52 protein-coding genes and 1 other annotated feature (1 of these 53 only partly in view) are annotated in these 47,798 nt (G+C 55.9%); of the genes, 32 read left to right on the top strand and 20 right to left on the bottom strand.

Features of this window, described 5'->3' with window-relative positions; translation table 11 throughout:
* Both F3J26_RS11845 and F3J26_RS11850 read left to right on the top strand, forming a co-directional pair.
* Positions 1-220 carry the end of a carboxymuconolactone decarboxylase family protein gene (locus tag F3J26_RS11845; protein WP_166993988.1) on the top strand. The gene continues 347 nt to the left of window position 1, outside the view, so 220 of the gene's 567 nt are visible here — the last part of the coding sequence; the start codon falls outside the window, past its left edge; it ends in the stop codon at positions 218-220.
* Positions 221-847, top strand: a complete 627-nt coding sequence (locus F3J26_RS11850) for a CDP-alcohol phosphatidyltransferase family protein (protein ID WP_166993990.1) — start codon at positions 221-223, stop codon at positions 845-847.
* Positions 848-911: 64 nt separating this feature from the next.
* Here F3J26_RS11850 and F3J26_RS11855 read toward each other — a convergent pair whose 3' ends face one another.
* The 5 genes from F3J26_RS11855 to F3J26_RS11875 form a co-directional block, all read right to left on the bottom strand.
* Positions 912-2,201, bottom strand: coding sequence for a rhodanese-like domain-containing protein (locus F3J26_RS11855; RefSeq protein ID WP_166993992.1), 1,290 nt, complete (start codon positions 2,199-2,201; stop codon positions 912-914).
* Positions 2,202-2,285: 84 nt separating this feature from the next.
* A complete protein-coding gene (locus F3J26_RS11860; RefSeq protein ID WP_166993994.1) occupies positions 2,286-2,909 on the bottom strand; it encodes an ATP-binding cassette domain-containing protein in 624 nt (207 codons plus the stop codon).
* A complete protein-coding gene (locus tag F3J26_RS11865) occupies positions 2,909-4,483 on the bottom strand; it encodes an ABC transporter permease (protein ID WP_166993996.1) in 1,575 nt (524 codons plus the stop codon). The genes F3J26_RS11860 and F3J26_RS11865 overlap by 1 nt, the downstream gene beginning before the upstream one ends.
* Positions 4,480-5,637, bottom strand: coding sequence for an ABC transporter substrate-binding protein (locus tag F3J26_RS11870; protein WP_166994068.1), 1,158 nt, complete (start codon positions 5,635-5,637; stop codon positions 4,480-4,482). Before F3J26_RS11870 ends, F3J26_RS11865 begins: the two co-directional genes overlap by 4 nt.
* Positions 5,638-5,688: 51 nt before the next feature.
* A complete protein-coding gene (locus F3J26_RS11875; RefSeq protein WP_166993998.1) occupies positions 5,689-6,351 on the bottom strand; it encodes a TVP38/TMEM64 family protein in 663 nt (220 codons plus the stop codon).
* Positions 6,352-6,558: 207 nt separating this feature from the next.
* On the opposite strand from F3J26_RS11875, the gene F3J26_RS11880 reads away from it, so the two are divergent.
* On the top strand, positions 6,559-6,987 hold the full coding sequence (locus F3J26_RS11880) for an organic hydroperoxide resistance protein (protein WP_008456632.1): 429 nt from the start codon (positions 6,559-6,561) through the stop codon (positions 6,985-6,987).
* A gap of 30 nt (positions 6,988-7,017) precedes the next feature.
* Here the strand turns inward: F3J26_RS11880 and F3J26_RS11885 are convergent, their stop codons facing one another.
* The gene (locus tag F3J26_RS11885) at positions 7,018-7,686 is read right to left on the bottom strand and encodes a VTT domain-containing protein (protein WP_166994000.1); all 669 of its coding nucleotides are present in this window, start codon (positions 7,684-7,686) and stop codon (positions 7,018-7,020) included.
* Between the two features lie 78 nt (positions 7,687-7,764).
* Entirely contained in the window at positions 7,765-8,571 is an 807-nt protein-coding gene (gene xthA, locus F3J26_RS11890) for an exodeoxyribonuclease III (RefSeq protein ID WP_008456628.1), read from the bottom strand.
* A gap of 444 nt (positions 8,572-9,015) precedes the next feature.
* On the opposite strand from xthA, the gene F3J26_RS11895 reads away from it, so the two are divergent.
* The 8 genes from F3J26_RS11895 (at position 9,016) to hutH (ending at position 18,693) form a co-directional block, all read left to right on the top strand.
* The gene (locus tag F3J26_RS11895) at positions 9,016-10,236 is read left to right on the top strand and encodes an aspartate aminotransferase family protein (RefSeq protein ID WP_166874910.1); all 1,221 of its coding nucleotides are present in this window, start codon (positions 9,016-9,018) and stop codon (positions 10,234-10,236) included.
* Complete coding sequence (astA, locus tag F3J26_RS11900; RefSeq protein WP_166994002.1) at positions 10,233-11,267, top strand: arginine N-succinyltransferase; 1,035 nt, start codon at positions 10,233-10,235, stop codon at positions 11,265-11,267. The genes F3J26_RS11895 and astA overlap by 4 nt, the downstream gene beginning before the upstream one ends.
* Positions 11,264-12,742 carry a succinylglutamate-semialdehyde dehydrogenase gene (gene astD, locus F3J26_RS11905; RefSeq protein WP_166994004.1) on the top strand — a complete coding sequence of 493 codons (1,479 nt, stop codon included), beginning with the start codon at positions 11,264-11,266 and terminating at the stop codon, positions 12,740-12,742. The genes astA and astD overlap by 4 nt, the downstream gene beginning before the upstream one ends.
* Positions 12,739-14,070: an N-succinylarginine dihydrolase gene (gene astB / locus F3J26_RS11910; RefSeq protein WP_166994006.1), complete on the top strand. Its 1,332-nt coding sequence runs from the start codon at positions 12,739-12,741 to the stop codon at positions 14,068-14,070. Before astD ends, astB begins: the two co-directional genes overlap by 4 nt.
* A gap of 10 nt (positions 14,071-14,080) precedes the next feature.
* The gene (gene astE, locus F3J26_RS11915; protein ID WP_166994007.1) at positions 14,081-15,046 is read left to right on the top strand and encodes a succinylglutamate desuccinylase; all 966 of its coding nucleotides are present in this window, start codon (positions 14,081-14,083) and stop codon (positions 15,044-15,046) included.
* Positions 15,047-15,380: 334 nt separating this feature from the next.
* The gene (gene spy, locus F3J26_RS11920; protein ID WP_166994009.1) at positions 15,381-15,866 is read left to right on the top strand and encodes an ATP-independent periplasmic protein-refolding chaperone Spy; all 486 of its coding nucleotides are present in this window, start codon (positions 15,381-15,383) and stop codon (positions 15,864-15,866) included.
* Positions 15,867-16,339: 473 nt separating this feature from the next.
* Entirely contained in the window at positions 16,340-16,885 is a 546-nt protein-coding gene (ves, locus tag F3J26_RS11925; protein WP_008456615.1) for an environmental stress-induced protein Ves, read from the top strand.
* 263 nt (positions 16,886-17,148) lie between these two features.
* Positions 17,149-18,693 (top strand): histidine ammonia-lyase, encoded by a 1,545-nt coding sequence (hutH, locus tag F3J26_RS11930; protein WP_166994010.1) that lies wholly within the window; start codon positions 17,149-17,151, stop codon positions 18,691-18,693.
* Positions 18,694-18,722: 29 nt separating this feature from the next.
* Here the strand turns inward: hutH and cho are convergent, their stop codons facing one another.
* The 3 genes from cho to nadE all read right to left on the bottom strand — a co-directional run bounded on the left by cho (position 18,723) and on the right by nadE (position 21,436).
* Positions 18,723-19,586, bottom strand: a complete 864-nt coding sequence (gene cho / locus F3J26_RS11935) for an excinuclease Cho (RefSeq protein WP_166994012.1) — start codon at positions 19,584-19,586, stop codon at positions 18,723-18,725.
* A gap of 66 nt (positions 19,587-19,652) precedes the next feature.
* Entirely contained in the window at positions 19,653-20,543 is an 891-nt protein-coding gene (yddG, locus tag F3J26_RS11940; RefSeq protein WP_166994014.1) for an aromatic amino acid DMT transporter YddG, read from the bottom strand.
* 65 nt (positions 20,544-20,608) lie between these two features.
* Positions 20,609-21,436: an NAD(+) synthase gene (nadE, locus tag F3J26_RS11945; RefSeq protein ID WP_008456608.1), complete on the bottom strand. Its 828-nt coding sequence runs from the start codon at positions 21,434-21,436 to the stop codon at positions 20,609-20,611.
* A gap of 267 nt (positions 21,437-21,703) precedes the next feature.
* Here nadE and osmE point away from each other — a divergent pair, with 267 nt between their 5' ends.
* A complete protein-coding gene (osmE, locus tag F3J26_RS11950; RefSeq protein ID WP_008456607.1) occupies positions 21,704-22,045 on the top strand; it encodes an osmotically-inducible lipoprotein OsmE in 342 nt (113 codons plus the stop codon).
* A 151-nt stretch (positions 22,046-22,196) separates the two neighbouring features.
* The gene (gene cedA / locus F3J26_RS11955; RefSeq protein WP_008456606.1) at positions 22,197-22,433 is read left to right on the top strand and encodes a cell division activator CedA; all 237 of its coding nucleotides are present in this window, start codon (positions 22,197-22,199) and stop codon (positions 22,431-22,433) included.
* 44 nt (positions 22,434-22,477) lie between these two features.
* Here cedA and F3J26_RS11960 read toward each other — a convergent pair whose 3' ends face one another.
* The 3 genes from F3J26_RS11960 to hxpB form a co-directional block, all read right to left on the bottom strand.
* On the bottom strand, positions 22,478-23,869 hold the full coding sequence (locus F3J26_RS11960) for an L-cystine transporter (RefSeq protein ID WP_166994016.1): 1,392 nt from the start codon (positions 23,867-23,869) through the stop codon (positions 22,478-22,480).
* Between the two features lie 132 nt (positions 23,870-24,001).
* A complete protein-coding gene (locus F3J26_RS11965) occupies positions 24,002-24,592 on the bottom strand; it encodes a metal-dependent hydrolase (RefSeq protein WP_166994018.1) in 591 nt (196 codons plus the stop codon).
* Between the two features lie 121 nt (positions 24,593-24,713).
* Complete coding sequence (hxpB, locus tag F3J26_RS11970; protein WP_008456600.1) at positions 24,714-25,382, bottom strand: hexitol phosphatase HxpB; 669 nt, start codon at positions 25,380-25,382, stop codon at positions 24,714-24,716.
* A 168-nt stretch (positions 25,383-25,550) separates the two neighbouring features.
* Between hxpB and F3J26_RS11975 the strand changes: the two genes are divergently transcribed.
* Positions 25,551-26,087, top strand: coding sequence for a YniB family protein (locus F3J26_RS11975; RefSeq protein ID WP_166874878.1), 537 nt, complete (start codon positions 25,551-25,553; stop codon positions 26,085-26,087).
* Between the two features lie 36 nt (positions 26,088-26,123).
* On the opposite strand, the gene F3J26_RS11980 is transcribed toward F3J26_RS11975, so the two are convergent.
* From F3J26_RS11980 to pfkB, 3 genes are all read right to left on the bottom strand, one after another.
* On the bottom strand, positions 26,124-26,984 hold the full coding sequence (locus tag F3J26_RS11980; protein ID WP_166994020.1) for a fructosamine kinase family protein: 861 nt from the start codon (positions 26,982-26,984) through the stop codon (positions 26,124-26,126).
* A 98-nt stretch (positions 26,985-27,082) separates the two neighbouring features.
* Positions 27,083-27,364 (bottom strand): type V toxin-antitoxin system endoribonuclease antitoxin GhoS, encoded by a 282-nt coding sequence (ghoS, locus tag F3J26_RS11985; protein WP_008456593.1) that lies wholly within the window; start codon positions 27,362-27,364, stop codon positions 27,083-27,085.
* Positions 27,365-27,463: 99 nt separating this feature from the next.
* The gene (gene pfkB / locus F3J26_RS11990; RefSeq protein WP_008456592.1) at positions 27,464-28,393 is read right to left on the bottom strand and encodes a 6-phosphofructokinase II; all 930 of its coding nucleotides are present in this window, start codon (positions 28,391-28,393) and stop codon (positions 27,464-27,466) included.
* Positions 28,394-28,684: 291 nt separating this feature from the next.
* On the opposite strand from pfkB, the gene F3J26_RS11995 reads away from it, so the two are divergent.
* The 18 genes from F3J26_RS11995 to selO all read left to right on the top strand — a co-directional run bounded on the left by F3J26_RS11995 (position 28,685) and on the right by selO (position 44,909).
* Complete coding sequence (locus tag F3J26_RS11995) at positions 28,685-29,443, top strand: DUF481 domain-containing protein (protein WP_008456590.1); 759 nt, start codon at positions 28,685-28,687, stop codon at positions 29,441-29,443.
* A gap of 124 nt (positions 29,444-29,567) precedes the next feature.
* A complete protein-coding gene (locus F3J26_RS12000; RefSeq protein ID WP_008456587.1) occupies positions 29,568-29,822 on the top strand; it encodes a hypothetical protein in 255 nt (84 codons plus the stop codon).
* Positions 29,823-30,079: 257 nt separating this feature from the next.
* Positions 30,080-32,008, top strand: coding sequence for a threonine--tRNA ligase (gene thrS / locus F3J26_RS12005; RefSeq protein WP_008456585.1), 1,929 nt, complete (start codon positions 30,080-30,082; stop codon positions 32,006-32,008).
* A 3-nt stretch (positions 32,009-32,011) separates the two neighbouring features.
* Positions 32,012-32,554 carry a translation initiation factor IF-3 gene (infC, locus tag F3J26_RS12010; RefSeq protein WP_071530481.1) on the top strand — a complete coding sequence of 181 codons (543 nt, stop codon included), beginning with the start codon at positions 32,012-32,014 and terminating at the stop codon, positions 32,552-32,554.
* 91 nt (positions 32,555-32,645) lie between these two features.
* A complete protein-coding gene (gene rpmI, locus F3J26_RS12015) occupies positions 32,646-32,843 on the top strand; it encodes a 50S ribosomal protein L35 (RefSeq protein WP_006118955.1) in 198 nt (65 codons plus the stop codon).
* A 44-nt stretch (positions 32,844-32,887) separates the two neighbouring features.
* Positions 32,888-33,244 carry a 50S ribosomal protein L20 gene (gene rplT, locus F3J26_RS12020; protein WP_000124850.1) on the top strand — a complete coding sequence of 119 codons (357 nt, stop codon included), beginning with the start codon at positions 32,888-32,890 and terminating at the stop codon, positions 33,242-33,244.
* A 240-nt stretch (positions 33,245-33,484) separates the two neighbouring features.
* Positions 33,485-33,608, top strand: a sequence feature (Phe leader region).
* Complete coding sequence (gene pheM / locus F3J26_RS12025) at positions 33,490-33,534, top strand: pheST operon leader peptide PheM (RefSeq protein WP_106120997.1); 45 nt, start codon at positions 33,490-33,492, stop codon at positions 33,532-33,534. It overlaps the preceding feature by 45 nt.
* Positions 33,609-33,668: 60 nt before the next feature.
* Positions 33,669-34,652 (top strand): phenylalanine--tRNA ligase subunit alpha, encoded by a 984-nt coding sequence (gene pheS, locus F3J26_RS12030; RefSeq protein WP_008456562.1) that lies wholly within the window; start codon positions 33,669-33,671, stop codon positions 34,650-34,652.
* A gap of 14 nt (positions 34,653-34,666) precedes the next feature.
* A complete protein-coding gene (gene pheT, locus F3J26_RS12035) occupies positions 34,667-37,054 on the top strand; it encodes a phenylalanine--tRNA ligase subunit beta (RefSeq protein WP_166994022.1) in 2,388 nt (795 codons plus the stop codon).
* Between the two features lie 4 nt (positions 37,055-37,058).
* Positions 37,059-37,358, top strand: coding sequence for an integration host factor subunit alpha (ihfA, locus tag F3J26_RS12040; protein ID WP_001229265.1), 300 nt, complete (start codon positions 37,059-37,061; stop codon positions 37,356-37,358).
* Positions 37,359-37,492: 134 nt separating this feature from the next.
* Positions 37,493-38,452 (top strand): bifunctional helix-turn-helix transcriptional regulator/GNAT family N-acetyltransferase, encoded by a 960-nt coding sequence (locus tag F3J26_RS12045; protein ID WP_166994024.1) that lies wholly within the window; start codon positions 37,493-37,495, stop codon positions 38,450-38,452.
* Positions 38,453-38,554: 102 nt separating this feature from the next.
* Positions 38,555-39,535, top strand: a complete 981-nt coding sequence (gene btuC / locus F3J26_RS12050; protein WP_008456557.1) for a vitamin B12 ABC transporter permease BtuC — start codon at positions 38,555-38,557, stop codon at positions 39,533-39,535.
* A 26-nt stretch (positions 39,536-39,561) separates the two neighbouring features.
* On the top strand, positions 39,562-40,113 hold the full coding sequence (locus F3J26_RS12055) for a glutathione peroxidase (protein ID WP_166994026.1): 552 nt from the start codon (positions 39,562-39,564) through the stop codon (positions 40,111-40,113).
* 10 nt (positions 40,114-40,123) lie between these two features.
* Positions 40,124-40,861, top strand: coding sequence for a vitamin B12 ABC transporter ATP-binding protein BtuD (gene btuD, locus F3J26_RS12060; RefSeq protein ID WP_442892203.1), 738 nt, complete (start codon positions 40,124-40,126; stop codon positions 40,859-40,861).
* A gap of 76 nt (positions 40,862-40,937) precedes the next feature.
* The gene (locus tag F3J26_RS12065; RefSeq protein ID WP_008456552.1) at positions 40,938-41,399 is read left to right on the top strand and encodes a C40 family peptidase; all 462 of its coding nucleotides are present in this window, start codon (positions 40,938-40,940) and stop codon (positions 41,397-41,399) included.
* A 125-nt stretch (positions 41,400-41,524) separates the two neighbouring features.
* A complete protein-coding gene (locus tag F3J26_RS12070; protein ID WP_008456550.1) occupies positions 41,525-42,499 on the top strand; it encodes a LacI family DNA-binding transcriptional regulator in 975 nt (324 codons plus the stop codon).
* A 168-nt stretch (positions 42,500-42,667) separates the two neighbouring features.
* Positions 42,668-43,399, top strand: coding sequence for an EAL domain-containing protein (locus F3J26_RS12075; protein WP_166994030.1), 732 nt, complete (start codon positions 42,668-42,670; stop codon positions 43,397-43,399).
* A gap of 64 nt (positions 43,400-43,463) precedes the next feature.
* Positions 43,464-44,909 (top strand): protein adenylyltransferase SelO, encoded by a 1,446-nt coding sequence (gene selO / locus F3J26_RS12080; protein ID WP_166994033.1) that lies wholly within the window; start codon positions 43,464-43,466, stop codon positions 44,907-44,909.
* Here selO and F3J26_RS12085 read toward each other — a convergent pair whose 3' ends face one another.
* The 4 genes from F3J26_RS12085 to F3J26_RS12100 all read right to left on the bottom strand — a co-directional run.
* The gene (locus F3J26_RS12085; RefSeq protein ID WP_166994035.1) at positions 44,910-45,689 is read right to left on the bottom strand and encodes a heme ABC transporter ATP-binding protein; all 780 of its coding nucleotides are present in this window, start codon (positions 45,687-45,689) and stop codon (positions 44,910-44,912) included.
* Positions 45,686-46,645: a FecCD family ABC transporter permease gene (locus tag F3J26_RS12090; protein WP_008456543.1), complete on the bottom strand. Its 960-nt coding sequence runs from the start codon at positions 46,643-46,645 to the stop codon at positions 45,686-45,688. The genes F3J26_RS12085 and F3J26_RS12090 overlap by 4 nt, the downstream gene beginning before the upstream one ends.
* A gap of 35 nt (positions 46,646-46,680) precedes the next feature.
* On the bottom strand, positions 46,681-47,496 hold the full coding sequence (locus F3J26_RS12095; protein WP_166994037.1) for a heme/hemin ABC transporter substrate-binding protein: 816 nt from the start codon (positions 47,494-47,496) through the stop codon (positions 46,681-46,683).
* A partial coding sequence (locus tag F3J26_RS12100; RefSeq protein ID WP_286175220.1) for a ChuX/HutX family heme-like substrate-binding protein occupies positions 47,493-47,798 on the bottom strand: 306 nt, incomplete at its 5' end. The genes F3J26_RS12095 and F3J26_RS12100, both read right to left, overlap by 4 nt.

Below are 47,798 nucleotides of genomic sequence, written 5' to 3' on the forward strand. Positions count from 1 at the left end.
TAGTGAGAAAGAGCGGGTCGCATTGGCCTACGCCGAAGCGATGACCGCCACGCCGCCACAGGTGACCGACGAGTTAAAAAACAGGCTCAAGCAGCATTTCAACGACCAGGCGGGGACCGAACTCACCGCGCTGATTGCCTTCCAGAACCTTTCGGCTCGCTTTAACGCCGCACTGGATATTCCCTCCCAGGGGTTATGCCCGACGAAGGGAAAACGCTAGATGTTCGACAGCTACCTTCACCCGCGTATCAAACCCGTGCTTAATCGCCTGGCGGCCGTGCTTGATAAGCCCGCTATCACGCCGGACAGGTTGACGCTGGCAGGATTCGCGATTGGCGGGCTCACTTTGCCTTTTCTGGCACTGCAATGGTATGTCCCGGCGCTGGTTGCCATTATCTTTAACCGGCTGTTTGATGGCCTGGACGGCGCGCTGGCGAGACGCAGAGGGCTAACCGATGCCGGTGGCTTCCTCGATATTACGCTGGATTTTCTTTTTTATGCCCTTGTGCCGTTTGGCTTTATTCTCGCGGACCCGGCGCAAAATGCTCTCGCAGGCGCGTGGCTGCTGTTCTCGTTCATCGGTACCGGCAGCAGCTTCCTGGCGTTTGCTGTCCTGGCGCAGAAGCACGATATCGCGAATCCAGGCTACGCCCATAAATCGTTTTATTATCTGGGGGGACTGACGGAAGGTACCGAAACTCTCCTGCTGTTTGTGCTTGGCTGCCTGTTCCCGGACGGTTTTGCCTGGCAGGCGTGGATCTTCGGCGGGCTTTGCTGGCTTACCACGCTCAACCGCATCTGGGGCGGGTATAAGACGTTAAAACGACTGGATGACTCCGCAGATTAACCCCCTCACCCTAGCCCCGTGGGGGAGAGGATTAGGGTGAGGGGGGGAAGTCCTCAAGTCGGCATCAGTTCGGTTTACGCTCGCCGCTCACGACAGGATTTTTAGGGTCAGCGCTCCATTCGTACCAGCCGCCGTCATACAAGCCAACGTTCTTCCAGCCCATTGCCCGCGCGTACATCAGCGTTTCGGAAGCGCGCCATCCGGTTCCGCAGTAAAAAGCAACCTGCTGATCCGGCGAGATATTCCAGTTTTTCCACATCGCGGCGATGTCGTCCCCTGCCCGCATGGTACCGTCCGGATTATGGAAGTCTTCCATATGCGTGGAGTCAGAGCCCGCGTGGCCCCAGCGGGCGCCCGCAATCTCGCCTTTGGGCTTGATGTAGCTGTACCCGCTGGTGGTGCCGATAAATTCCGGCCAGGAACGAATGCTGACCAGAGAAGCATCTTTGCGGTGCAGCAGCGCGCGCGCCTGTTCCATGTCCAGCATCAGCTGAGGCTGGCCGGGAATCGGGGCACCGAAGTCGGGGGCTGGTGTTGGCTGGCTGGGCAGGCCACGTTCAACGGGCAGATCCGCTGCGCTCCACGTCGTCCAGCCTCCGTCCAGGAGACGGACGTCTTTCACGCCGGCGTACAGCATGATCGCCGCCACGCGCGCCGCCGCGTAGACATCACGCCCATACAAAATGACGGTCGTATCGTGCCGGATGCCGTGCTTCGCCAGCATGGTTTTCAGCTTGTCGTCGGACACTTTGTTCCACAGCGGCTCGCTCTCCACCTCTTCGGTGTTGATGTAGCCCGCGCCGGGAATATGGCTGAGCAGATATTTTTTCGGCGCGCCCCAGCCCGCTTCAATCACTTTCCACTCCCCGGCAGGCGCTGCGGTGACCGGTTTTTTATTCTGTAAATCATGGATCCATTGCGGGTACACCAGCTGCTCAAAATGCGCCAGCTTTTGCAGGCGGGAAGGATCCTGCAGGGCGTCGGTCAGCATTGCAATCTGCGTAAACCCCAGCTTTTCTAAGCGAGTTTTCACGGCCTGAGCGTCGCTACCATACAGCGCCATCAATCCGGTTTTGCTCAACTGATGCTGCTTAGCCCACGTTGAAAGCTGCTCATCGCTCATTAGCGCAAGCCAGGAGGCCGAAAGATTCAAGGCTGTGGGTTCATGGCCGCCGTTGCCGTTTAAGGTTTGCGGCCAGCCGTTGTAAAACGCGCTCGGCCGAGTATCAATCACGGCACCGTTTACGGCTTTTACGCTGGAGAGGTTCATTTCAGTGGGTACCGAGGTGGCAAAAGTGACCTGGGGCAGCCCGGCAAGCAGCAGGGCGGTGGTTAGCTGAGAAACACGTTTCATCTAATAACCTGAAGGATAGCAAAAGAGCCGAAAGTTTAGTCCTCGCTGGCGCTGGCTTCTTTGCGATACCTCATGTTCGATGGGCTAAAGCCGGATAATCTGGCCGTGGGTCGGCGCATCCTGCTCATCGTGAGTAACCAGCACGACCGGCAGTTTGAGCAGTTGGGCTTTTTGCCAGACAAATTCCCGAAAGCCCTGGCGCAGCGGCAGGTCGAGCCGGGAAAAGGGCTCATCCAGCAGCAAAGCTTCGGGTTCGGCCAGCAGGGCGCGCAGGACGCTGACGCGCGCTCGTTCCCCGCCGGAGAGCGTGGCCGGATCTCTGCGGGCATAGTTTGCCAGCCCGGCGCTTTCCAGGACCTCCGAAACAACACGCTGCCGCAGCGAGCGCCCAGCGACGGAGGCGGGAATCGCCATCAACAGATTTTGCCCAACGTTAAGGTGAGGGAATAGCAGCGCATCCTGGAACAAAATGCCGATGCGGCGCTGTTCAACGGGCAAATAAGTCAGGCTGCGCTGGTTAAGCCGCAGCGTGCCCTGGGCGCTAAACTCCGGGGCTAAATCGCCGATCATCCAGTTCAGAAACGTCGATTTACCCACGCCAGACGGGCCCATCAGCGTAACAATCTCACCCGGCGCAACGTCAAAGCTGATACTCGCCAGCAGTGGTTCGCCATTGCGAGAGAGGGAGCAATTTCGCACGCTGAGCATTAGCGCAATCCTTTTCTGTGGGTGCCAGCCAGGCGGCTGGCTGAGATTGTGGCGATAAATACGGCCAGCGGCAGCAGCATTTGCAGCAGGGCCTGGATTGCAAACTGCTGTGGATCGCCGCCGCTGCTGAGCGCCACGGCTTCCGTTGTGACGGTGGCAAACCGGCCTGCCCCGGCATAAAGCGTAGGCAAATATTGCGCGATGCTGACCGAAAAACCGACGGCCAGCGCCGCCAGTAAAGGCCGGACAAGCAATGGGATCTGGATAAGGCAGAGAATTTTCCCCGGCGACCAGCCGAAAGTTTGCGCTGTCAGCACCAGACGAGCGTCAATCCGCTGCCAGGCTGGGGCCAGAATCAACAGCGTATAAGGCACGACCCACAGCAAATGGCTCCAGATAAGCGCGGCCCAGCTTCCTTCCATGTTCAGCCTGAGCAGGAGTTGATACTGCCCGGCGGCCAGCGGCAGCGCAGGCAGCAGCAGCGGCAGATACAGCCAGCGATCGTACCGGCGCGGGCAGCCCTTTAGCCACAATATTGTCACGACTGGCGCGATCAAAGCGCTGATAAGCCCGGCCACAAAACTTGTCCAGACCGGCACCAGTTCAGCCTGCTGCCAACCGCTAAGCGTTAAACTTTCAGGCCAGCGCGCCGGATAGAACCAGCCTTCAGCGAAGGACCAGATGACAAGCATGGCGAGAGCCATAAAGCCGAACAGAGAAAGTGAAGCGCTGGCCACAGTGCCTGCTGAGGTAAGATTCAGGGCACATCGCTTGCCTGAAAAACGCCCGATTCGCAGTTTAAATGCTTCCCACGCTAACCGCCCGAAAACCATAAAACCGCCGAGCAAAAGCAGCAGCACGCAGGAGGCCGCCAGGCCCATGTCCTGCCGAGAAATATCGCTGTCCGTTAACCATTGCCAGGCCAGCACGGCAAAAGTGGGCGGGTTAGCGGGGCCAAGAATAAGCGCGGCATCCACGACCGAAAGGCTGTATGCCGTCACCGCCACTAAAGCCCAGCCCAGGCGCGGCAAGAGCTGTGGCACAAGCACGTAGAGACGGGATTGTAGCTCGCCGTAGCCGAGCGTTCTGGCAAACGTTATCTGCTGGCTCAGCTGTTCGCTTTGTAGCTGTGCGGCTGAGAACCATAGCAAGAACCAGGCTTCTTTTAGCGCCAGCATGAGGCCGAGGGTAAAGCCGTAGTTATCCGGCGGCAGAGAAAGGTTGAAAAGGCGCGCCAGCCAGCCGCTGGCCGAAAACAGGAAGAAAAAGCCGCTGGCAAGGGCGACGTGTGGCAGCGCCAGCAGCAGCGGCAGGCGCTGAAGATAGCGCTGCCAGCGCTCGCCGGGATACAGGGTGCAGAGAAGGATTAACGTCAACAGCAGCGCACCGCCCACGCTGAGAGTGGTTGAAACCAGCGTGGTCATTAAGGCTTCCGGCCACTGTGAGTCCTGCCAGACGGCAAGCCAGGTTTCACTTTGTAACAATGGCGGCACTATCAGCGCAAACCCCGGCAGCACCGGCACAAACACCAGGCCCGCCGCCAGTGCTCCGGCAAGCGTAAAGCCGCGGCTCATCGCGACCCGTAACGCTGAAGCCAGGCCTGCTCCAGCGCGTTAACCCAGGCGGCGTGAGGTTCTGCCAGGAAAGGAACCGGATGCTGGCTTTTGGGCACCAGATCCTCAAGCTGTGCTTTGTGCGGTGGCGGCAGTGCGTTGCTGCTCAGCACGCTCGCATCGCCCCAGACAGCCGGATCGGCTTTGCGGATTTGTGCTTCCGGGGACATCAGGAAATTGGCCACGATCTGCGCTCCGGCTTTGGCGCTGCTGTTCGCCGGAATAGCGACGAAATGCACGTTGCCCAGCATACCGGCGCTAAAGCCAAAGGATTCTGCCGACGGCTGGAGCTGGCGGCGAGAGATCAGATTGTCGACGTGCGCCGGGTTGAAGGTCACTGACAGCAGCAGCTCGCCGTCGGCCAGCATACGATCCATGCGCGCCGGCGTCGGCGGGAACGTTTTTCCTTTTTGCCAGAGGAACGGATGAAGCTGGTCAAGGTAACGCCAGAGCGGGGCGGTGACTTGCTCGAAGGTGCCGGGATCCGGGGCCGTTTTCAGCGCGGCCGGTTTTTCGGTCAAGACAATCAAAAGCTGTTCAAGGAACGCCGTGCCGGTAAAATCCGGCGGGCGAGGGTAGCTGAGCTTGCCGGGATGGGCTTTGGCGAAGGCCAACAGTTGTTCTGCATTTTGTGGGAAGGTCGGCGTGCGTTTCTTATCGCCGATGAACATCAGCTGGGCGCTTCCCCAGGGCGCTTCTGCCCCGTCAACCGGTACCGAGAAATCTTCCCGCACAGGTTTTTTCACGTCAACATATCGCCAGTTTGGCAGATTTTCGGCCCAGTTTTCGCTGAGCAATCCTGCCTGCTTGAGCACGCTAAAATTTTCACCGTTGACCCAAAGCAGATCTACCGATCCGTTGGTTTTTCTGCCCGCAGTCGCTTCGCTTTGAATGCGCCTCACCGCATCGGCCGCGTCCGCCAGCTTCACAACTTTAAGCGTCACGCCGTAATGCGTTTTTACCTCACGGCTGACCCAGTCCAGATAGCCGTTAACGGCAGGATCGCCGCCCCAGGCGTTGAAATAAACCGTCTGGCCGTTGGCCTGCTGGCGAATATTCTGCCAGGACTGAGGTTGGGCGACGGCGCTAAAGCCGATCATCGTCAGGGCAACCATCAGCGCCCGTATGCCAGATATTAAGCGTTGCAAGAGAAAGTCCTCAGCGTGTTATGGGGCTGTTCGTCTGGCCAGCCAGCGCGCGGCCAGCGGCAATAGCCCTAGCAGGGCAAACACCAGCATCATACCGGGGGAGAGAATATCGCCCAGGCTTTGTAGCTGGCTCAGCTGCCTGCCGGTGTTAATGTAGACCACGATGGCAGGCAGCATGCCGAGCAGGCTGATCGCGGCATAGCGAACGACGCCCATTGGCGTCAGGCCCATTAATAAATTCACCAGCACAAAAGGGAAGACCGGCGCGAGCCGCAGGGCAAAGAGATAATGGCCGCCGTCGCGCCGTATGCCCTGGTTCACTTTTTCCATCATGCGCGAGAAACGGCGCTGCACCCAGTCCCGCAGCAGGTAACGGCTGATTAACATGGCGACGGTCGCACCTGCAGTGGCCGCCAGGGCAACCAGCACGGTGCCCTGCACCACACCAAAGATAGCGCCGCCCAGCAGCGTGAGCAGGGTGGCACCGGGAATGGAAAAGGTGGCGGTGAGAAAGTAGCAGCCCAAAAAAATCACAATCGCCAATATTGGGTGCTGCGCATGCCAGTGCGCAAACGCTATCTGAGAGTGCTGAAGTGCCGACAGGCTTATTGTGCCCGGAGGAAGCAGATACCAAAACAACCCCGCCATGATGACCAGCAGCGCAAAGAGACTCTTACGCACATCTACCTCTTCTCTTTTGTTTATCCATCGTCATACCGTACCGCTGCAGTAAAGGCGGGGAGTATAGCGGAGGGAGCGTGACAGCGAGCTTGAGCCAGGTCATGAAGCGGATACAGACTTATACATTTTGGCCTGGCGGAGAACATATGGCAGATACATAGCGGTAGTTAAATGGCGGCTCTTCTTACCCACGATTGAGGAATCACGATGTCCAGCAAACTCGAGAAAGTGCTTTATACCGCCCATACCACTACCGTTGGCGCTCGCAGCGGGCACGGGCGTTCGGACGACGGCAGCCTGGACGTGCAGCTCAGCACGCCGGGATCCGGCAAGCCGGGGACGAATCCAGAACAGCTTTTTGCCGTCGGTTATTCCGCCTGCTTTATGGGGGCGATTGGGCTGGCGGGGAAAAAATTGGCTATCCGCATTCCGGAGGAAACCGCCGTGGACGCCAGTGTTTCGCTGGGAAAAGTCGATAACGACAGCCAGTTTGCGCTGGCGGTGACGCTTCACGTCAGGCTGCCTGGGCTGAGCGAGGCCCAGCGGGAAACTTTGCTCGCGACCGCCCACGCCACTTGCCCGTACTCGCGTGCGATTAGCGGCAATGTTGACGTGACGCTGCTTTCACAAGGGTAACGACAAAACGCCTTCGATAGCCGGGGGCGTTTAACTTTTTAAGCGGGTTCTTTTTATCAGCCAGTGAGACAGGAGCGGCAGCAGGCCAATCAGCGCCAATAACAGCAGCATGGTGGGGGAAATAATGTCCCGCAGGCTTTCTACCTGGCTAAGCTGGCGGCCGGTGCTGATGTACAGCACGATAGACGGCAGCAGGCCAAGCAGCGTCACTATCGCGAAGCGAACGGCGGAAATCGGCGTCAGGCCCATCAGCAGGTTGATGATGGAAAAGGGCAGAACCGGCACCAGGCGAAGGGCAAACAGGCAGTGTGTAATATTGTGCTTAATGCCCTCGTTGATCTTTGCCATGGTGGTGGCAAAGCGCCGCTGTACCCAGTCATGCAAGAAATAACGGCTCAGCAACATCGCCACGGTTGCGCCGCTGGCTGCCGCCGTAGCAACCAGTACGGTGCCTTCGACCAGCCCAAACAGCGCGCCGCCCATCAGGGTCATAATGCGCGTGCCGGGGATGGAAAGGGCGGAAATCAGGAAATAACCAAGGAAGAAGGCGCTCATCACCAGCGCCGGGCGTTCGGCGTGCCAGAGACTAAGCTGAGCGTGATATTTCTGCAGCGTCGCCAGGCTAAGGGTGCCCGGCGGCAGCAGGATTAACAGCGAGATGACCAGCGTGGCCAGCAGCAAAAACAGGATTTTACGCATTCTGTTCGCGCCTCGTCAGGGGGAAAAACGGCATCTCGCTATCCTTGTCTGAAGATGTGTCTACCTTCAGTATTTCCCTTACCGCTTAAACTGCGCCCAAACAGGGGCGTGGTCGGACGGTTTTTCCATGCCGCGAATGTCGTAGTCGATCCCGGTTGCCACGCAGTGCGGCGCCAGCCCCTGGCTTGCCAATAGCAGATCTATACGCAGGCCACGGTTATCGTCGAAGCCTTTTGAACGGTAGTCAAACCAAGAGAATTTGTCCTGTGCTTCCGGGTTAGCGTGGCGGTAAGTATCCACCAGGCCCCAGCCGAGCAGGCGAGCCATCCACTCACGCTCTTCCGGCAGGAACGAGCATTTCCCGGTGCGCAACCAGCGCTTGCGGCTATCTTCACCGATCCCGATGTCGAGATCCGTCGGGCTGATATTCATATCCCCCATGATCAGCACCGGATTTTCCGGGCGCAGTTCACCCTGCAGGAAGTCCTGCAGATCCTGGTAAAACTTAGTCTTGGCCGGGAATTTGGTTTCATGATCGCGGCTTTCGCCCTGCGGGAAGTAGCCGTTGATCACCGTCAGGTTGCCAAATTCAGACGGGATTTCCGCCATGATAATGCGCCGCTGGGCGTCTTCGTCGTCGGTCGGGAAGCCTTTTCGCACCGAAATCGGCTTCTCTTTGGTCAGCAGCGCCACGCCGTAATGACCTTTCTGGCCATGATAAAACACGTGATAGCCGAGTTTCTCAACGTCTTCCAGCGGGAACATATCGTCGTGCACTTTGGTTTCCTGCAGACCAATAACGTCCGGCTGATGCTGTTCCACGATGGCTTCAAGCTGATGAGGACGGGCGCGCAGGCCGTTGATATTAAAAGAGACAAATTTCATAGTCGCTGCCAGGTTGTCAGGTTAATTGTTGCAGGATGGTAGCAGAAAACGGCGCAGGTTGCTGCGCTGAAGCTAATCGTTGCCATAGGCGCGTCTGGCGGACAAAAATAAAGCAACATTTGCACCAAAATTGATCTCGATGCGCAAAAATGGGGCGAAAACGGCAGGCAAATCCCGAAGGCGATCACAATTCCAGCATTATATTTTACCACTGCATAATATTTCTTGTTTTCGTGTCGAAAATCAGGCGGCACGTTAAAACTATGCACTTTTTATTCATTTTATATGAATAGTGAGTGTTTTTAAGTTATTGATTTTTCGTTTACCCCTCCGGTTTATGCATTTTTATCGCTGGCTGGCACGATGCCTGCAATCTACATTTACAGCGCAAACACTCAATTATTTAACATTTAATAAACTTTTTGTTTACCGTGAGGGGTCACTATGTCGCAGTCAATTACACGCCAACATTTCGACGAATGGATGATGCCGGTTTATGCCCCTGCGCCTTTTATTCCGGTTCGTGGCGAGGGTTCCACCCTGTGGGATCAGCAGGGAAAAGACTACATCGACTTTGCCGGTGGCATCGCGGTTAACGCCCTGGGACATGCTCACCCTGAAATGCGCAAAGCGCTGGAGGAGCAGGCGGCAAAATTCTGGCACACCGGCAATGGCTACACCAATGAGCCGGTATTGAAGCTGGCGAAGCAGCTCATCGACGCTACCTTTGCGGAGAAAGTGTTCTTCTGTAACTCAGGGGCCGAGGCCAACGAGGCGGCGCTGAAGCTGGCGCGTAAGTATGCCCATGATAATTTTGGCGCACAGAAAAGCGGCATCGTAGCGTTCAAGAACGCGTTCCATGGCCGCACGCTGTTTACCGTCACGGCCGGTGGTCAGCCCGCTTATTCTCAGGACTTTGCGCCGCTGCCGCCGCAGATTAACCACGCGGTATTTAACGATTTACAGTCTGCCCGTGAGCTGATTAACGACGAAACCTGTGCGGTGATCGTCGAGCCTATGCAGGGTGAAGGCGGGGTCGTTCCAGCGACGCCAGAGTTCCTTCAGGGGCTGCGCGAACTTTGCGACAAACACAACGCCGTACTGATTTTTGACGAAGTACAAACCGGCGTGGGCCGCACCGGCTCGCTGTATGCCTATATGCATTATGGCGTGACGCCGGACGTACTCTCGACGGCCAAAGCGCTGGGCGGCGGCTTCCCGATCGGCGCGCTGCTGACCACCGATCGCTTTGCCAAAGTGATGGTGGTGGGCACCCATGGCACCACCTACGGCGGCAACCCGCTGGCCTCTGCTGTGGCCGGACGCGTGCTGGAAATCATTAATACGCCGGAGGTGCTCAACGGCGTGAAACAGCGCCATGACTGGTTTGTTGAGCGCCTGAACCACATTAACCAGAAGCACCAGCTGTTCAGCGAAGTACGCGGCTTAGGGCTGCTGATCGGCTGTGCCCTGCGCCCTGAACATGCCGGTAAAGCGAAACTTATTCTGCAGGCTGCCGCGCAGGAAGGCCTGATGATGCTGATCGCCGGGGCTAACGTGCTGCGTTTTGCCCCTGCGCTCATCGTCAGCGAAGCAGAAGTTCAGCTGGGCCTGGATCGCTTCGAGCGTGCCTGCGAACGCTTCCTCGCGGGAGTTTCATCATGATGGTAATCCGCCCGATTGAACGAGGCGATCTGCCGGGGTTGCTTAAGCTTGCCGGGAAAACCGGCGGCGGGCTGACCTCGCTCCCCGCCGACGAAAAAACGCTGGCCGACCGAATCGAACGCTCGCTGCAGACCTGGCAGGGCGGGCTGCCGAAGGGCGATCAGGGCTATGTTTTTGTGCTGGAAGATACCAGCAGCGGCCAGATGGTGGGGATTTGCGCCATTGAGGTGGCCGTGGGCCTTAACGACCCCTGGTACAACTACCGGGTCGGGACGCTGGTTCATGCCTCCAAAGAGTTGAATATCTATAACGCACTGCCGACGCTTTTTCTCACCCACGACCACACCGGAGCGAGCGAGCTTTGCACGCTGTTCCTCGACCCGGCCTGGCGTAAAGAGGGCAACGGGTATCTGTTATCCAAGTCTCGTTTTCTGTTTATGGCCGCCTTCCGCGAACGCTTCAACGACAAAGTGGTTGCCGAGATGCGCGGGGTAATCGATGAACACGGGCATTCACCGTTCTGGGAAAGCCTTGGGAATCGCTTCTTCTCTATGGAGTTCGCTCGCGCCGACTACTTGTGTGGCACCGGGCAGAAAGCTTTTATTGCCGAGCTGATGCCAAAACACCCGATTTATACCGACTTCCTTTCCAAAGAGGCTCAGGCGGTTATCGGCCAGGTGCATCCGCAAACGGCACCAGCGCGCACCGTGCTTGAAGCCGAAGGATTCCGCTATCGTAACTATGTCGACATCTTCGACGGTGGTCCTACGCTGGAGTGCGATATCGACCGCGTGCGGGCGATCCGCAAGAGCCGCCTGCAAACCGTCGCTGTCGGCCAGCCTGCTACCGACGAACTGCCCGTTTGTCTGGTCGCCAACGAAAATTACCACCAGTTCCGCGTGATGCTGATCAAAGCCGATCCCAATGGCGAGAAACTGGTTATTGATGCCGCCACCGCCGATGCGCTGAAGTGCGCCAGCGGCGACATCGTGCGCGTGGTGCGCCTGTGCCCTGAGGAGAAAAAAGTATGACTAACTGGATCAACGGACAATGGGTGCCGGGCCGCGGCGAAGCGCTGTTAAAACATAACCCTGTCAGCGGCTCGCAGCTGTGGGAAGGGCTGGTGGCGGATAAAACGCAGGTAGAAGAAGCCTGCCGTGCGGCTCGTGCGTCGTTTCCCGCCTGGGCGAAACGCCCGTTTGCAGAACGCCAGGAGATTGTGGAGCGTTTTGCCGGCCTGCTTGAGACGAATAAAACTGCACTCGCTGAAACAATTGCGCAGGAAACCGGCAAACCTCGCTGGGAAGCGGCCACCGAAGTGACCGCGATGGTTAATAAAATTGCCATTTCCATCAAGTCTTACCACACCAGAACGGGCGAAACGCACACCGCGATGCCGGACGGGGCGGCGACTTTACGCCATCACCCTCACGGCGTGCTGGCAGTCTTTGGCCCTTACAATTTCCCTGGACATTTGCCCAACGGCCATATCGTGCCGGGACTGCTGGCCGGCAACACCCTGGTGTTTAAGCCGAGCGAGCTAACGCCGCGTATCGGTGAACAGGTGATGAAGTTGTGGGAGGAGGCCGGTATTCCGGCTGGCGTGCTGAACCTGGTGCAGGGGGGACGCGAAACCGGCGAGGCGCTGTCTAATCAGTCGGAACTTGATGGGCTCCTGTTTACCGGCAGCGCGGGCACCGGCTACCACCTTCACCGGCAGTTTGCCGGGCAACCGGAGAAGATCCTTGCCCTGGAAATGGGCGGGAACAACCCGCTGATCGTCGAAGATCCGCGGGATATCGACGGCGCCGTTCACGTGGCTATCCAGTCGGCGTTTATCACCGCCGGGCAGCGCTGCACCTGCGCCCGCCGTCTGCTGGTGAAACAGGGTGAGCAGGGGGATACATTTATTCGTCGCCTGGTTGAAGTCTCTGCCCGTTTGCAGCCGGGGGAATGGGACGCTATGCCACAACCGTTTATTGGCGGATTGATTTCGGTGCAGGCGGCTGAAAGGGTGCTGACCGCGTTTCAGGCTCACGTAGCCCGCGGCGGTAAACCGCTGCTTGAACCAAAAATGATTCGTCCAGGCACCTCTTTACTGACGCCGGGCATCGTTGAGCTTAGCGGCGTGGCCGACGTGCCGGATGAAGAAGTGTTTGGCCCGCTGCTGGCGATTTACCGCTATGACAGCTTTGACGACGCGATTCGGATGGCGAACGACACACGCTACGGCCTGGCGAGCGGGCTGATTTCACCGTCCCGCGAACAGTTTGACCAGCTTTTACTGGAAGCCAGAGCCGGGATCGTGAACTGGAATAAACCGCTGACCGGGGCCGCCAGCACTGCGCCATTCGGCGGCGTGGGCGCTTCAGGTAACCACCGCGCCAGCGCCTGGTATGCTGCGGATTACTGCGCCTGGCCGATGGCCTCGTTGGAAAGTACAAGCTTCGCGTTGCCACCAACCCTGAGTCCAGGGCTAGATTTTAGCCGCGAGGAGCAGCCATGAAGAAAGCACGTGAGGCCAACTTCGACGGACTGGTGGGGCTGACCCACCATTACGCCGGGCTGTCGTTCGGCAATGAAGCCTCGACGAAGCACCAGTTTCGCGTGTCTAACCCGAAGCTGGCGGCGAAGCAGGGGCTACTGAAAATGAAAGCGCTGGCGGACGCGGGTTATCCGCAGGGCGTGATTGCCCCACAGGAGCGTCCGAATATTGGCGTGCTGCGTCAGATAGGCTTTAGCGGCAGCGACGAGCAGGTTGTTGAGCGTGCAGCTCGGCAAGCTCCGCAGCTGCTGTCCGCCGCCAGTTCGGCCTCTTCGATGTGGGTGGCCAACGCGGCGACGGTATCACCGTCAGCCGATACGCTGGACGGTAAAGTGCATCTCACCGTCGCCAACCTGAACAATAAGTTCCACCGTGCCAGCGAAGCACCGACGACGGAAAGCGTGCTGCGGGCGATGTTCCGGGATACCGGGTGTTTTGCCGTGCACGGCGCGCTGCCGCAGGTGGCGATGTTTGGTGACGAAGGTGCCGCCAACCATAACCGTTTAGGCGGCGAGTATGGCGAGCCGGGCGTGCAGCTGTTTGTTTATGGTCGCGAAGACTCGAAAAGCGGGCAGGCACCGGCGCGGTATCCCGCTCGTCAGACGCTGGAGGCCAGCCAGGCCGTGGCACGTTTGAATCAGGTACGTTCTGAGCAGGTTATCTTCGCTCAGCAAAACCCGGCGGTGATCGACCAGGGCGTTTTTCACAACGACGTTATTGCAGTTTCTAACCGCGAGGTGCTGTTCTGCCACCAGCATGCGTTTGTGGATCAGCCGGGGCTTTATCAGCGCCTGCGCGAAAAAGTCCCGGGCTTTACGGCCCTGGAAGTCCCGGACGATTTGGTTTCGGTGGCGGATGCGGTTTCGACCTATCTGTTTAACAGCCAGCTGTTGAGTCGCGCCGACGGCGGCATGACGCTCGTGCTGCCGGAAGAGTCTCGCCAGCATCCAGGCGTCTGGCGCTACCTTAACCAACTGCTGGAGGCGGATAACCCTGTCCGTGAGCTGCAGGTGTTTGATCTGCGCGAAAGCATGGCTAACGGCGGTGGCCCGGCCTGTTTACGCCTGAGAGTGGTACTGACGGACGAGGAGCTTAAAGCCGTTAATCCGGCGGTGATGATGAACGACACGCTGTTTATGACGCTCAATGGCTGGGTTGATCGCTGGTATCGCGACCGTTTAACCCAGGCTGATTTAGCCGATCCGCAGCTGTTGCGCGAGGGGCGTGAAGCGCTGGATGAACTGACGCACATTCTGGATTTAGGTTCCGTGTATACGTTCCAGCAATAGGGGAGAAATAATGATTGATTTTCTGGCGCAGACGCTGGCCGGCAAGGCGCCTGAACAAACCTCCGGGGAGAATGCTTATCTCAGCTGGCGTTGGTGGGATGAAGGTATTCTGACGTTGACGCCGCGTGAGGCGGCAGGGAAAGCGCTGGTCATATCGGCCGGGATTCACGGCAACGAAACCGCCCCGGTGGAGATCCTTGGCCAGTTGACCAACGGCTTGATCGCGGGGCAGCTTCCGCTGCAGTGGCGCACGATGATTATTCTGGGTAACCCAGCGGCGCTGCGCGCGGATAAGCGTTATACCCATAGCGACATGAACCGTATGTTTGGCGGGCGCTGGCAGCAGTTTCCTGAAAGCGTAGAAACCCAACGTGCGGCCAGGCTTGAACATGCCCTCGAGCAATTCTGGTCGCGAAGTGAGGAGCAAACCCGCTGGCATCTGGATATGCATACCGCTATTCGTGGCTCTTATCACCCCCGGTTTGGCGTGCTTCCTGCGAGGCCGCTGCCTTATAGCGAGAACTTTTTAACCTGGCTGGGCTGCGCCGGGCTGCAGGCGCTGGTGTTTCATCAAAAGCCCGGTGGCACCTTTAGTCATTTCAGCAGCGAGCATTTTGGGGCGCTGAGCTGCACGCTCGAGCTGGGAAAAGCCAGGCCGTTTGAGCAGAACGATCTTGGTCAGTTCGCGATAACTAAAGAAGCAATCTCAGCGTTGTTAAGCGGGGCAGAGCCGCCGGTCATGGAGATAGAACCGCAGCGTTACCGTGTCGCTCAGCAAATCACCCGACAGTCGGAGAAATTTGTGCTGCACATGTCCGGCCAAACGCAGAACTTTACCGAGTTTTCGAAGGGCACCCTGCTGGCTGAAGATGGTGAGAAGCGTTATGTCGTTGCCGGCGAAAAAGAGTACGTTTTATTCCCCAACCCGGATGTGGCGCTGGGGCTGAGAGCGGGGCTGATGCTGGAGGAAATTTAAACTTTAAGCAGCTCTGAATAATTGAGCTGCTTAATCATTTCGTATTGTTAATTTATTTGCGGATAATTCCTGGGTACAGGGTTTATTCGTTAGGTTGATTGCTGTACACTTTCCATATTGTCTTTATAATCAGTTATTTGTTATATTTAGTTGCACTATTCCTCGCCTTAACCCTTATTTTCTTCATAATTGATGCATTCTTGTTTTATACCCTTTCAATGATTTACGGATGCCACCGTCTCCTTGACGATAAGACTCGTAAACTCATTCTCGTCAACACGGCATCGTCGTTTTAAGCGAGCCGTCAATTTAATGAAAAGAGAAGGTTAAAAATATGCGTAAATTAACTGCACTGTTCGTCGCTTCTACCCTGGCTCTGGGTGCCGCTAACCTGGCGCATGCTGCAGACGCCACCCCGGCTGCGGCCCCACAAACCGATGCTCCGATGATGCACCATAAAATGATGCGCGGCCCGATGCACGACATGATGTTTAAAGACCTGAACCTGACCGATGCGCAGAAACAGCAAATTAAAGACATTATGAAAGAACAGCACGGCAAGATGCAGCGCCCATCCGTTGACGAACGCCGCGCCATGCACGACGTGATTGCCAGCGACAGCTTCGACCAGGCTAAAGCCCAGGCGCAGATTGATAAAATGGCCGAGCAGAACAAAGCGCGCATGCTGGCGCATCTGCAAACCCAGAACAAAATCTACAATATTCTGACCCCGGATCAGAAAAAACAGTTTAATGCGAATTTTGAGAAGCGTCTGACAGAACGCCCTGCGCATGAAGGTAAAATGCCAGCTGCTCAGTAAGTCTGAGCGACTAAATTAAGACCGCCGGTCCTGTTCACAATAGCGAGGTACGCTGTGAACAGGATCGGCGGTTTTCTCGTTTAATCATGCCACTCCACTCTTTCCCCTTCGCTCGACTCAAATAATACCGCCCGGCAATAATCACGCTGACGGGATAAGCCATTTTAAACACTCAATTTCAGCAGCTTACATTCAAAATTGCAGTTCACTCCGCAGATTTTACCGACCGGTATTGAGGGCGATAAATTTACTTTGCTTCCCGATAAAAAAGCCGCTAAATCATTGTCACAAAAATAGAACCAGGGCTACAGCAACCGGCCACGGCTGCCGATAACACTGGCGTCAGGCACAGATCTGACGAACAAAACAGAGAACTGATGAGCAGGCCGCCGGGGGAGCTCTTCCTTTGGGGTCGCTCAATTTAAAGAGCAAATGCCAGGGCACACGGATGCCGTGCGTCCTCAGGAGTGGTGATGGAATTCTTTGATATACGAAAGGTGCCGGTTAACCTCTGGCGCAACGGCGCCGGGGAAACGCGAGAAATATGCTGTTTTCCACCCGCGACGCGAGATTTCAACTGGCGTGCCAGTATCGCCTCTTTGGCCCACAACGGCGAGTTTCCGGTCTTTCCGCAGGTTGACCGGGTAATGACTCTGCTGGAGGGGAGCGAGGTCGTTCTCGACGGCGGAAAGGCGTTCAGGCATACGCTCAAGCGCCATCAGCCTTTTACTTTTGCCGGTGAGCAGCCCGTAAAAGCCGAGCTGACTCGCGGCATGTCGATGGACTTTAACGTGATGACTCGCCGGGACCGATGCCGGGCCCAGGTGCGGGTGGCGGACAGAACCTTTACCACTTTTGGTACCCGAGGCGGCGTTGTTTATGTCCTGAGCGGGGAATGGCAGCTGGAAGATAAGCTGCTTTCACCGGACCAGGGCGCCTGGTGGCAGGAGGGCAGCCACACGCTGCGGCTGTTAAAAAACGAAGGGCAACTGCTGTTCAGCGAAATTACCTATTTGTAGACCGAATGCCCGGAAAACTGGCCGGGCAATGCTCTTTCTTCCTGATGAATATCCTCAGAAGCTGCTGTGCAACTGCGGTTTTGTTCTTCATTTCCTCTGCCTGTAAACGCCCGGCAGCATCCCGTGCTGGAAAAATTTCACAAGCGCGATCCGGCTCACCGATCGATAAAAAAGTCCTATGACCCGCTGGCGGATTATTTGGTTTATTAGTTAAGTTGTATATACAAATATAGACAAAAACCCGATGCAAACAGGATGCTGACATGTCAACGCAAAAGAAGCTATGCAGTCTCACTCCAGGTTCCGTTTCACTGGCCACTCTGCGCGAGATCTACCATGGAAACGTGCTGCTCAGACTTGACCCCGGGGCGGTTGCCGCCGTTGAGCGTGCGCTCGGCACGGTAGAAGCGATTGTTGCCCACGGCGACGTGGTTTACGGTATTAACACCGGTTTTGGCAAGCTGGCACAAACCACCATCGCCACCGATCATCTGGCTGAACTTCAGCGTAATCTGGTGCTTTCTCACAGCGTGGGGCTGGGCGAAGCTCTGCCGGATGATGTTGTCCGACTGGTGATGGCCAGTAAAATTATCAGCCTGTCACGCGGGCATTCCGGCGTTCGTCTGCTGGTGATTGATAGCCTGATTGCGCTGTTTAACTCGGGCGTAATGCCGGTGATCCCGGAGAAAGGCTCGGTGGGGGCATCCGGTGACCTGGCCCCGCTGGCGCATCTGTCGCTGATGTTGCTCGGGGAAGGGAATGTCAGGGTGAACGGCGAACAGATCCCTGCCGGTGAAGGTTTGAAGCTGGCAGGCGTAAAGCCGCTGGTACTGGGGCCAAAAGAGGGCCTGGCGCTGCTGAACGGGACCCAGGTTTCGACGGCGCTTGCGCTGCGAGGGTTGTTTGAGGGCGAGAAGGTGTTTGCTGCCGGGCTGGTGGCGGGGGCCTTGTCGCTGGAGGCTATCAAAGGCTCAGTGAAACCATTCGACGCGCGTATCCACCAGGCTCGCGGCCAGGCGGGACAAATTGATGTGGCTGCGGCGGTCACTGCACTGCTTGCCGACAGTAAAATCGTTGATTCTCACGTCCACTGTGGCCGCGTGCAGGATCCTTATTCCATTCGCTGCGTGCCGCAGGTTATGGGCGCGTGTCTGGATAACCTGCGCCATGCGGCGCGTGTTCTGCAGATTGAGGCCAACGCCGCCTCGGACAACCCGCTGGTGTTCAGCGACACCGGAGAAGTGATTTCAGGCGGCAACTTCCACGCAGAGCCCGTTGCCTTTGCCGCCGATATTATCGCGTTAGCGGTGGCGGAAATTGGCGCAATTTCGGAACGTCGCCTGGCGCTGCTGCTGGATACCGGTCTGTCCGGCCTGCCGCCGTTCCTCGTGAAAGAGGGCGGGATTAACTCCGGCTTTATGATTGCGCAGGTCACCGCTGCGGCACTGGCCTCGGAGAATAAATCGCTCGCTCATCCGGGTAGCGTCGACAGTCTGCCAACGTCTGCGAATCAGGAAGACCATGTTTCGATGGCGACCTATGCGGCTCGCCGTCTGGGATCTATGTGCTTTAACACTGCGGCAGTGGTTGGGATTGAGGCTATGGCGGCCGCTCAGGGCATCGAGTTTCACCGGCCGTTGCGCAGCTCACCCCTGCTTGAAAACGTCTGCGGGGATATTCGCGAACGCGTGGCATTTCTGGAAAAGGACCGCCTGCTGGCACCGGATATCGAGCAAATGCGTCTCTGGGGCTGCAGCGACGGCTGGCCGGAAGCTATCACCAAACTTCTGCCTTCGTCGGCGGCTTAGCACTTTTAGACTCCTCTCTTGGGGGGAGTCTACTCCAGTTCTATCACCTCATATTCCCCGCTCAGCATCAGCTTGCAAAGGATCTTGTAGCCGTCGTTATCAAAGCCCTCCGGCGGCTGGCGGCGGGTTGTTACGTCATTTAACTGCTGCACGGACCCAAGATAAAACCAGTGATCGATCAGGTGATACTCGGTCATCTCCGGGCTGCGTTCCACGATGGCGACGGCGTTTTTCCATGGCCAGCAAATCAGGCGAACCTGTTCGAGAGCCTGAACCAGGCGGGCATGATGCTCGGCCTGAGTCTCTTTCCCGCAACAGGCTCCGGCGCAGCGTTTGAGCGCTGAGCGAAAACAGGCCCGGCCCTTACTCAGTGATTCCAGGCCCAGCAGGCCGTAACAGAGGCGATGCTCATCGGCCAGCCCTTGCAGCGTTTGCAGCGCGGCCCGGCGGTTAGCGTACAACCCATACAGGCCCGGCTGGCGGGAGAAATCGACATCTTTGGCATATACAACCTGCGGTGTGTCCCCCTGAAGAGACAGGGAACAAAGCTGGCGGTTACGACGCAGGCGTTTGTTGAACAAAGGCTGTTGCTCTTTGATCATTTGCGCTTCGAGCAGTAGCGCTCCGAGTTCGCCGGCAGTGCGGATAAAGGTAATACGGCGAGACTGCCTCAAGAGTGCGGCTTCATCAGGCGTACGAAAATGGGACATCACGCGCGTGCGGATATTGACACTTTTGCCGATATACAACGGCATAACGTCGCTTTCACCGTGAAAAACATAGACGCCGGGTTTTTTGGGCAGGTCATCAAGCCATGGCCTGAGATGCTCCGGATATTCATAGACCGCCGCGGCTTCAAACTCTAACCGCGACGTATTTGCACGCCTGACCACATCGGACTCCTGGGTACTGTTTATTTCACCAGTATAGCAGTCGTGAAGGTGAAGAGGGAATCGCCCTTAACCATAGTGCCGCGTGGCAAGCCAGCAAAGCAGAGAGCCGCCTACAACCATCAGTACACCTTGCCAAAAAGCAAAGCCGGGATGCAGACCCAGCCACAGCGTGGCGAGCAGGGCCGATAATACCGGCGTGAAGTAGGAAGCCGTGGCAAGCAGCGTCATGTTTCCCCGCTGGATACCAACATTCCAGGCTGAATAGGCGACGGCGGTAGAAATCCCCATAAATAACAGCTGCGCCGTACCGGATAGCGTGAAATGCATTGTTGGATGTGCCACAAAGGCGAACTTAATCCACAGCACCAGCGCGGTGGCGCAGAAAAACAGGCTGACGCCGCTTTTACCTTCGCTCCAGCGGCGAGTCAGGTTGCAGTAGAGCGCCCAGATGATGGCGGCGGCAAAAGCCAGGCCGTAGGCCAGTGGGTTATCGAGAATGTTGTGCCACATCACGAGAGGCGACCAGTCGCCGTCTCCTTTCATTACCTGCACAATCCCCGCCAGGGAAAGCGCGAGCCCAGGCCACAGCCATAAATTGCTGCGCTGGCCGTTAATAAACAGGGCGAAAAAGACGGTCAGGCAGGGCCAGAGATAATTGATCATCCCCAGTTCCAGGGACTGAGCGCGGGTGTGCGCCAGGCCAATTGAAAGCGCCAGGCTTATTTCATAGCCCACAAAGAGCAGCCCGCCAACCCAGAGATAACGGGGTGGGAGTTCGCGTATTTTGGGCAAACCTCGGACGAGGCAAAGACACAGCGCGCTGACGGTGTAGAGCAGGGCCGCGCCGCCGACTGCGCCAAAGTGCTCGCTGATGCTGCGCAACAGGCCAACGGAGGTACTCCAGAGCAGGATTGCGATAAGGCCGATAAGCGTGGCGCGTTGCGAAGAGGTGTCCATGTCCATCCTGTAAAAAAGGCGGCACTACGCCGCCCTGAAAAATGCTAATGCAAAGTTGTTTCTGACTATTTTTTCCAGAAATCATCAAACACGGTAATCGGCGGACGGCGTTTGTGTTCCGTTTTCAGATACCAGCCTTCGATGATTTTTGCGGTTTCAGCCGGTACGGTTTTGCCTTCCAGATAATCGTCAATTTGCACGTAGGTTACGCCGAGGGCCGCTTCATCCGGCAGAGAAGGGCGATCGTCTTCGAGATCGGCTGTCGGGGCCTTCAGGTACAAATGTTCCGGGCAGCCGAGCGTTTTCAGCAGCAGTTTGCCCTGGCGTTTGTTGAGGCGGAAAAGAGGATTAATGTCGGTGCCGCCGTCGCCATACTTGGTGAAGAATCCGGTTACGGCTTCCGCGGCATGGTCCGTCCCCACGACGACGCCTTTGGTCATCCCGGCGATGCTGTACTGCGCCTTCATGCGCTCGCGGGCTTTTTCATTGCCACGAACAAAATCGCTCAGCTCGATTCCCGCTTCGCGCAGAGCCTGCTCGCTGGCAAGCACGGCGCCCTTGATGTTCACCGTTAACACGCGATCCGGCTGGATAAACGCAATGGCATCCTGGCAATCCTGCTCGTCGGCCTGTACGCCAAACGGCAAGCGCACGGCGATAAACTGATAGCTGTCGTCGCCGCTTTCTTCACGCAGTTCGCTGATAGCTAGCTGGCAGAGTTTGCCTGCCAGAGTGGAGTCCTGGCCGCCGCTTATCCCCAGCACCAGAGATTTAATAAACGGGTAGGTTTTAAGGTACGTTTTCAGAAAATCAACGCTGACGCGGATCTCTTCGCTGGCGTCGATCTGTGGCTTGACGCCCAGTGCCTGAATAATCTCTTGTTGCAGAGCCATTTAACCCCTCCAATAAGCTGTACCCGCAACGCGCAGGCCGCAAAATTTAACTGTCCTAAAACTTACCCTGTTGCGCTGAAAACGACAAGGCTCAAAGGCTTACCCGGCCTGCAGACGGCGAGTTTTTCTGCAAACCAGACAGGATCCTTATGAATACTCTTATTGTCCGAATTTTCACGCATTAAGGGTAACGAGTTGAAAAATGTTCTTTTATATTCCAGGCTTATCTAACACGCAGGATCAATACATTCATTGATGAGGATAATTATGAATAATAAATTTGCAGGATTTTTAGGCGCGGCAGCGGTAATGACTATGCTGGCAGGGTGTACCGCTTACGATCGCACCAAAGATCTGGTGACTGAGCCGGTAGTGAAAGATGTGAAAAAAGGCATGACCCGTGCCCAGGTACAGCAGATTGCGGGTAAACCGTCTTCCGAAATCACCATGATCCACGCCAAAGGGACCTGCCAGACCTATATTCTGGGCCAGCGTAACGGTAAAGCTGAAACCTATTTTGTCGCGCTGGATGACACCGGTCGCGTGATGAATTCGGGCTACCAGACCTGCGCTGAATACGACACCGATCCGCAGGCACCTAAAGCCTAAGCTAGCACGCCGAAAAGGACCCGGCTGCAGTCTCTGCGCCGGGCTTTTTTTTGCCTTACGGGCGGAGACAGAGAAGAGGGGGCGACGAGGAAGGGTGAGATCCGCTATCATGGTGAGGTTGTTCACTAATTCAGTTCCAATCCCGTTGCCTATGAAACCACTGCGCCAACCGAATACACGCCCAATCATTACCTACACGCCCCGCGTGGAGCCAGCTCCGCCTTCTCATGCGTGGCGAGTAGACGGGTTTAAAGATGTCTATCTGCTGCGCGGGCAGTATGTAGCGTTTGTTTTACTGGGTGATGCCTTCCGCCAGTCGCCGCCGTTTACTTTGCCCGAGTCGGCACAGCGCTGGGCGAAACAGGTTCGGCAGGAAAACGAAGTATAAAAAAAGGCCGCTATCACCAGCGGCCTTTTGTTTTTCAGTTCAGATTAACGGTGGGCTAATTCCACTTCATCGTCGCTGTTCAGAATCTCTTTGTCGGTCTGCTTCATCAACTGGCTGGTAATGGTCCCGGCGGTCATCGACCCGCTAACGTTCAGGGCGGTACGGCCCATATCAATCAGCGGTTCAACGGAAATCAGCAGCGCGACCAGCGTGACCGGCAGCCCCATCGCGGGCAGCACAATCAGCGCGGCGAAGGTTGCACCACCGCCCACGCCGGCTACGCCTGCGGAGCTAACGGTCACAATCCCTACCAGCGTCGCAATCCAGACAGGATCCAGCGGGTTAATCCCTACGGTCGGAGCCACCATCACGGCAAGCATCGCCGGGTAGAGACCTGCACAGCCGTTTTGGCCGATGGTTGCACCGAAGGAGGCGGAGAAGCTGGCAATTGATTCTGGCACGCCAAGACGGCGGGTTTGCGCTTCCACGTTCAGCGGGATACTCGCCGCGCTGGAGCGGCTGGTGAACGCGAATGTCAGCACCGGCCAGACTTTGCGGAAGTATTTCACCGGGCTAACGCCGTTGAAAGCCAGCAGAACGGCGTGAACGCCAAACATAATTGCCAGGCCAAGGTAAGACGCCACCACGAAGCTGCCCAGCTTGATGATGTCCTGCAGGTTTGAGCCCGCCACTACTTTGGTCATTAGCGCCAGCACGCCGTATGGCGTCAGCTGCATGACCAGGCGAACCAGCTTCATGACCCAGCTTTGCAGGGTGTCGATAGCCACCAGTACGCGCTCACCTTTAGGGGCATCATCTTTCAGCAGCTTCAGCGCTGCGACGCCCAGGAAGGCGGCAAAAATCACCACGCTGATGATAGACGTCGGGCTGGCACCGGTCAGGTCAGCAAACGGGTTTTTCGGCACGAAGGAGAGGATCAGCTGCGGGACGGTCAGGTCAGCCACTTTACCAATGTAGTTGGATTGAATCGCCGCCAGACGAGCGTTTTCTGCATTGCCCTGCACCAGGCCTTCAGCGGTCAGGCCAAACAGATTGGTGACCAGCACCCCGACCAGCGCGGCAATCAGCGTGGTAAACAGCAGTGTACCGATAGACAGAACGCTAATTTTCCCCAGCGAAGATGCATTATGCAGTTTGGCGACGGCACTCAGAATTGAGGCGAAGACCAGCGGCATAACAATCATCTGCAGCAGCTGCACATAGCCGTTACCGACAACATTAAACCACTGAATGGAATCTTTCAGCACCACGCTGTCGGAACCATAAATGGTGTGCAGCGCCAGGCCAAAGATCACGCCCAGTACCAGACCTGCCAGCACTTTTTTGGCAAGGCTCCATTGCTTGTGGCGAGTTTGCGCCAGCAGCAATAGCAATACAACGAACACCACAATGTTCGCTACCAGTGGAAAATTCATCCCCGTATCTCCTGATTTATTGTCACGCGGCCGCGCAGGGGCGACCGTTATGTTGCAAAGCGTAACAGATGGCAGGGCGTTGGTTTATATTCAAAAGGAATTGATTATTACCAAATGAATGATATTGGCTGTTTAACGCTCAGACTGGTGAGTTATAAAGCTATCAAAGGTGGTTTGCAGCGAATTTATCATCTGCGAAGACCAGCGTACTGCACCGTTTTCGGGCAGGCCCTGGGGCATCCAAACCGCAAAACCAAACAGCGCCATGCACAGGGCGCGCTCGAGCTGATTGCCTTTTTGTGGGCGAACGATGGGGAAACGGAAACGCCAGCGGCACGGCCACAATAGCGGCACCCCGGCAGGCGTTAGCATGTCGGCAAGGATATGGCTGAGGTAACCCAGCACCATACCCTGCAGCGCATCGGCCGGAATGACCCAGCTTTCCGGTACCTTGAGGTAAAACAGTGCCAGCCCGGCGAACACCACAAACAGGCTATGGGTAAACCCCCGGTGGCCGCACATTCGCGCCACCGGTTTTGAGATCCAGCTTAGCCGCTGGCCCAGAAAGGATTTTGGGTGGTCAATATCCGGCAACAGGCAGGTCAGAATCGCGGACGGCACAATATGCCACCAGTCACCCTGGGCGAGGACGGGCGTCAGTTCGGCGTTTTTGGCAAAAACTGCGCAGGCAATAGAAAAGAGCAGGTGGCCTTCCGCCGTCATGATACAACCTGAATGAAGAAACTGTCGATTCATCCAGTATAGGGTTTTTGTACAGTATTCGGAAGAGGTGACGGTGTAACATTTTGTCAGGAAGATGGGCGGCCTGAGCCGCCCGACAGGTTTAGCCTTTCAGGCTTGTTTCCGTTAACTGAACCAGAGAAGGAAGTTTGACGTCCGCCAGGCACCAGCGTGGGTCCGCAAAGTTCTCCTCGGCAGGCACCACAATGGAGCGCATCCGCGCTGCTTTGGTGGCAATCATACCGTTGACGGAGTCTTCGAGCGTCACGCAGGAGAGCGGATCGATCCCCAGCTTCGCGGCCGCATCGAGATACACTTGTGGATGCGGCTTGCTGTAAGGCAGATGTTCGGCGGAGGCAATAGCGTCGAAGTCCTGGCGCAGGTCGAACATTTCAAGCACCTTTTCCAGCATGTGCAGCGGAGACGCAGAGGCCAGGCCAACCTTCAGGCCCAGCGTTTTGCAAAGCTTTACCGCTTCAATAACGCCAGGCAGCAGCGGGCGCTGTTCCTCAACCAACGCAATAGCACGTTCGATAACGCGCGCGGTCACTTCCTCACGGGATGGTCCGGTCCACGGCTGGCGTGAATACCAAAGTTCAACCACCAGGTCGATGCGTAATCCCAGCGTGTCGGGCAGTTCGTGACGACGCGTAATATCGACGCCGATGCTCTCCAGCACGTCCAGCTCCGCACGATCCCAAAGCGGTTCGGAATCTATCAGCAGCCCATCCATATCAAAAATTGCTGCGAGGATTTGGCGCGTTTCGGCCATAAAATGACTCCTTTCTGTTCGTCAAAATAAAATGTTTGTGTATCTTTAGCCGGAAACAAAGCTCGAAGCTACCGCTTTTGCGAATTTAGCCCGCAAAGCTCAGGCGAAATAACGCCACACAGGGTAGACTTTGAGCGTATAACGTTACGTCCTAATAAAGGGGAGTACATGACGTATCAACAAGCTGGACGCATTGCGATTTTAAAGCGCGTGGCGGGCTGGATTATTTTTATCCCGGCGCTTCTGTCGACGGTAATTTCCATCCTGAAATTTATGTATCAGCACAGCGAAAAACAGCCGGGCATTGACGCGGTAATGATGGATTTCGCCCACGTGATGATTGAGATGATGCGGTTCAATACGCCGTTCCTGAATCTCTTCTGGTACAACTCGCCGCTGCCGGATTTTAACGGCCAGGTGAACGTCTTCTTCTGGCTAATATTTGCGCTGATTTTTATCGGTCTGGCGCTGCAGGACTCCGGGGCCCGCATGAGCCGTCAGGCAAAATTCCTGCGCGAGGGCGTGCAGGATCAGCTGATTCTTGAACAGGCCAAAGGGCCGGAGGGACTCAGCAAAGCGCAGCTCGATGCAAAAGTGGTTGTGCCACATCACACGATCTTACTGCAGATTTTTCCGCTTTATGTCCTGCCGGTGATTGTCATCGTGGTGGGCTATTTCTTCTTCAAGCTGCTCGGCTTTTTATAAAATAACGGGCCACGCCGTTCAGGCGCGGCCTGCTTTTTACGCCGCTAATACTTTCTCCAGCGCTTTTTGCGCCGTCACCAGGTGCTGCCCGCCGAACAGAATCGCCCGGTTAAGCAGGGTATAAAGTTGGTAAATGGGTTGGCGGTCGAGGAAGCCCGCCGGAAGAGGAGAGACGGACTGATAGCCGTCGTAAATTTGCGGCGGCTGGTCGTTGTGCAGCGGCAGCATGGCCAGGTCGCATTCCCGGTCACCCCAATAGCAGGCGGGGTCGTAAATAAAGGGCCCGTCAGGCCCGAGGGCGCAGTTGCCCGACCAGAGATCGCCGTGCAACAGGGAAGGCTGAGGCTGATGCGAGGCCAGCGCCTGCTGGACAAAATCAACGATCAAATCAATATCGCCATAGTCGATGCCTTTTTCCGCCGCCATTTCCAACTGCCAGCCAATGCGCTGCTCGGCAAAGAAGGTCGACCAGCGTCGCTGCCAGGCGTTGGGCTGCGGGGTGGTGGAGAGATCGTTGTCGAAGTCCAGACCGAACTGCGGCTGGTCGCTCCATTGATGAAGCCGGGCCAACTGCTGACCGAGGAGAAACGCGTTATGGGCATCGAGGGGTTTAGAAGGCAGATACTCCAGCAGCAAGAAGCTGTAATCTCTGTCGCTGCCGAGCGCCCAGGCCTTGGGTACTCTGACGGTTTTACTGCGCGACAGGAGCTCTAGCTGATCGGCTTCTGCCGTGAAGATGGGCAGCATTTCGCGTTCGTCACACTTGACGAAAATCTCGTGGCCCGCATAACGAATATGCCATGCCGCGTGAATTTCGCCGCCGGGTAGCTCAGTGCGCTGTTCAATCTCTGCTTCGCCTAACTGCTCGCTTAACAAATGACGGATGGCTTGCCACATGACTTTTCTCCCCAGGTTGGCTGGTAGACACTGCAATCAATAGCTTATCGCCGTTTGCCGGGCAAAAACACGCGCTGACGCACAACCCCGGCCAGTACTTACTTTTGTTTCTGCCAGGCTTCCCAGCGGGTAACGACGACGTCAGGCTCCGTGCCAAGCGCTACGCTTCCCAGCCCTCTGGCCAACGCTGCAACTTCTTGTTCATCAAGCGGACTGATTAGCCCGAAGCTGCCCGGGCCAAGTTCGTGAATTTTGCCTTGATCATCGGTGAGCGTGAGGGTAAAACCGCCGCGCGTGAGCTGGTTGTTCAGCTCGTTGATGTCGGCCAGGCTTTGCTCTTCAAATTGCACCGTTATCAGATAGCGTTCAACTTCGCTCATAGTCACCCCGTTGTTATCCTGAAGGTTTTAGCATAGTTCATGCTGCCGGAATGGCGATATTCTCGCCCGGAGGCAGCCCGTTTATTCTGCAACGAAACGTTAGCCTCGTAGCCAGGCGTAGATCTTCTGCGTATTTTCCAGCGAGCAGAGGCGGGTGCCTTTGTTCAGCGTAGCGGCACTGCCGGCAGCCACGCCATAGCGAACGATATCCAGCAGAGGCGCGTTTTCCGCAAGCTTGATCGTCATGGCGCCAACCATGCTGTCTCCGGCGCCGACGGTGCTTTGGCTTTTGACCGGCGGTGGCACAACGTGCACACACTCTTGTGTATCAACCGCCAGGGCTCCCTGGGCTCCCAGAGAAACCACGACGCGTTTTGCCTGGCCGCTGTCGACAAGGTGCTGCGCGGCGGCTCGCACATCGTCCGGCTGCGTAAGTTCGCGCTGGACTAAGGCGCTCAGCTCTTTTTGGTTTGGCTTCACCAGTTCGATGTTTCCTAACGCGAGTGTGGCTTTCAGTGCCTCTCCTGAGCTGTCCACGATGCAGCGTATGCCTTTCTCCTGAGCCATTTTTACCAGGCGGCAGAGCTTTTTGAGATCAACGCCCGGCGGCAGGCTCCCGCTGATCGCCAGAATATCGCCGGAATGAAGGGCAAGGGCTTTTTGTTCCAGGTGCAGGAATTCATCCTCCGTCAGGGCGGCTCCAGGCATAACGAATCGATATTGTTCGCCGGTAGATTCGGTATGTACGTGCAGGTTCTGGCGAGTCCAGTCTTTCGCTTCCACGGTGTCCACGGTGACATGCTCTTCAAGCAGCAGATCGCGAAGGTGCTGGCCAGTCGCGCCGCCAACCGGAAATATCGCCGTGGCGTGTCCCCCCAAATGGACAATGGCACGGGCAACGTTTATACCGCCGCCGCCGGGTTCAAAGATGGGCGAGGTGCAGCGAAGTTTCCCTTCAGGATAGATTTGCGCCGTGACGGTGGCGCTGTCGAGGGAAGGGGCGAGGGTGAGTGTAAAAATAGCGGTCATGTCTCCTCCTTTTTTAGCCATTGTCCTAAAGCGTAGCACCGAAGCGGGAAGTGAAATGTTAATTAAAATCATGATTTATCGAATGATTATCCAAAAACCATAACCTTCGTATCCTTATGAAAATAAAGATATTTTAAGAGCTCTCTTATACAAAAAATGAAACAAGAATCCATTGCTATGTTATTGCGGAGTTTTTATAATTTGTAACCTTTCCGGGGCGGCTTCGATTTGATCCCGAGGAAAGATTCCGGAACCTTAATGGTTTCTTTTTTGTGTTGTACGGATTAATAAATGAAGCTTTTAAAGACAGTGCCGGTTGCGCTTTTACTCACCGGTGGAGCGTTCTTTAGCCATTTCGCAGTGGCAGATGACTCAGTATTTACTGTCATGGATGACCCGACTACCGCGAAGAAACCCTTCGAAGGTAATCTGAATGCAGGCTATCTTGCGCAGGCAGGCAATACCAAAAGTTCTAACTTGACTGCTAACACCAATATGACCTGGTACAATACGGCTACCGCCTGGTCAATTTGGGGTACCGCCAGCAACACCTCTTCCAACGATGTGCGCTCTTCCGAGAAATACTCAGCGGGTGGGCGTGGTCGTTACAACATGACTGACTATGACTATCTGTTTGGTCAGGCCAGCTGGTTGACTGACCGATACAACGGCTACCATGCGCGCGATGTCTTCACTGCGGGTTATGGTCGCCAGTTGCTGAACGGTCCAGTTCACAGTCTGCGTGTGGAATTCGGTCCAGGTGTGCGTTATGACGAATTTACCGATGGTAAAAACGAGACTCAGGCGCTGGGCTATGCGTCTGCGACTTATAACTGGCAGCTGACCGACAACGCTAAGTTTATTCAGGGCGTGTCCGTGCTGGGCAGTGACGACACCACGGTGAACTCCGAAACGGCGCTGGATGTGGCTATCAGTGAGCACTTTGGCCTGAAAGTAGGCTATAACGTGACCTGGAACTCCGATCCGCCGTCTACTGCACCAAACCATACCGACAGACGTACGCAAATTACGCTCGGGTATAAAATGTAAGATTAAGAAGCCGGACAATATCCGGCTTTGTTTTTTCCTCGTGCGCCCACTCTTCGTTTTTTCCTATCCTTTTGAGAACCAAAACCACCTGGCAAAACGCATCGCGCCCTGAGAATAATCGTGCATGACTATCTATCGCGTACGAGTGGGGTTTCATAACCCTTCAGCCCTGACCTTCAGGCAGCTTGATGAAATTCTGGAGCCGCAGCGATTCTGGCGCACTGAGTCCGGCGGTGGGACTTTTCGCTATTTTATGGAATACGAATATGAGTCGGAACTGAGAGACCTTTGTGCGGTGTGCGACCTGGCTTACTCCCAGGCTTGTAAGGTAAAAAAATGCCCGCTGGTGCTGGTGGAAGAGAAAGACAAAGCGGCATAACGCGCCTTGAAAAGGGTGGGCGACGGCCCTATTTATCAAGCTCGTTCACGGCAACAAGGGATGTATTCCCCTTCCTGTTAGTGTTACCATCTGCGATTCAGGTGAGATGGCAGTGATGCCATTTTCATTTGTACACCAGACTGCGTACCAATTCGGCGATTGTTGGTCAAATGGTTACGCAACGAGTTGTTCTAAATCCAATTTCTCTACTGTATGTGATCTTTCGTGTGGGTCACCACTGCAGATAAGGACTTAACATGCCTGTTATTACTCTTCCTGATGGCAGCCAACGCCATTACGACAAACCCGTTAGCCCAATGGACGTTGCGCTGGACATCGGTCCAGGTCTTGCCAAAGCGTGTATCGCTGGCCGCGTAGACGGTGAACTGGTTGATGCTTCCGATATTATCGAAAACGACGCGAAGCTCGCCATTATCACCGCTAAAGACGAAGCGGGTCTGGAAATTCTTCGCCACTCTTGTGCTCACCTGCTCGGTCATGCCATCAAGCAGCTGTGGCCGCACACTAAAATGGCGATCGGCCCGGTTATCGACAACGGTTTCTACTACGACGTTGATCTGGACCACACCCTGACGCAGGAAGATCTTGAGCTGCTCGAGAAGCGTATGCACGAGCTGGCCGAGAAAGATTACGACGTTATCAAGAAAAAGGTGAGCTGGCAGGAAGCACGTGAGACTTTCGTCAACCGCGGCGAAAACTACAAAGTTGCCATTCTTGATGAAAATATCAGCCATGATGACAAACCAGGTTTGTATCATCATGAAGAATACGTGGATATGTGCCGCGGGCCACATGTGCCAAACATGCGTTTCTGCCATCACTTCAAGCTGCAGAAAACCTCCGGCGCATACTGGCGCGGTGACAGCAACAACAAGATGCTGCAGCGTATCTACGGCACCGCCTGGGCGGACAAAAAGCAGCTGAACGCTTATCTGCAGCGTCTGGAAGAAGCGTCCAAGCGCGATCACCGCAAAATCGGCAAGCAGCTTGACCTGTACCATATGCAGGAAGAAGCGCCGGGTATGGTGTTCTGGCATAACGACGGCTGGACGATTTTCCGCGAGCTGGAAGTGTTCGTCCGTTCCAAGCTGAAAGAGTACCAGTACCAGGAAGTGAAAGGTCCGTTCATGATGGACCGCGTTCTGTGGGAAAAAACGGGCCACTGGGACAACTACAAAGACGCGATGTTCACCACCTCTTCCGAGAACCGTGAATACTGCATCAAACCGATGAACTGCCCGGGCCACGTGCAGATCTTCAACCAGGGCCTGAAGTCCTACCGCGACCTGCCGCTGCGTATGGCGGAATTTGGTAGCTGCCACCGCAATGAGCCTTCGGGCGCGCTGCATGGCCTGATGCGTGTTCGCGGCTTTACTCAGGACGACGCCCACATCTTCTGTACTGAAGAGCAGGTTCGCGATGAAGTAAACAGCTGTATCCGCATGGTCTACGACATGTACAGCACCTTCGGTTTCGAGAAAATCGTGGTGAAACTGTCTACCCGTCCGGAAAAACGCATCGGCAGTGACGAAATGTGGGATCGCGCGGAAGCGGATCTGGCTGTTGCATTGCAGGAAAACAATATCCCGTTTGACTATCAGCCGGGTGAAGGTGCATTCTACGGCCCGAAAATTGAGTTCACGCTGTATGACTGCCTGGATCGTGCCTGGCAGTGCGGTACCGTCCAGCTTGACTTCTCCCTGCCAACCCGCTTGAACGCCTCCTATATTGGCGAAAATAACGAGCGTTTGGTGCCGGTAATGATTCACCGCGCCATTTTAGGTTCAATGGAACGCTTTATCGGTATTCTGACCGAAGAGTTTGCTGGTTTCTTCCCAACCTGGCTTGCTCCGGTGCAGGCGGTGGTGATGAATATCACCGATGGCCAGGCAGAATACGTTAACGAATTGACTCGTAAACTCCAAAATGCGGGCATTCGCGTAAAAGCAGACTTGAGAAATGAGAAGATAGGCTTTAAAATCCGTGAACACACGTTACGTCGTGTCCCTTATATGCTGGTTTGTGGCGATAAAGAGGTCGAAGCAGGCAAAGTTGCCGTTCGTACCCGCCGCGGCAAAGACCTGGGGAGCATGGACGTCAACGAATTGATTGAAAAGCTGCAGCAAGAAATTCGCAGCCGCAATCTTCATCAACTGGAGGAATAAAGTATTAAAGGCGGAAAAAGAGTTCAACCGGCGCGTCCTAATCGCATTAACAGAGAGATTCGTGCCACTGAGGTTCGTCTGACCGGTATTGATGGCGAGCAGATTGGTATTGTCAGTCTGAATGAAGCTTTAGAAAAAGCCGAAGAGGCTGGGGTTGATTTAGTAGAAATCAGTCCAAACGCCGAGCCGCCTGTTTGCCGCATCATGGACTACGGCAAGTTCCTCTACGAGAAAAGCAAATCTTCTAAGGAACAGAAGAAGAAGCAAAAAGTTATTCAGGTTAAGGAAATTAAATTCCGACCTGGTACCGATGATGGCGACTATCAGGTAAAACTCCGCAGCCTGGTTCGCTTTCTGGAAGACGGAGACAAAGCCAAAATCACCCTGCGTTTCCGTGGGCGTGAAATGGCACACCAACAGATTGGTATGGAAGTGCTTAACCGCGTCCGTGACGATTTGAGTGAACTGGCAGTGGTCGAATCCTTCCCAACGAAGATCGAAGGCCGCCAGATGATCATGGTGCTTGCTCCGAAGAAGAAACAGTAAGGCCATCAAGTAACAGACCGCGGGGCTTAGGCCTCGCGGGTTTTGTTCGCCTACTGGTTCGTTTTATTAACAATGCGAAGTGGAAATTGAAATGCCAAAGATCAAAACAGTACGCGGCGCCGCTAAGCGCTTCAAAAAGACTGCTTCTGGCGGTTTTAAGCGTAAGCACGCTAACCTGCGTCACATTCTGACTAAAAAGTCTACCAAACGTAAACGTCATCTGCGTCCGAAAGGCATGGTCTCCAAAGGGGATCTGGGCCTGGTTGTCGCTTGCCTGCCGTACGCATAAGTAAACTTTTTTTAATTAATTCAGAATAGAAACAGGAGAGCTAAATGGCTCGCGTAAAACGTGGTGTAATCGCACGTGCTCGTCACAAAAAAATCCTCAAACAAGCTAAAGGCTACTACGGTGCGCGTTCTCGCGTATACCGCGTTGCCTTCCAGGCTGTTATCAAAGCTGGTCAGTACGCTTACCGCGACCGTCGTCAACGTAAACGTCAGTTCCGCCAGCTGTGGATTGCACGTATCAACGCTGCAGCTCGTCAGAACGGTATCTCTTACAGCAAATTCATCAACGGCCTGAAAAAAGCCTCTGTTGAAATCGACCGTAAGATCCTGGCTGACATCGCCGTATTCGACAAAGTGGCATTCACTGCCCTGGTTGAGAAAGCGAAAGCAGCTCTGGCATAAGCCAGTTATAAGAGGGAGCTTGCTCCCTCTTTTAATTTATCCCCGTCATACTTCAATCTGTAGCTGCGTTAACTGCACTTGCTGACCCCAGTCACTTACTTAAGTAAGCTCCCGGGGATAATCGAGCTTGTCGCCTTACTACAAATCGAATTATTAGGGCATAACACAATCAATTTATTGACTTTCAACGCCGTAGCTCGTTCAATAGCCAAAGCGAAATTTGTCAAAACAAGGTAACTGCAAGCATGAATGCTGCTATTTTCCGCTTCTTTTTTTACTTTAGCGCCTGATTCAGGGGGCTTTGCGCGTAAGAAAAGAAACGAAAAACAGCGCCGAAAGCCTCCTGTACGGAGGCTTTTTTTTTGCGTTTCGTTTTCGAATCAGACCAACTACCCCGGCAGTTTGCCGGCATAAGAGGAATACCATGCCACATCTCGCAGAGCTGGTTGCCAGTGCCAAAGCAGCCATAAACGATGCCCAGGATGTTGCCGCGTTAGATAATGTACGCGTCGAATATTTGGGGAAGAAGGGGCATCTGACCCTTCAAATGACCACCCTGCGTGAACTGCCACCGGAAGAACGTCCGGCTGCGGGCGCGGTGATTAACGAAGCTAAAGAGCAGGTTCAGGAAGCCCTGAACGCCCGCAAAGCTGCACTCGAAAGCGCCGCACTGAACGAACGTCTGGCTGCAGAAACGATTGACGTTTCTCTGCCTGGTCGTCGGATTGAAAACGGTGGCCTGCACCCGGTAACCCGCACCATCGATCGTATCGAAAGCTTCTTCGGCGAGCTGGGGTTCACCGTAGCAACTGGCCCTGAAATCGAAGATGACTACCACAACTTCGATGCGCTGAATATTCCAGGGCACCACCCGGCGCGCGCGGACCACGATACTTTCTGGTTTGACGCGACCCGTCTGCTGCGTACCCAGACTTCTGGTGTGCAGATCCGCACCATGAAAGACAAGCAGCCGCCAATTCGTATTATTGCCCCGGGCCGCGTCTACCGTAACGACTACGATCAGACCCACACCCCGATGTTCCACCAGATGGAAGGCCTGATCGTTGACACCAACATCAACTTCACCAACCTGAAGGGAACGCTGCACGATTTCCTGAATAACTTCTTTGAAGAAGACCTGCAGATTCGCTTCCGCCCGTCCTACTTCCCGTTCACCGAGCCGTCCGCTGAAGTGGACGTGATGGGTAAAAACGGCAAGTGGCTGGAAGTACTGGGCTGCGGCATGGTGCACCCGAACGTGCTGCGTAACGTAGGTATCGATCCGGAAGTTTACTCCGGCTTCGCCTTCGGTATGGGCATGGAGCGTCTGACCATGCTGCGCTACGGCGTGACCGATCTGCGTGCATTCTTCGAAAATGATTTACGTTTCCTCAAACAGTTCAAATAAAGGCGGGATATCCAATGAAATTCAGTGAACTCTGGTTACGCGAATGGGTAAACCCAGCCAACAGCAGTGACGAACTTTCCAGCCAGATAACTATGGCCGGGCTTGAAGTTGACGGTGTCGATGCCGTAGCAGGGGCTTTTCACGGCGTTGTGGTCGGGGAAGTGGTCGAGTGCGGTCAGCATCCAAACGCCGACAAACTGCGCGTAACAAAAATTAACGTCGGTGGCGATCGCCTGCTGGATATCGTCTGCGGCGCACCAAACTGCCGTCAGGGTCTTAAAGTTGCCGTGGCGACTGTTGGCGCCGTGCTGCCGGGCGATTTCAAGATCAAAGCGGCCAAACTGCGCGGTGAGCCGTCCGAAGGGATGCTGTGCTCCTTCTCCGAGCTGGGTATTTCCGACGATCATAATGGCATTATCGAGCTGCCAGCGGACGCGCCAATCGGCACTGACATCCGCGAATACCTGAAGCTGGACGACAACACCATTGAAATCAGCGTCACGCCAAACCGTGCCGACTGCCTCGGTATTATCGGCGTAGCTCGCGACGTGGCGGTGGTGAACAAGCTGCCTCTGGTTGAGCCAGAAATTACCGCCGTGGCTGCGACTATCAATGACACGCTGCCTATTCGCGTAGACGCCGCAGAAGCTTGCCCGCGTTACCTGGGCCGCGTTGTGAAAGGCATCAACGTTAAGGCACCCACGCCGCTGTGGATGAAAGAGAAGCTGCGTCGCTGCGGTATTCGTTCCATTGATGCGGTGGTTGACGTGACCAACTATGTGCTGCTGGAGCTTGGTCAGCCGATGCACGCCTTCGACCTGAACCGTATTGAAGGCGGGATCGTGGTGCGTATGGCGGAAGAGGGCGAAACCCTGGTCCTGCTGGACGGCAGCGAAGCGAAGCTCAATGCCGACACCCTGGTTATTGCCGATCACAATAAAGCGCTGGCCATGGGCGGTATCTTCGGCGGCGGGCATTCAGGCGTAAACGACGAAACCCAGAACGTACTGCTGGAATGTGCCTTCTTCAGCCCGCTGTCTATCACCGGTCGTGCGCGCCGCCATGGTCTGCATACCGATGCTTCCCACCGCTATGAGCGCGGCGTCGATCCTGCGCTGCAGTATAAAGCGATGGCGCGAGCGACTCGCCTGCTGGTGGATATCTGTGGCGGTGAAGCTGGCCCGGTTATCGATGTCACAAGCGAAGCGCACCTGCCTAAGCGCGCTACGATCACGCTCCGTCGCAGCAAACTGGACCGTCTGATTGGTCACCACATCGAAGATGCTCAGGTTAGCGACATTCTGCGTCGTCTGGGCTGCGAAGTGACCGAAGGTCAGGCGCAGTGGACTGCCGTGGCGCCGAGCTGGCGTTTCGATATGGAAATTGAAGAAGACCTGGTGGAAGAAGTGGCCCGCGTTTACGGCTACAACAGTATTCCAAACAGCCCGGTACAGGCAGGTCTGGTGATGGGCACCCATCGCGAAGCCGACCTTTCTCTGAAGCGTGTGAAAACCATGCTGGTGGACAAAGGTTACCAGGAAGTCATTACCTACAGCTTCGTCGACCCGAAAATTCAGCAGCTTTTGCACCCTGGCGAAGAAAATCTGATTCTTCCTAATCCGATCTCTACCGACATGTCCGCTATGCGCCTGTCGCTGTGGAGTGGCCTGCTGACAACCGTGGTTTATAACCAGAATCGCCAGCAAAGCCGCGTGCGTATTTTCGAGTCCGGCCTGCGCTTTGTGCCTGATACTCAGGCAGACCTTGGGATTCGTCAGGATCTTATGCTGGCGGGGGCTATCTGCGGCAACCGCTATGAAGAACACTGGGATCTGGCGCGCAACACCGTTGACTTCTATGATCTGAAAGGCGATCTGGAGTCCGTTCTGGCCCTGACCGGTAAACTTTCAGACATCGAATTCAGAGCGCAGGCAAATCCGGCCTTGCATCCTGGGCAAAGTGCTGCCATTTATTTAGCAGGTGAATGCATTGGTTTCATTGGTGTTGTTCACCCGGAACTGGAGCGTAAACTGGACCTTAACGGCCGCACGGTGGTGTTTGAGGTGCTGTGGAGCAAGCTCGCAGACCGCGTGGTGCCTGAGGCGCAGGACGTTTCCCGCTTCCCGGCAAACCGCCGCGATATCGCTGTTGTGGTGGCTGAAAACGTCCCGGCAGCAGATGTTTTGGCCGAGTGTAAGAAAGTTGGCGCAAATCAGGTAGTTGGCGTAAACTTATTTGACGTGTACCGTGGCAAGGGCGTAGCCGATGGCTACAAGAGCCTGGCCATAAGCCTTATCCTTCAGGATACGGGCCGTACACTCGAAGAAGAGGAGATGGCCGCTACCGTTGCAAAATGTGTAGAGGCATTAAAAGAGCGATTCCAGGCATCATTGAGGGATTGAACGTATGGCGCTTACAAAAGCTGAAATGTCAGAATATCTGTTTGATAAGCTTGGGCTTAGCAAACGAGATGCCAAAGAGCTGGTAGAGCTGTTTTTCGAAGAGATCCGTCGCGCTCTGGAAAACGGTGAGCAGGTTAAACTCTCGGGCTTTGGTAATTTTGACTTACGCGATAAAAACCAACGTCCCGGGCGCAACCCGAAGACCGGTGAAGATATTCCCATTACGGCGCGCCGTGTGGTGACCTTCCGACCTGGTCAGAAGCTAAAAAGTCGGGTTGAAAACGCGTCGCCAAAAGACGAGTAACCTGAGTTAACAAAAAAGGCCGCATTCGCGGCCTTTTTCTTTTGCTTTTAAGTCCTGTTGCTTAACGACATGTGCTTGACAAACATTTCTGCCAAATGGTTGTATTGTACAACCATATTTCAACGGTATCGATCATGTCTGACAGCACCCTAATCGAATCTATACGCGCCTCATCGCGCCAGGTTGTACGCGAGCTTGGTTTTCTCAACTCAACGCTTGCCGCCACGAACTACTCTGCTTCTGCGGTTCATGCTTTGCTTGAAATTGATTCACGGGAGAACGTCACTGCGGCCGATCTGGTCCAGATTCTTGGTCTGGAGAAGTCGAGCGTCAGCCGAATGATAGGCAAACTGCGCAAGGCGGGAGAGCTGTTCGAGAGCGTTTCAGACGAAGACGCCAGAGCCAGGCGACTCCGTTTGACCGCCCAGGGTAAACAAACGGTCAGGGAAATCCACAGATACGGCAGAATGCGGGTAGAGAAGGCTCTGGCGCACCTGAATGCTCCGGCGCAGCAATCAGTGGCTGCTGGCCTGTCTAACTATGCTCAGGCGCTGAAAGCCTGTCGTGGTGAGTTGACGGGCGAGGAGGGAAAAAAAAACTTCGAGATAATGACGGGATACCAGCCGGGCGTAATTGGCCGCGTGGCGGAAATGCACGCTAACTATTACTCAAAGCACTATAACTTCGGCTATTTTTTTGAAGGGAAGGTCGCCGCCGGGCTGGCGGAGTTTTCAGGGCGGCTGGATCGCCCGTGTAACCGCATCTGGGTGGTGCTCCACAACGGCAAAATAGTGGGCTCTGTATCCATCGATGGTGAGGATCTGGGCAATCACGAAGCCCATTTACGCTGGTTTATTCTCGACGATGAGTGCCGTGGCAGCGGTATCGGGCGAGCGCTTTTACGTGAGGCCATGCGCTTTTGCGATGAGTATGGTTTTTCCGCCGTGCAGCTGTGGACTTTTAGCGGACTGAATGCCGCTCGCCATCTTTATGAGTCGATGGGATTCAAGCTAACCAGGGAATGGCAGGGCGAGCAGTGGGGAAGCTCAATGCTGGAGCAGCAGTTCACTCGTAAACGGCCAGTAGAAAAGTAATTCGGGACAGGTGCGGTATTAAGGCCTTTTCTTTGCTTGTTCTCTTCGGCGAACTCCCCGTAAAATCAGGCGCATAAACGGGGCAGGGGGAGCCTTTACGGAATGCTGAATTTTGTAACCAGACAACGCAGGTTTGAGCGACGCTGGCTAGTGGCCCTGGTCTTTGCCACGGCGACGATGCTGGCCTTGAGCCTGTGTGCCGGGGATGTCTGGTTTTCCCCTCTTTCCTGGTGGAATGATGAGGCCCGGCTCTTTATCTGGCAAATCCGCCTGCCGCGAACGTTGGCCGTCCTGCTGGTGGGGGCGGCTCTGGCCGTGACCGGCACGATTATGCAGTCGCTGTTTGAAAATCCGCTGGCCGAACCCGGTTTACTTGGCGTCTCCAACGGCGCCGGAGTTGCGCTGGTTGTTGCCCTGTTGCTCGGGCAGGGGATGCTGCCGGGCTGGGTGCTGGGGCTGTGCGCCATTCTCGGTGCCTTAGCGATCACTTTTATTCTGTTACGTTTTTCCCGTCGTCATCTCTCCACCAGTCGTCTATTACTGGCAGGTGTCGCCCTCGGCATTATTTGTAGTGCCCTGATGACCTGGGCGGTCTACTTTAGCTCAAGCCTCGACCTGCGCCAGCTGATGTACTGGATGATGGGCGGCTTTGGCGGCGTGGACTGGCGTCAGGGCTGGCTGATGGTGACGCTGCTGCCGGTGGTGGTCTGGCTGTGCCGACAGCATGCGCCGCTCAACCTGATGGCGCTCGGAGAAAACTCAGCCCGGCAGTTGGGGCTTTCCGTCTGGCTGTGGCGCAATATTTTGGTTGTGGCTACCGGCTGGCTGGTTGGCGTCAGCGTGGCGCTTGCTGGCGCGATTGGATTTGTCGGTCTGGTGATCCCGCACATGCTGCGACTCGCGGGGTTAACCGATCATCGCGTTTTGCTGCCTGCCAGTGCGCTGGCTGGGGCCGCGATCTTAACCGGCGCGGATGTGGTGGCAAGGCTTGCGCTAAGTTCTGCCGAGCTGCCCATTGGCGTGGTCACCGCTACGCTCGGCGCGCCGGTGTTTATCTGGCTATTATTGAAAGCCGGACGTTAATTCGGCTCACAGAGGAAGGGGATGATATGCAAAGCAATGTTCTGAATACCGAAGTCACCACCATTGACGGCGAAAACACCACGCTGGAGAGCTGGCAGGGAAAAGTGCTGCTGGTGGTGAACGTCGCTTCCAGGTGCGGCCTGACGCCGCAGTATGAGCAACTGGAAAACCTGCAAAAAGACTTTGAAGCTCAGGGGTTCAGCGTGCTTGGTTTCCCATGTAATCAGTTCCTGGGGCAAGAGCCTGGCAGCAGCGAAGAAATTAAAACCTTCTGCAGCACTACCTACGGCGTGACGTTCCCGCTGTTTAGCAAAATCGATGTCAACGGCGAGCACCGACATCCGTTTTATCAGAAGCTGATTGATGCGCGCCCGGCAGCCGTTGCCCCGGAAGGCAGCGGTTTTCTGGAGCGAATGAGCAGCAAAGGGCGTGGCCCGCTTTACCCTGACGACATCCTGTGGAATTTCGAAAAATTCCTGATTGGCCGTGATGGCAAAGTGATTCAGCGTTTCTCTCCGGACATGACGCCGGAAGATCCTGTGGTGCTGGACGCCATTAAACAGGCGTTGGCTAAATAAGTTGTCCCTGCTGCAGCTGACAGGCGTCACCGTCGCGGGCCGGGTTGGGCCAATATCTGCGGCGGTGGAGCCCGGAGAACTTATCCATCTTGTCGGGCCGAACGGGGCAGGCAAGAGCACGCTGCTCGCGCGAATGGCAGGGTTAAGCGCCGGGCAAGGCAGCCTTCTGTTTAATCAGCAGCCGCTTGACGACTGGTTGCCTGCCGGGCTATCCCGACATCGTGCCTGGCTAAGCCAGCAGCAGCTTCCTCCTTTTGCAATGCCCGTCTGGCATTACCTGCAGCTACATCAATCCTCGCCTGAGTCCGAAGCGGCAATGCTGCGTCTGGCGGCGTCGCTATGGCTCTCAGACAAACTGACCCGGTCGGTCAACCAGCTTTCCGGCGGTGAATGGCAGCGTGTTCGCCTTGCCGCCGTGCTGCTGCAGATTGATCCCTCGGCCAATCCCGAAGGGCAGCTCTTGCTGCTGGATGAGCCGATGAACAGCCTTGATGTCGCCCAGCAGGCCGCATTAGATCGCCTTTTGCTTACGTTTTGTGAGACGGGTATTGCGGTAGTGATGAGCAGCCATGATTTGAACCATAGCCTGCGTCATGCCCATAAAGTGTGGCTCTTGCGTGAGGGAAAAATGATCGCTCAGGGGCCGAAGGATGAAGTGCTGACGCCGAAAAATTTAGCCGCAGCTTACCAAATGCCGTTCCGACTCTTGCGTATCGAAGGGCACAGTATGCTGATAAGCCCGTTATAACATCGTGGAAAGCTTGCAATAATTCCGGGCGACAGGCTAAATTACTGGAAACAGCAAGACCGGGAGTTGTCTGAAAATGCGTTTGTGGCTTATTGCAGTGGCATGCATAGTGTTGGTGGGGTGTAGTCATAATGCCCCTCATCCGAACGCCAGGCTTTCCGATTCCATCACCGTTATCGCTCAGCTAAACGATCAGCTCCGCAGCTGGCACGGCACGCCGTACACCTACGGTGGCATGAGTCGACGCGGCGTGGACTGTTCGGGCTTCGTGCTGATGACCTTCCGCGACAGGTTCGATCTGATGCTACCGCGCATGACCAGCGAGCAGGCAGAAATCGGCACAAAAATCGATAAAGACGACCTGCTGCCTGGCGATCTGGTGTTCTTCAAAACCGGCTCGGGCGAAAGCGGCCTGCATGTCGGCATTTATGACACCGACAACACCTTTATTCACGCGTCTACCAGTCGCGGCGTTATGCGTTCCTCTCTGGACAACGTCTACTGGCGTAAAAAATTCTGGCAAGCCCGCCGCATATAGCCTTTCCTGTTTTTTCTTGACTGAAAATCGTGACCGTTCCCGCAAATCTGCGGGCAACGTCAACGGTATTGGCAATATCAGGTAATATCGGGATGCATTGTGCTTTTCCCGCTAAGGATTGTGTCATGGTCACCCTCGAAGATGTTGCTGCCCACGCCGGCGTCTCCCGCGCCACCGTATCCCGCGTGGTGAATGGCGACACTAAGGTTAAATCGCAAACCCGCGTTAAAGTGGAGGCCGCGATTGCTGAACTGGGCTATTCCCCCAATCCTGCAGCCAGAGCGCTGGCGTCCAGCCAGAGCCATTCCATTGGTCTGGTAACCACGTCATACACTGGGGGGTTCTTCGGGACGCTGATGGATACGGTGCAAAGTGAAGCTGAATCCCACGGCAAGCAACTGCTGGTGACGCAGGGGCGTGGCGTAGAAGAGAACGAGCGCAATGCCATTCAGCGACTCTACAATCTGCGCTGTGATGGCTTGATTCTCCATGTCCGTGCCATCGCGGACGAAACGCTGCTTCAACTGGCGGAACGAGGTAACCGGTTTATCATCCTCGACAGAGACGTGCCCGCATTAAGCCCGCGCTGCGTGGTCTTCGATCATCGTCTTGCCAGCCACATGGCCACCCGCTATTTGCTGGATGCCGGCCACCTGGCAATCGCCTGCCTGCATGGCCCGACCCAGCGCGCCTCCAGCCTCTTACGACGCCAGGGCTTTCTCGATGCCATGGAAGAGCAGGGCATTACCCCGGTGGCGGTGGTGGAAGGCGAGTACGATATGCCCAGCGGCTATCGGCAAACCTCGGCCTTGCTGGATGAATATAAAATCAGCGCCCTTTATTGCTGTAACGAAGAGATGGCCGTCGGGGCGATGCTGGCCATTACCGAGCGGGGCTTACGCATTCCTCTGGATATATCCCTTATTTGTTATGACAGTGGCGATCGTGCGGCATTTGTCCGCCCGGCGCTAACCAGCGTTTATTTCCCAATAGGCGACATGGCCCGCTTTGCCACGCGTAAATTACTGAATGAGCATTGTGAGAATGAATCTTTTTTACCTTGCATCATTGCTCGTGATTCCGTTCGGAATTTACGTTAAAAACTGGCTATGTACGGATATCCAGGATAAGCTAAAAGTTATTAAAACATAAAGCTTAAACGTTTCAGGGATGAGTGTGAAATTCACAGCGATAGCAGCTATCCGACTATTTTCGGATTGGCGCTGTATCTCTCTGCCGTCCAACCAGAAATCCACAGGGCTGGCAAAATGATTGTTTCACTTGATAGTGTTTATTGTTCTCACCTCTACTATCGCCCCGCCGTCAGGCCGGACGATAGCATTTTGGGCGTCGAAATCGTTGCTAACTTCGTGGGTGCCGACGCGCCGGTTCGTATTCCAACCGAATTGTTAATTCCTCATCTTGCGCCGGAACAGCATCTCGAACTGTTTAGAGAAAAATTAACGCAAATAGAAGAACATCAGCATTTCTTTATCACCCGGTACCTTGTTGTCTGGGTTCATATTAATGAAACTATTGTTGATGCGCTAATTAACAACCAGGATTTATATATCCGGCTAAAGGCTTTGCCGTTTATTGAATTAATGATTAGCGAAAGCTTTCCTGATTTAAATAGCGGTAAAACGAATTTAAGACTGGCCTGGCTGGCTGAACGTTTCCCACTCGGTTTGGCTGACTTTGGTGCAGGCAATGCCACCACAAAATCTATTTTTGATGGTCTGTTCCGGCATGTGATCATGGACCGATTTTTTGTTCAGAAACAGCTTCCTGGCCGCACTTTCTCGCCCTTTATGCTTGCCATTCTTGGACAGGTTTCGCCGTTTTGTCAGGCATTGTTGATTGCCGGGATAGATACCGCCAGCGCGCGACGTAAAGTGCAGGGTTTAGGCTTTGCCGCGATGCAGGGCAAACTCTGGCCGCTGGTGCCGCCGGAAGGACTGGCCTCACTTTTCCCCCCTCATGAAGGTCTGGTTCACTAAAGCCCCTGCTGCTCGACTGTGTTTAAAATGCATTACTGGGGCTACACTGTCGGGCGGAGGAACCATGACCAATACTTTAGCTTTTCTGAATACCTGGCACGATGAGCTGCCGGGGTTCTACAGCGAATTAACCCCCACGCCGCTGAAAAACGCCCGGCTGCTTTATCACAGCCAGCCGCTGGCAGACGATCTGGGGATTAACGCCTCGTTTTTTGCTGCACCACAGCAGGGGATCTGGAGTTGCGAAACGCTGCTGCCCGGCATGCAGCCGCTCGCCCAGGTTTATAGCGGGCACCAGTTCGGCGTCTGGGCAGGGCAACTGGGGGACGGGCGCGGTATTTTACTGGGAGAGCAGCAGCTGGCGGACGGACGCAAGGTTGACTGGCATCTCAAAGGCGCAGGCTTGACGCCGTACTCTCGCATGGGCGATGGCCGGGCCGTGCTGCGCTCCACTGTTCGCGAATTTCTCGCCAGCGAAGCCATGCATGCTTTAGGCATTCCGACGACGCGAGCGTTAACTATAGTCACCAGCGATACGCCGGTACAGCGTGAAACGGTTGAGCAGGGGGCAATGCTGCTGCGGGTGTCCGAAAGCCATCTGCGTTTTGGGCATTTTGAGCATTTCTACTATCGCCGCGAGCCGGAAAAAGTGCAGCAGCTTGCCGATTACGCCATTCGTCACCACTGGCCGCATCTGCAGGGGCTTGAAGAACGCTATGAGCTGTGGTTTACCGACGTGGTGGCGCGTACCGCCGCGCTCATTGCCAGCTGGCAAACGGTGGGCTTTGCCCACGGGGTAATGAACACCGACAACATGTCGATTCTTGGCCTGACCATGGACTACGGCCCGTATGGCTTCCTCGACGACTATCAGCCTGAATTTATCTGTAACCATTCCGACTACCAGGGCCGGTATGCCTTCGACAACCAGCCGGCGGTAGGGCTGTGGAACCTGCAGCGCCTGGCGCAGACGCTGTCGCCGTTTATTACGGCCGAGAAGCTGAACGCGATTCTGGATGGCTACCAGCCGGCAATTATGCGTGCTTTTGGCCAGCGGATGCGTGCCAAACTGGGGCTTTTCACCGAACAGCAGGCCGATAACCTAATCCTGAGTGAGCTCTTCGCCCTGATGAGCAAAGAAGGCAGCGATTACACGCGTACCTTCCGGATGCTGAGCGTGACGGAGCAGCTCAGCGCGGCGTCGCCGCTGCGGGATGAATTTATCGACAGGGCAAGTTTTGATGCCTGGTTTGGGCGCTATCGTGAGCGGCTTCAGGCGGAGCAGGTGAGTGATGCCGAACGCCAGCAGAAAATGCAGGCGGTGAACCCGGCGCTGGTCTTACGCAACTGGCTGGCACAGCGGGCAATCGAAGCTGCCGAAAAGGGCGATACTCGTGAACTGGCTAAACTCCACGAGGCGCTGCTCCAGCCGTTCTCCGATCGTGAGGACGATATGACGCAGCGCCCACCTGACTGGGGAAAACGGCTGGAAGTCAGCTGTTCAAGCTGATCACTGGCGCAGGCCTACCTGAGGAACCGGGTGTTCCGGATGTCGGAACACCCGCAGATCGGCCTGATACCAGCGCTGCAACGTTTGCTCTTCCAGCACTTCATCAGGCGTTCCGTTTGCCACCAGCCTGCCTTTATGTAACAGCACGATACGGTCGGCCCAGAGTGCCGCCAGATTCAAATCGTGCAGCACAACGCAGACCGATAACGTCCCCATTTGCGCCAGGCGACGCAGCAGGCGCAGCACATGCTGCTGGTGGTAGAGATCCAGCGCCGACGTAGGCTCGTCCAGAAACAGCCAGCCGTGAGGCTGCCCGTCGCACCAAAGCTGCGCCAGCGCCCGGGCAAGCTGCACCCGCTGTTGCTCGCCGCCTGACAGACGACAAAAATCTCTGCCGCTCAGAGAGTCGCACCCGGTCAGCGCCATGACTTCCGCCACGACGCCGGCCGTTGACGCCTGCGGCCACGGTGCACGGCCCATGGCGATCACGTCTTCTACCGTCCAGCTAAACGCCATGCTGCTTTGCTGGCGCATCACCGCGCGTTTGCGGGACAGCGCTTCGTTGGACCACTGATTCAAATCCTGGCCTGCCAGCGCAACGTGCCCGCTGTCAGGCTGTTGAAACCCGGTTAACAGCCGCAACAGCGTGGATTTGCCCGCGCCGTTTGGGCCAATCAGCGCCACAACTTCACCCGGCTTCAGGCTGACATTGACGTTATCAATCAGATAACGGTGGCCCAGCTTCAGCGAAATATCGTGCGTGGACAAAACTTCATTCATCTCGCGCTCTCCTTGCTGCGAAAGATCATCGCCAGGAACCAGGGGCCGCCTATCAGGCTGGTCAACAGGCCTACAGGCATTTCTGCTGGCGCGACAATCGTTCTCGCCAGCGTATCGGCCACCAACAGCAGCATGGCACCGGCCAGCACGGAGCCGGGCACCAGCCAGCGATGATCGGACCCAAGCCACATGCGCACCAGATGCGGAACCACCAGACCAACGAAGCCGATCACGCCGCTGATGGCTACCGCCGCAGCAACCAACAATGCGCTCAGGATCAGCAAATGCCGCTGGGTTGTTTTGACATCCACGCCCAGGTAATGCGCTTCCTCATCACCAAGCTGGAGCAAATTCAGGCGCTTTGAAAGCAGCCAGATGCCCAGGCTTGCAGGAAGAATAAGCGACGCGGTGGCGAGCAGCGTGGACCATTGTGCCTGGCCCAGGCTCCCCATGCCCCACAGAGAAAGCTGGCGCAGCTGAGTGTCGTTGCTTATCCACGACAGCACGCCAACCGCCGCGCCGCACAGCGCATTGATGGCGATGCCCACCAGCAGCAGGCGAGACAAACTGTTGGTGCCTTTCCGGCTAAGCAGGAAAATCGCCAGCGTCACCGCCAGGCTGCCTACAAACGCTGCCAGCATAGGGGCATAAAGCGCTAAAACCGCCGGCAGAGCCAGCGGCATAACAATCGACAGCCCCACCGCCAGCGCGGCCCCGCTGCTGATCCCAAGCAGTCCCGGATCGGCAAGCGGGTTACGGAACAACCCCTGCATCACGCAGCCCGACAGCGCCAGCGCGCCGCCGATCAGCGCCGCCAGCAGCACCCTCGGCAGACGGATGTTGAGCCAGATGTCACGCAGCGTGTCGTCATGCGTCTGCCACAGCACGGCCACAGACAGCCGCATGGCGCCGAGGTTAGCGGCAATAAGCGCCATTGCCAGCAAAACCAGCCCCATCAAACACAGGGCATGGTGAGGCAAAGGTCGGCGTATCACGGCAGTTGCTCCGCTTTTTTGCGCAGGGCGAGGATCGTCTGCGGGGTATCAATGCCAAAGCCGAGCAGCGCCATGTCATCGACGACCATCAGCTGTTTATTTTTCCCGGCTGGCGTTTGCGCAAGCCCTGGCAATGCCCAGACTTTGGCTTCTCCGCCGAGGGTTTTCACCCCATCGGTGGTGACCAGGATCAGGTCAGGTTTGCTGGCGATCACGCCTTCCTGAGACAGCGGCTGGTAGCGCTTGAAGCCCTGCATGGCATTGTCCAGTCCGGCGGCGTGAATCGCGGCATCCGCGGCGGTTTCCTGCCCGGCAGCCATGGCGGTCATGCCGCCGTGGCTCATAATGAACAGCACTTTTTTGCCCAGCGGTTTGGCCGGGATCGCCGCTAGCTGGTCGTGAAGCGTTTTGCGCAGCTTGTCGCCTTCGGCTGTTTTACCCAGCGCGGTAGCCACGGCAGCCACTTTGGCATCAATGCTCTCGAGGTTATTTTCCGCCGGAACGGTAACCACTTTCACTTTGCTGGCCTCAACCTGCTTCAGCGCCATGGATGGCTGAGCCTGAGCGCTGGCCAGTACCAGCGTCGGGCGCATGGCTAGAATACCCTCGGCATTAAGCTGGCGCAGGTAGCCCACATCCGGCAGTTTTTTCACGGCATCGGGATGAAGGCTCGTGCTATCACGAGCCACCACATCCTGACCCGCACCCAGAGCCCAGGCAATCTCGGTGACGTCGCCACCGATGGTTACCACGCGCTCGGCCGCACCTGCCATCAATGGCAGGGCGAGGATGGCGAGCAGCAGGCGTTTCATGCCGCTAACCCTTTGCCGATCAGGGCTTCAATTTGCAGACGCCACTGCTCCTGCTCCGGCTGGCCTTCAGTACGCTGGCCGTACAGCTGGGCAATTTGCGTGCCGTCGGCGGCAAACAGCTCGAGGCTGGTCACGTGGCCGTCGGCGGTTGGTTTGCGGGTTACCCAGCTTTCGGCGATGGTGTCGCCCATCAGGTGCAGGGTGAATTCCGGGTTGAACACGTTGACCCAGTTTTCCATCGGGACCACTTTGCGGATTTCACCGGTGAAGATCTGCACGCAGCCGCGGTTGCCGACGAAAAT

The organism is Enterobacter sp. Ap-867 (genome assembly GCF_011752855.1).
In the GTDB taxonomy this organism is placed as follows: domain Bacteria; phylum Pseudomonadota; class Gammaproteobacteria; order Enterobacterales; family Enterobacteriaceae; genus Cedecea.

Coding starts and splice junctions, on each gene's coding strand:
- F3J26_RS11895 (WP_166874910.1), top strand. CDS start 9,016: ATGTCGCAGTCAATTACACGCCAACATTTCGACGAATGGATGATGCCG.
- cedA (WP_008456606.1), top strand. CDS start 22,197: ATGAAACCACTGCGCCAACCGAATACACGCCCAATCATTACCTACACG.
- pheT (WP_166994022.1), top strand. CDS start 34,667: ATGAAATTCAGTGAACTCTGGTTACGCGAATGGGTAAACCCAGCCAAC.
- spy (WP_166994009.1), top strand. CDS start 15,381: ATGCGTAAATTAACTGCACTGTTCGTCGCTTCTACCCTGGCTCTGGGT.
- hutH (WP_166994010.1), top strand. CDS start 17,149: ATGTCAACGCAAAAGAAGCTATGCAGTCTCACTCCAGGTTCCGTTTCA.
- hxpB (WP_008456600.1), bottom strand. CDS start 25,382: ATGGCCGAAACGCGCCAAATCCTCGCAGCAATTTTTGATATGGATGGG.
- astA (WP_166994002.1), top strand. CDS start 10,233: ATGATGGTAATCCGCCCGATTGAACGAGGCGATCTGCCGGGGTTGCTT.
- pheS (WP_008456562.1), top strand. CDS start 33,669: ATGCCACATCTCGCAGAGCTGGTTGCCAGTGCCAAAGCAGCCATAAAC.
- astE (WP_166994007.1), top strand. CDS start 14,081: ATGATTGATTTTCTGGCGCAGACGCTGGCCGGCAAGGCGCCTGAACAA.
- ves (WP_008456615.1), top strand. CDS start 16,340: ATGGAATTCTTTGATATACGAAAGGTGCCGGTTAACCTCTGGCGCAAC.
- pfkB (WP_008456592.1), bottom strand. CDS start 28,393: ATGACCGCTATTTTTACACTCACCCTCGCCCCTTCCCTCGACAGCGCC.
- ghoS (WP_008456593.1), bottom strand. CDS start 27,364: ATGAGCGAAGTTGAACGCTATCTGATAACGGTGCAATTTGAAGAGCAA.
- F3J26_RS11880 (WP_008456632.1), top strand. CDS start 6,559: ATGTCCAGCAAACTCGAGAAAGTGCTTTATACCGCCCATACCACTACC.
- F3J26_RS11980 (WP_166994020.1), bottom strand. CDS start 26,984: ATGTGGCAAGCCATCCGTCATTTGTTAAGCGAGCAGTTAGGCGAAGCA.
- F3J26_RS11855 (WP_166993992.1), bottom strand. CDS start 2,201: ATGAAACGTGTTTCTCAGCTAACCACCGCCCTGCTGCTTGCCGGGCTG.
- nadE (WP_008456608.1), bottom strand. CDS start 21,436: ATGGCTCTGCAACAAGAGATTATTCAGGCACTGGGCGTCAAGCCACAG.
- F3J26_RS12065 (WP_008456552.1), top strand. CDS start 40,938: ATGCGTTTGTGGCTTATTGCAGTGGCATGCATAGTGTTGGTGGGGTGT.
- F3J26_RS11850 (WP_166993990.1), top strand. CDS start 221: ATGTTCGACAGCTACCTTCACCCGCGTATCAAACCCGTGCTTAATCGC.
- F3J26_RS12090 (WP_008456543.1), bottom strand. CDS start 46,645: ATGGGGCTGGTTTTGCTGGCAATGGCGCTTATTGCCGCTAACCTCGGC.
- F3J26_RS11860 (WP_166993994.1), bottom strand. CDS start 2,909: ATGCTCAGCGTGCGAAATTGCTCCCTCTCTCGCAATGGCGAACCACTG.
- F3J26_RS12095 (WP_166994037.1), bottom strand. CDS start 47,496: ATGAAACGCCTGCTGCTCGCCATCCTCGCCCTGCCATTGATGGCAGGT.
- F3J26_RS12085 (WP_166994035.1), bottom strand. CDS start 45,689: ATGAATGAAGTTTTGTCCACGCACGATATTTCGCTGAAGCTGGGCCAC.
- btuC (WP_008456557.1), top strand. CDS start 38,555: ATGCTGAATTTTGTAACCAGACAACGCAGGTTTGAGCGACGCTGGCTA.
- F3J26_RS12000 (WP_008456587.1), top strand. CDS start 29,568: ATGACTATCTATCGCGTACGAGTGGGGTTTCATAACCCTTCAGCCCTG.
- thrS (WP_008456585.1), top strand. CDS start 30,080: ATGCCTGTTATTACTCTTCCTGATGGCAGCCAACGCCATTACGACAAA.
- xthA (WP_008456628.1), bottom strand. CDS start 8,571: ATGAAATTTGTCTCTTTTAATATCAACGGCCTGCGCGCCCGTCCTCAT.
- osmE (WP_008456607.1), top strand. CDS start 21,704: ATGAATAATAAATTTGCAGGATTTTTAGGCGCGGCAGCGGTAATGACT.
- rplT (WP_000124850.1), top strand. CDS start 32,888: ATGGCTCGCGTAAAACGTGGTGTAATCGCACGTGCTCGTCACAAAAAA.
- F3J26_RS11995 (WP_008456590.1), top strand. CDS start 28,685: ATGAAGCTTTTAAAGACAGTGCCGGTTGCGCTTTTACTCACCGGTGGA.
- rpmI (WP_006118955.1), top strand. CDS start 32,646: ATGCCAAAGATCAAAACAGTACGCGGCGCCGCTAAGCGCTTCAAAAAG.
- ihfA (WP_001229265.1), top strand. CDS start 37,059: ATGGCGCTTACAAAAGCTGAAATGTCAGAATATCTGTTTGATAAGCTT.
- yddG (WP_166994014.1), bottom strand. CDS start 20,543: ATGGACACCTCTTCGCAACGCGCCACGCTTATCGGCCTTATCGCAATC.
- selO (WP_166994033.1), top strand. CDS start 43,464: ATGACCAATACTTTAGCTTTTCTGAATACCTGGCACGATGAGCTGCCG.
- F3J26_RS12045 (WP_166994024.1), top strand. CDS start 37,493: ATGTCTGACAGCACCCTAATCGAATCTATACGCGCCTCATCGCGCCAG.
- astB (WP_166994006.1), top strand. CDS start 12,739: ATGAAGAAAGCACGTGAGGCCAACTTCGACGGACTGGTGGGGCTGACC.
- astD (WP_166994004.1), top strand. CDS start 11,264: ATGACTAACTGGATCAACGGACAATGGGTGCCGGGCCGCGGCGAAGCG.
- F3J26_RS11865 (WP_166993996.1), bottom strand. CDS start 4,483: ATGAGCCGCGGCTTTACGCTTGCCGGAGCACTGGCGGCGGGCCTGGTG.
- F3J26_RS11885 (WP_166994000.1), bottom strand. CDS start 7,686: ATGCGTAAAATCCTGTTTTTGCTGCTGGCCACGCTGGTCATCTCGCTG.
- F3J26_RS11870 (WP_166994068.1), bottom strand. CDS start 5,637: ATGGTTGCCCTGACGATGATCGGCTTTAGCGCCGTCGCCCAACCTCAG.
- F3J26_RS12070 (WP_008456550.1), top strand. CDS start 41,525: ATGGTCACCCTCGAAGATGTTGCTGCCCACGCCGGCGTCTCCCGCGCC.
- F3J26_RS11965 (WP_166994018.1), bottom strand. CDS start 24,592: ATGACGGCGGAAGGCCACCTGCTCTTTTCTATTGCCTGCGCAGTTTTT.
- F3J26_RS11975 (WP_166874878.1), top strand. CDS start 25,551: ATGACGTATCAACAAGCTGGACGCATTGCGATTTTAAAGCGCGTGGCG.
- F3J26_RS11960 (WP_166994016.1), bottom strand. CDS start 23,869: ATGAATTTTCCACTGGTAGCGAACATTGTGGTGTTCGTTGTATTGCTA.
- F3J26_RS12075 (WP_166994030.1), top strand. CDS start 42,668: ATGATTGTTTCACTTGATAGTGTTTATTGTTCTCACCTCTACTATCGC.
- F3J26_RS12055 (WP_166994026.1), top strand. CDS start 39,562: ATGCAAAGCAATGTTCTGAATACCGAAGTCACCACCATTGACGGCGAA.